At 67.9% G+C, this 57,671-nt stretch carries 48 protein-coding genes (2 of these 48 running past the window's edge); 23 read left to right on the top strand and 25 right to left on the bottom strand.

Annotation, left to right across the window (positions count from 1 at the left end; all coding sequences use genetic code 11):
* The 7 genes from C7I55_RS21670 to C7I55_RS21640 all read left to right on the top strand — a co-directional run.
* Window positions 1-294, top strand: partial view of a response regulator gene (locus C7I55_RS21670; protein WP_106515116.1) — the 3' portion only. 396 nt of this gene lie to the left of the window's left edge; only the last 294 of its 690 coding nucleotides appear in the window; its start codon lies off the left edge, out of view; it ends in the stop codon at window positions 292-294.
* Window positions 295-803: 509 nt separating this feature from the next.
* Window positions 804-3,350 (top strand): alkaline phosphatase D family protein, encoded by a 2,547-nt coding sequence (locus C7I55_RS21665; RefSeq protein WP_106515115.1) that lies wholly within the window; start codon window positions 804-806, stop codon window positions 3,348-3,350.
* Window positions 3,350-6,619 (top strand): DUF6603 domain-containing protein, encoded by a 3,270-nt coding sequence (locus tag C7I55_RS21660; RefSeq protein WP_106515114.1) that lies wholly within the window; start codon window positions 3,350-3,352, stop codon window positions 6,617-6,619. Before C7I55_RS21665 ends, C7I55_RS21660 begins: the two co-directional genes overlap by 1 nt.
* A gap of 22 nt (window positions 6,620-6,641) precedes the next feature.
* Window positions 6,642-7,916 (top strand): hypothetical protein, encoded by a 1,275-nt coding sequence (locus C7I55_RS21655; RefSeq protein ID WP_106515113.1) that lies wholly within the window; start codon window positions 6,642-6,644, stop codon window positions 7,914-7,916.
* Window positions 7,840-9,480 carry a hypothetical protein gene (locus tag C7I55_RS21650; protein ID WP_106515112.1) on the top strand — a complete coding sequence of 547 codons (1,641 nt, stop codon included), beginning with the start codon at window positions 7,840-7,842 and terminating at the stop codon, window positions 9,478-9,480. Before C7I55_RS21655 ends, C7I55_RS21650 begins: the two co-directional genes overlap by 77 nt.
* A gap of 19 nt (window positions 9,481-9,499) precedes the next feature.
* Window positions 9,500-15,484, top strand: coding sequence for a hypothetical protein (locus C7I55_RS21645; RefSeq protein ID WP_106515111.1), 5,985 nt, complete (start codon window positions 9,500-9,502; stop codon window positions 15,482-15,484).
* 19 nt (window positions 15,485-15,503) lie between these two features.
* Entirely contained in the window at window positions 15,504-18,623 is a 3,120-nt protein-coding gene (locus tag C7I55_RS21640) for a PA14 domain-containing protein (protein ID WP_106515110.1), read from the top strand.
* 110 nt (window positions 18,624-18,733) lie between these two features.
* Here C7I55_RS21640 and C7I55_RS21635 read toward each other — a convergent pair whose 3' ends face one another.
* The 3 genes from C7I55_RS21635 to C7I55_RS21625 all read right to left on the bottom strand — a co-directional run bounded on the left by C7I55_RS21635 (window position 18,734) and on the right by C7I55_RS21625 (window position 20,347).
* Window positions 18,734-19,123, bottom strand: a complete 390-nt coding sequence (locus C7I55_RS21635) for a hypothetical protein (protein WP_233222344.1) — start codon at window positions 19,121-19,123, stop codon at window positions 18,734-18,736.
* A gap of 313 nt (window positions 19,124-19,436) precedes the next feature.
* On the bottom strand, window positions 19,437-20,078 hold the full coding sequence (locus tag C7I55_RS21630) for a hypothetical protein (protein ID WP_106515109.1): 642 nt from the start codon (window positions 20,076-20,078) through the stop codon (window positions 19,437-19,439).
* Window positions 20,075-20,347: a PadR family transcriptional regulator gene (locus C7I55_RS21625; RefSeq protein ID WP_106515108.1), complete on the bottom strand. Its 273-nt coding sequence runs from the start codon at window positions 20,345-20,347 to the stop codon at window positions 20,075-20,077. Before C7I55_RS21625 ends, C7I55_RS21630 begins: the two co-directional genes overlap by 4 nt.
* Window positions 20,348-20,613: 266 nt before the next feature.
* On the opposite strand from C7I55_RS21625, the gene C7I55_RS21620 reads away from it, so the two are divergent.
* Window positions 20,614-21,258 carry a glutathione S-transferase family protein gene (locus C7I55_RS21620; protein ID WP_106515197.1) on the top strand — a complete coding sequence of 215 codons (645 nt, stop codon included), beginning with the start codon at window positions 20,614-20,616 and terminating at the stop codon, window positions 21,256-21,258.
* A gap of 133 nt (window positions 21,259-21,391) precedes the next feature.
* Here the strand turns inward: C7I55_RS21620 and C7I55_RS21615 are convergent, their stop codons facing one another.
* From C7I55_RS21615 to C7I55_RS21605, 3 genes are all read right to left on the bottom strand, one after another.
* Window positions 21,392-21,667 (bottom strand): hypothetical protein, encoded by a 276-nt coding sequence (locus tag C7I55_RS21615; RefSeq protein WP_146151106.1) that lies wholly within the window; start codon window positions 21,665-21,667, stop codon window positions 21,392-21,394.
* 243 nt (window positions 21,668-21,910) lie between these two features.
* The gene (locus C7I55_RS21610; RefSeq protein ID WP_106515106.1) at window positions 21,911-22,642 is read right to left on the bottom strand and encodes a DUF6683 family protein; all 732 of its coding nucleotides are present in this window, start codon (window positions 22,640-22,642) and stop codon (window positions 21,911-21,913) included.
* 123 nt (window positions 22,643-22,765) lie between these two features.
* Complete coding sequence (locus C7I55_RS21605) at window positions 22,766-24,052, bottom strand: serine hydrolase domain-containing protein (protein ID WP_199192994.1); 1,287 nt, start codon at window positions 24,050-24,052, stop codon at window positions 22,766-22,768.
* 87 nt (window positions 24,053-24,139) lie between these two features.
* On the opposite strand from C7I55_RS21605, the gene C7I55_RS21600 reads away from it, so the two are divergent.
* Window positions 24,140-24,502: a hypothetical protein gene (locus tag C7I55_RS21600; RefSeq protein ID WP_106515105.1), complete on the top strand. Its 363-nt coding sequence runs from the start codon at window positions 24,140-24,142 to the stop codon at window positions 24,500-24,502.
* A 63-nt stretch (window positions 24,503-24,565) separates the two neighbouring features.
* Here C7I55_RS21600 and C7I55_RS21595 read toward each other — a convergent pair whose 3' ends face one another.
* The 3 genes from C7I55_RS21595 to C7I55_RS28285 all read right to left on the bottom strand — a co-directional run bounded on the left by C7I55_RS21595 (window position 24,566) and on the right by C7I55_RS28285 (window position 26,926).
* Window positions 24,566-25,510, bottom strand: a complete 945-nt coding sequence (locus C7I55_RS21595) for a CPBP family intramembrane glutamic endopeptidase (RefSeq protein WP_106515104.1) — start codon at window positions 25,508-25,510, stop codon at window positions 24,566-24,568.
* Between the two features lie 286 nt (window positions 25,511-25,796).
* Window positions 25,797-26,258, bottom strand: coding sequence for a cupin domain-containing protein (locus C7I55_RS28290; protein WP_158266530.1), 462 nt, complete (start codon window positions 26,256-26,258; stop codon window positions 25,797-25,799).
* Window positions 26,259-26,374: 116 nt separating this feature from the next.
* A complete protein-coding gene (locus C7I55_RS28285) occupies window positions 26,375-26,926 on the bottom strand; it encodes a hypothetical protein (protein WP_158266529.1) in 552 nt (183 codons plus the stop codon).
* Between the two features lie 291 nt (window positions 26,927-27,217).
* On the opposite strand from C7I55_RS28285, the gene C7I55_RS21580 reads away from it, so the two are divergent.
* Window positions 27,218-27,604 carry a nuclear transport factor 2 family protein gene (locus C7I55_RS21580; RefSeq protein ID WP_106515101.1) on the top strand — a complete coding sequence of 129 codons (387 nt, stop codon included), beginning with the start codon at window positions 27,218-27,220 and terminating at the stop codon, window positions 27,602-27,604.
* Between the two features lie 192 nt (window positions 27,605-27,796).
* Window positions 27,797-28,858 (top strand): endonuclease/exonuclease/phosphatase family protein, encoded by a 1,062-nt coding sequence (locus tag C7I55_RS21575; RefSeq protein ID WP_146151105.1) that lies wholly within the window; start codon window positions 27,797-27,799, stop codon window positions 28,856-28,858.
* Here the strand turns inward: C7I55_RS21575 and C7I55_RS21570 are convergent.
* Window positions 28,855-29,493, bottom strand: coding sequence for a glutathione S-transferase family protein (locus C7I55_RS21570; protein WP_106515099.1), 639 nt, complete (start codon window positions 29,491-29,493; stop codon window positions 28,855-28,857). The genes C7I55_RS21575 and C7I55_RS21570 overlap by 4 nt on opposite strands.
* A 161-nt stretch (window positions 29,494-29,654) precedes the next feature.
* Between C7I55_RS21570 and C7I55_RS21565 the strand changes: the two genes are divergently transcribed.
* A complete protein-coding gene (locus C7I55_RS21565) occupies window positions 29,655-30,134 on the top strand; it encodes an OsmC family protein (protein WP_106515098.1) in 480 nt (159 codons plus the stop codon).
* A gap of 46 nt (window positions 30,135-30,180) precedes the next feature.
* On the opposite strand, the gene C7I55_RS21560 is transcribed toward C7I55_RS21565, so the two are convergent.
* Entirely contained in the window at window positions 30,181-31,638 is a 1,458-nt protein-coding gene (locus tag C7I55_RS21560; protein WP_106515097.1) for a hypothetical protein, read from the bottom strand.
* A gap of 131 nt (window positions 31,639-31,769) precedes the next feature.
* On the opposite strand from C7I55_RS21560, the gene C7I55_RS21555 reads away from it, so the two are divergent.
* The 4 genes from C7I55_RS21555 (at window position 31,770) to C7I55_RS21540 (ending at window position 35,327) form a co-directional block, all read left to right on the top strand.
* The gene (locus tag C7I55_RS21555; RefSeq protein ID WP_106515096.1) at window positions 31,770-32,339 is read left to right on the top strand and encodes a sigma-70 family RNA polymerase sigma factor; all 570 of its coding nucleotides are present in this window, start codon (window positions 31,770-31,772) and stop codon (window positions 32,337-32,339) included.
* Window positions 32,336-33,097, top strand: coding sequence for an anti-sigma factor (locus C7I55_RS21550; protein WP_106515095.1), 762 nt, complete (start codon window positions 32,336-32,338; stop codon window positions 33,095-33,097). Before C7I55_RS21555 ends, C7I55_RS21550 begins: the two co-directional genes overlap by 4 nt.
* A gap of 73 nt (window positions 33,098-33,170) precedes the next feature.
* Window positions 33,171-33,770 (top strand): fasciclin domain-containing protein, encoded by a 600-nt coding sequence (locus C7I55_RS21545; RefSeq protein WP_233222343.1) that lies wholly within the window; start codon window positions 33,171-33,173, stop codon window positions 33,768-33,770.
* 183 nt (window positions 33,771-33,953) lie between these two features.
* The gene (locus tag C7I55_RS21540) at window positions 33,954-35,327 is read left to right on the top strand and encodes an alpha/beta fold hydrolase (protein ID WP_106515094.1); all 1,374 of its coding nucleotides are present in this window, start codon (window positions 33,954-33,956) and stop codon (window positions 35,325-35,327) included.
* Between the two features lie 116 nt (window positions 35,328-35,443).
* On the opposite strand, the gene C7I55_RS21535 is transcribed toward C7I55_RS21540, so the two are convergent.
* From C7I55_RS21535 to C7I55_RS21525, 3 genes are all read right to left on the bottom strand, one after another.
* Window positions 35,444-35,794: a hypothetical protein gene (locus C7I55_RS21535; protein ID WP_106515093.1), complete on the bottom strand. Its 351-nt coding sequence runs from the start codon at window positions 35,792-35,794 to the stop codon at window positions 35,444-35,446.
* A 16-nt stretch (window positions 35,795-35,810) separates the two neighbouring features.
* On the bottom strand, window positions 35,811-36,122 hold the full coding sequence (locus tag C7I55_RS21530) for a hypothetical protein (protein ID WP_199192992.1): 312 nt from the start codon (window positions 36,120-36,122) through the stop codon (window positions 35,811-35,813).
* Between the two features lie 274 nt (window positions 36,123-36,396).
* Window positions 36,397-36,642 (bottom strand): hypothetical protein, encoded by a 246-nt coding sequence (locus C7I55_RS21525; protein WP_146151104.1) that lies wholly within the window; start codon window positions 36,640-36,642, stop codon window positions 36,397-36,399.
* 187 nt (window positions 36,643-36,829) lie between these two features.
* Between C7I55_RS21525 and C7I55_RS21520 the strand changes: the two genes are divergently transcribed.
* Window positions 36,830-37,015, top strand: coding sequence for a hypothetical protein (locus C7I55_RS21520; protein ID WP_106515090.1), 186 nt, complete (start codon window positions 36,830-36,832; stop codon window positions 37,013-37,015).
* Window positions 37,016-37,035: 20 nt separating this feature from the next.
* On the opposite strand, the gene C7I55_RS21515 is transcribed toward C7I55_RS21520, so the two are convergent.
* Together C7I55_RS21515 and C7I55_RS21510 are read right to left on the bottom strand one after the other, a co-directional pair.
* Window positions 37,036-37,254 (bottom strand): hypothetical protein, encoded by a 219-nt coding sequence (locus C7I55_RS21515; RefSeq protein ID WP_106515089.1) that lies wholly within the window; start codon window positions 37,252-37,254, stop codon window positions 37,036-37,038.
* Window positions 37,255-37,348: 94 nt separating this feature from the next.
* The gene (locus C7I55_RS21510) at window positions 37,349-37,666 is read right to left on the bottom strand and encodes a hypothetical protein (protein ID WP_106515088.1); all 318 of its coding nucleotides are present in this window, start codon (window positions 37,664-37,666) and stop codon (window positions 37,349-37,351) included.
* Between the two features lie 429 nt (window positions 37,667-38,095).
* On the opposite strand from C7I55_RS21510, the gene C7I55_RS21505 reads away from it, so the two are divergent.
* Window positions 38,096-39,883, top strand: a complete 1,788-nt coding sequence (locus C7I55_RS21505; protein ID WP_106515087.1) for an ABC-F family ATP-binding cassette domain-containing protein — start codon at window positions 38,096-38,098, stop codon at window positions 39,881-39,883.
* A 33-nt stretch (window positions 39,884-39,916) separates the two neighbouring features.
* Here the strand turns inward: C7I55_RS21505 and C7I55_RS21500 are convergent, their stop codons facing one another.
* From C7I55_RS21500 to C7I55_RS21475, 6 genes are all read right to left on the bottom strand, one after another.
* Window positions 39,917-41,545 (bottom strand): alkaline phosphatase family protein, encoded by a 1,629-nt coding sequence (locus tag C7I55_RS21500; protein ID WP_106515194.1) that lies wholly within the window; start codon window positions 41,543-41,545, stop codon window positions 39,917-39,919.
* Window positions 41,546-41,661: 116 nt separating this feature from the next.
* The gene (locus C7I55_RS21495) at window positions 41,662-43,968 is read right to left on the bottom strand and encodes a DUF4838 domain-containing protein (protein ID WP_106515086.1); all 2,307 of its coding nucleotides are present in this window, start codon (window positions 43,966-43,968) and stop codon (window positions 41,662-41,664) included.
* A gap of 32 nt (window positions 43,969-44,000) precedes the next feature.
* Entirely contained in the window at window positions 44,001-45,935 is a 1,935-nt protein-coding gene (locus C7I55_RS21490; protein WP_106515085.1) for a tetratricopeptide repeat protein, read from the bottom strand.
* A complete protein-coding gene (gene prsR / locus C7I55_RS21485; RefSeq protein WP_106515084.1) occupies window positions 45,932-47,296 on the bottom strand; it encodes a PEP-CTERM-box response regulator transcription factor in 1,365 nt (454 codons plus the stop codon). The genes C7I55_RS21490 and prsR overlap by 4 nt, the downstream gene beginning before the upstream one ends.
* Window positions 47,293-49,371, bottom strand: a complete 2,079-nt coding sequence (gene prsK / locus C7I55_RS21480) for an XrtA/PEP-CTERM system histidine kinase PrsK (protein ID WP_106515193.1) — start codon at window positions 49,369-49,371, stop codon at window positions 47,293-47,295. Before prsK ends, prsR begins: the two co-directional genes overlap by 4 nt.
* The gene (locus C7I55_RS21475) at window positions 49,371-50,759 is read right to left on the bottom strand and encodes a TIGR03013 family XrtA/PEP-CTERM system glycosyltransferase (protein ID WP_106515083.1); all 1,389 of its coding nucleotides are present in this window, start codon (window positions 50,757-50,759) and stop codon (window positions 49,371-49,373) included. Before C7I55_RS21475 ends, prsK begins: the two co-directional genes overlap by 1 nt.
* 202 nt (window positions 50,760-50,961) lie before the next feature.
* On the opposite strand from C7I55_RS21475, the gene C7I55_RS21470 reads away from it, so the two are divergent.
* The 5 genes from C7I55_RS21470 to C7I55_RS21450 all read left to right on the top strand — a co-directional run bounded on the left by C7I55_RS21470 (window position 50,962) and on the right by C7I55_RS21450 (window position 55,437).
* A complete protein-coding gene (locus tag C7I55_RS21470; RefSeq protein WP_106515082.1) occupies window positions 50,962-51,915 on the top strand; it encodes an aldo/keto reductase in 954 nt (317 codons plus the stop codon).
* 79 nt (window positions 51,916-51,994) lie between these two features.
* Entirely contained in the window at window positions 51,995-52,210 is a 216-nt protein-coding gene (locus C7I55_RS21465) for a hypothetical protein (protein ID WP_106515081.1), read from the top strand.
* 374 nt (window positions 52,211-52,584) lie between these two features.
* Complete coding sequence (locus C7I55_RS21460; RefSeq protein ID WP_106515080.1) at window positions 52,585-54,360, top strand: 3-deoxy-7-phosphoheptulonate synthase; 1,776 nt, start codon at window positions 52,585-52,587, stop codon at window positions 54,358-54,360.
* The gene (locus tag C7I55_RS21455) at window positions 54,357-54,884 is read left to right on the top strand and encodes a prephenate dehydratase domain-containing protein (RefSeq protein ID WP_158266528.1); all 528 of its coding nucleotides are present in this window, start codon (window positions 54,357-54,359) and stop codon (window positions 54,882-54,884) included. The genes C7I55_RS21460 and C7I55_RS21455 overlap by 4 nt, the downstream gene beginning before the upstream one ends.
* A gap of 193 nt (window positions 54,885-55,077) precedes the next feature.
* The gene (locus tag C7I55_RS21450; RefSeq protein WP_106515078.1) at window positions 55,078-55,437 is read left to right on the top strand and encodes a response regulator; all 360 of its coding nucleotides are present in this window, start codon (window positions 55,078-55,080) and stop codon (window positions 55,435-55,437) included.
* Between the two features lie 3 nt (window positions 55,438-55,440).
* Here the strand turns inward: C7I55_RS21450 and C7I55_RS21445 are convergent, their stop codons facing one another.
* From C7I55_RS21445 to C7I55_RS21435, 3 genes are all read right to left on the bottom strand, one after another.
* Window positions 55,441-56,760 carry an amidohydrolase gene (locus C7I55_RS21445; RefSeq protein ID WP_106515077.1) on the bottom strand — a complete coding sequence of 440 codons (1,320 nt, stop codon included), beginning with the start codon at window positions 56,758-56,760 and terminating at the stop codon, window positions 55,441-55,443.
* Window positions 56,761-56,765: 5 nt separating this feature from the next.
* On the bottom strand, window positions 56,766-57,416 hold the full coding sequence (locus C7I55_RS21440; protein ID WP_233222342.1) for a DUF4893 domain-containing protein: 651 nt from the start codon (window positions 57,414-57,416) through the stop codon (window positions 56,766-56,768).
* Window positions 57,417-57,488: 72 nt separating this feature from the next.
* Window positions 57,489-57,671: the final stretch of a 3-hydroxybutyrate dehydrogenase gene (locus C7I55_RS21435; protein WP_106515076.1), read on the bottom strand. The gene runs 603 nt beyond the window's last position; the window shows 183 of its 786 coding nt (coding positions 604-786); its start codon lies off the right edge, out of view; the stop codon is at window positions 57,489-57,491.

Below are 57,671 nucleotides of genomic sequence, written 5' to 3'. Positions count from 1 at the left end.
GCCGGGAGCATCGTCATCGATCTTCCCAATCGGATCGTCACCCGCGAAAACGCCGAGATCCACCTCACGCGCAAGGAGTTCGCGGTGCTGGAGCAGCTCGCGCTTCATCCGGGACGGGTGGTCACGCATCAGCGCGTCCTCGCGGCAGCCTGGCCCCATGAACGCGATCATCGCATCGACTATCTGCGGATCGTCGTCCGCAACCTGCGCCAGAAGCTGGAAGACGATCCCGCCCGGCCGGCAATCCTCGTCAACGAACTCGGCATCGGTTACCGGCTGATGGCAGACACCTGATCCACCCGGCTCGCGGGGCCCGAAGCCTGCGCAAGAACGACGGAACACCCGTGCTCCCTCCAACGGAACCGTGCAGAATCGTTCGACGATGCTCGTGTGCCACAGAGTGCTCCCGTCGAAGCCACCGTTGCGGTCACTGCCGAGCGTATCGAGCGCGGCATTGAATGGGTGGCGGTTGATGACCGCCCTGCGCACCAGCACTCGATTCGGCGATCCATAGTAAATCGATTCAGACCTTCAAACCTCATAAGTATTATCAGAAAGCAACTTGACACTTCGTAGGTTAGAAGGACGACACCCGCCTATTAACCCGAAAATCGCGACTAAACCTCAAGATCCTGCGACCAACCCGGATACCCGTGCCTTGCCCGGCTCGACTGCGCCCCGCAGACTTACACGGACGACGAGAATGACGTCTTCCGGTTCGATCGTGGACTGGGGCTTCGATCGTCCTCAGTTGCGGGAATGCGGCACGTATCCGTGCCGTTACCGAGCGGGAGCGTGGGTCTATGTCGCTTACTTCGCTGGCAAATCGGCTGGAGGGTCTTCCGCTCGTGCTGTGCGGTCCGATCCTGCGCCGCACCGACGACCTGTCCGTCACGGTGTGGGTCGCCCTTCGAAGGGCACGCGTGGTTCGGCTGGAAGTGTTCGAGGAAAAGCCTGGCGGCGGCTGGGGCGCGACGATCCTTTCGGCCGAGGCCAACACGGTTCGCGTCGGCGAGCACCTGCACATCCTCGCCATTACCGCGCGCGGCGGAAAGCTCTCCTGGGGTCGTCGCTATGGGTACAATCTCGATTTCGCGCAATTTCCCGGATCGGCCACCGACACTGCGGGCGTTGGCGATCTGTTCGTTCCGGCGACCGACAACCGGTCCGGGGTCGTCGCACGCACCTTCGAGGACGCTCGGGCAGGACTGACCTACTGGCCGGACGGCCCGGACCGGCCAAGCTTCACTCTGCCGCCGGACGCCGCGGCGCTCGGCGGAGGCCACCCGCTGGAAGGCCTGCGGATCTTCCACGGATCGTGTCGCAAGGCCCATGGCGAAGGGGAGGATGCCTTGCCGATCCTCGACGACGTCATCCACGCTTCGATGCAGCCGGAAGCCGCCGATCCGCGCCCGCACATGCTGCTGCTGACGGGCGACCAGATCTACGCCGACGACGTTGCCGACGCCCTTCTGGCCTTGCTGATCGACGCAGGCAGGACCTTGTTGCAATGGCCCGTCGAGGCGGAGAACGAGACGCTGCCCGGGCCGGGATTCCGCTCGGAGTTCGCAAAAGTGATCGGCCTCACCGCCATGTTCGGCCCCGGCGGCGGGACGGCGGCCAAGAGCCACCTGATGCGATTCAGCGAATTCGCGGCCATGTACTTGTTCGCCTGGTCCGACGTGCTGTGGCCAGAGCCGAAGGCGATTCCGCAACTGGACGAGGTCTTTGCCGACTTGCCGCCAGAGGGGCGGAAAGAGCTGGCCGCGGACTTCGGCACGGAGGTCGCTCAACTGGTAGGCTATCGCGCCGCGCTTCCGAAGGTGCGCAGGGCGATGGCCAACACGCCCGTCTACATGATCTTCGACGATCACGAGGTCACCGACGACTGGAATCTGACCAGCGGCTGGGAACGCGAAGTCTACCAGCACGAAAATGTCGGTGGGCGCCGGCACGTGCTCAACGGCCTGCTTGCTTATGCCCTGTTCCAAGGCTGGGGGAACACCCCCGAGCAATTCGACCGCGACAAAGTCGCGGCCCCGGGCGCGAGACTGCTTGCCGCCGTCAATCTCTGGATGGGCGCGCGAGACGATCACGAGACCGCCATCTCAGCCTGCCTCAATGTGCCGACCTATCACGGTGCCAAGCGCGCGAAGGGCGAGGATCATGCGAACATCCTCCGCTGGCATTACGACATCCAGACGCCTGGCTTCCAATGCCTGGTGCTCGACACGCGGACGATGCGGGGATTTCCGCGCGGGCCCGACGATCCGCCCGATCTCCTGGATAGGCAAGGCTTCGAGCGTCAGATCCAGAATGCCCCCTTGCCCAAGGTTCCTGCCGATATGACGATGGTCGTGGCGACGACCAATGTCGTGAGTGAGCCGCTCACCGAGATGATCGTCGAGCTCAGCGGCGAACTCAGATCGGTGTTTTCCGACACCGGGGACGCCTGGACGGGCCAGAGCGCCGCCACGGAACGGCTGCTCGTCGAACTCGCCAACCGCAATGCGACCGGCCCGGAGCCGCTGCGCCGGGCGCATTTCGCGATCGCCACGGGTGACATCCATTACGGCTTTGCCGTGCGCGGCCAATATTGGGCGCCGCGCGGCGGCTACCGGCCCGCCGGCGCCAAATGGCCGGACGGAGTGCCGCTGGAAGTGGTGTTTGCGGAGTTCACCGCCAGCTCGTTCCACAACCAGGCGTCCAAGACCGAGATGCTCCACCATTTCGCCTTTGGGGCCGGGTTCGACGAGCAGAACCTCAAGCGCCTGATGAGCGCCTCCTGGCTTGGTTGGAGGATGCCGCCGAAGCCTTCCGAGATCGAGATCAAGGCGGAGAATCCTTCGCTCATCGAGTGGCTGAATCCGTTTCCGAAGTTGGCATTGGCTTTCACCGCCCTGCGCCACCGACGCATCAGCGCTCGGGCAAAGCTCCTCTCCAGCAGACCCGCTTTGCTGCAGCTCGACGAGCTTCCCGATGGCTCGGTGATCCGGAGGCCCCCTGACTGGATCTACCGGCTCGATTTCATGAAGGATGAGACACCGATGCTGCTGGAGCAGGTGGTTCAGCCCGCCACCGGCGCCGACCAGGCCCGTGCCGAGCAGGCGAAGTCGCTGGCCGCCGCGCACCGAACTTACGCGGAGCACGGTGCCGGCCGGATCGTCGTCGGCCGCAACAATATCGGCGAGATCCGCTTCGACTGGGACGAGGACGACAAGGCGATGGTGCAGAGGCTGTGGTGGCGGCTGAAGCGCGGCGAACCGGCCCGGCCGCTCACCAAGTACCGCGTACCGTTCGGGTTCCAGATCCCCGCTTTTCCGAAGCCAAGCTATCCGGGTGCGCAGTGATGGAGGCCAATTTCCAGAAGGCCCTCCTCCAGGAGATCGCGCGCCTGTTCGAGCCGCTGGCCAAGGCGGCCCGCAGCCCAGGCTACCGGGAATCCCTGTTCGCGGAGCTGGGGTGGAACCTGGCGGCGCTGCCCGATATCGAGCAAGACCTGCTGCAGAAGCTGGCCGTGTTCGAGCAAGCCTACCGCACGCTCTTCGATGTCATCGCGCATCCGCCCGAGACGCTGCCGGAGCTCAAGGCCGTCTTCGCCCGGCTGAAGCCGGTCATCGCCGCGGCCAAATCGCTGAAGGGCGCCTTCGACGCGGTCAAGCCGGTCGCCCCCTATCTGGACGACCTGCTGGAGGAGCTGCTGCACAAGCTGTTGCTGCTCTATCTCGCGCAGCGACCGGCGCTGTACAAGGCCGCGAGGCTGCTGACCCTGATCGAGACGGCGGCGCAGTTCCAGCCCTCCGAGCAGATCCGCAACGGCGACGGCGAAATCATCATTGCGCCGCACCAGCCGACCCGCGTACGTGCCGACCGGCTCGGCGCGCTGTTCCGTGATCCGATCGGTGTGCTGAGCGCTTACTATCGGACGGACCATCTCGAAACCGTGGAGGATGCGGGCACCGCTTCGGACCTGCTTCTCCCCGCCGTGGCGAGCCTGCTCGACGAGTTCGGCGTCACCTCCGTCTATGGCGTGGCGCCCGGAACCGAGATCAGTCTCGGCTCCGCCGATCCAAGCCTGATCCGGCGCATGCTTACACTCACGGCGCGCAAGCTCCTCGACGAGGCCGGAGCGGAATTGGGCGCGTCGCTTCTTCTGCTTTCGAAGGCCGAGGGCGGACCAGCTTTGGCGGTCGTGCCCCAGGGCGTCGCCAGCCTCGCAACCGAGCTGCCGGGCTGGAGCCTCGACCTCAAGGCCGCAGGCGACGCCGGTGCCTTCATCATCGGGTCGGAAGGGGTCGCTTTCTCGGACGACGGCACGAAGCTCGGGGTGACGGCCAAGCTTCTCAAAACCAGCGAAGACGAGGACAAGGCGCTGCGGATCGGAAGTGCCACGGGCACGCGTCTGGAAGTCGGCCAGCTGTCGGTCAGCGCCGGATTCGCGGTCGGCACGGGCGAGGACGTGGAGCTGTTGCTGGCGGCGGACGCCGGCACCGCCACCTTCGTGCTCTGCGCCGGCGACGGAGACGGGTTCCTGCAGACCGTGTTGCCGGACGAGATCCGCATTCCCTTTGCGCTTGGTGCCGAATGGTCGCGCTCGCGCGGGCTGAGGCTGAAGGGCGGTGCGGGCCTCGAGCTTGCGCTGACGGTCAAGCGCTCGCTCGGGGGCGTGCTCGACATCGACACGCTCAATTTCGGCATGCGCGCGGACGCCACCGACGGGTTGCTGTTCAGGGCCTCGCTCAGCGCGACCGTCCATATCGGGCCGGTCGCCGCGACGGTGGAGCAGATCGGCGTCGAGGCGCGGCTGACCCCGACCGCGAAGGGCGAAGCCGGGGCGCTCGGCCCGATGGATTTCGAGATCGGCTTCAAGCCCCCTTCGGGTGTCGGGCTGACGATCGCGGCAGGGCCGGTCACCGGCGGCGGCTATCTGTTCTTCGACCCCGACAATGCGCACTATGCCGGCGCGCTGCAGCTCGAACTGGGCGGCAAGATCGCACTTGGCGCGGTCGGCCTGCTCACCACCCGGATGCCGGACGGCGGCAAGGGATTCTCGCTGTTCGTACTGATCTCGGCCGAATTCCCGCCGATGCAGCTGGGCTATGGCTTCACGCTCAACGGCGTCGGCGGCCTGATCGGAGTCAACCGGACGGCCAATGCGGATGTGCTGCGCGCGGGCATCCGCACCGGCGCGCTCGGTTCGATACTGTTTCCCAAGGATCCGGCGAAGAACGCTGCCCAGATCATCTCCAACCTCAACGCCGCCTTCCCGGCCGCGAAAGACCGGGTGCTCATCGGCCCGATGGCCAAGCTCGGCTGGGGCACGCCGCAAATCCTGAGCCTGGATCTGGGCCTGATCCTCGATGTGCCGTCGCCGGTACGGCTGATGCTGCTCGGCCGCCTGCGCGCGATCCTGCCGAGCGAGGATAAGCCGCTTGTGCGGCTGCAGATGGACGCTCTGGGTGTCCTCGACTTCGACAAGCAGCAGGTCTCGCTCGACGCGACGCTCTACGATTCCAAGCTGCTGGAGTTCGCGCTCACCGGCGACATGGCGTTAAGGGCGGGCTGGGGCTCCGAGCCCCACTTCCTGCTCGCGGTCGGCGGCTTCAATCCGCGCTACAGGCCCCCGGCCGCCTTTCCGCGACTGAACCGCGTCGCGCTCAGCCTCGAGAAAGGCTCCAGCCTCAAGCTTCGCCTAGAAACCTATCTGGCGCTCACCTCCAACACCGCGCAATTCGGCGCCCGGGTGGATCTCCAGGTCCAGGCGGCGGGCTTCACCGTCGACGCCTACCTCTATTTCGACGCCCTCTTCCAGTTCGCGCCGTTCGCATTCGTGGTCGATATCGGGGCGATGGCGGCCCTCAAGTACAAGGGGCGCAATCTGGTCGGCGTAAAGTTCGACATGAGCCTCAGCGGGCCAACCCCATGGCATGCCCGCGGCAAGGCCTCGATCGAGATCCTGTTCTTCGACGTCACGGTCGAGTTCGATCACGTATTCGGCCGGCGCGAGACGCCGCAGACGCCTCCGGTGAGCCATATCCGTCGGCTGCTGCTGGAGGCGCTGAGCGATCCACGCAGCTGGAGCGCCGTTGCGGCCGGCCATCCGCTGGTGCGGCTGCGCGACCCTGGCCCGGGCGAGGTCGCACTGCTGCTGCATCCGCTGGGAAGCCTGAGTGTCAGCCAGCGCGTCGCGCCCCTGGGCGAGCACATTTCCCGCTTCGGCAACACCGTTCCGGCGGATGGCGGTCGCTACACGATCGCCGTCGCCGGACCGGACAATGCTCCGCTGGACGAACGGATCACGGTTGCGGACTTGGAGGACAGCTTCGCGCCTGCGCAGTTCCGCGAGATGAGCGACAGCGAGAAGCTGTCCGCGCCAGCTTTCAAGTCGATGCAGTCCGGCCTGATCCTGGCATGCGAGGAGGTCGCGGCGCCCTACGACCCCGCCCTCGATCTCGACATGGACTTCGAGACGGTCGTCTACCGCACGCGCACCGGACCACCCGATGCGCACCTCCCCGCCACCGCTTTCTCCGCGCGGCTCCTGCACGCCGCCGCGGGCGCGAGCGCCGCGGCCAAGGCGCGCGGCCGAGTCTCTTCCGCGCTGGTCGCGGCGGCCTGAACGAACAGCCTCGGGGAACATCATGTCCGACACCGCGCAAGCCCGCTACACCTTCCTGCCTTATGTCCGGCGGGGCCTTTCCGCCGTTCTCGAGGGGTCGGCCGCGGCAGGCCGCCTGAAGCTGCCCGTCCAGCTCAAACTCTCCGGTACCGGCGGCGAGGACGTCGTCGACGTGCCACTGAGGCTCCACGGACCGGGAGACGTGATCGGCATCGACCCCGCCGAGGTGATCCGCACCGAGCCGCGCCGCGAGACTGCCGATTTCGATCCGAATTATTTTCCGGCCGTCGAGTTCGACAGCCCGGACTTTCCGTGGATGTTCACGCCGGAAGCGCCCGACGGCGGCCTGCTGCGCCCTTGGCTCTGCCTGGTGGTGGTGCGCGACCATACGCCGAACAGCCTGTCCGCAGACCAGACCCGGCCGCTGCCCGTCCTGGAATGCGCGTTGCGAGAGCTTCCGGACCTGGCGGAAGCCCATGCCTGGGCCCACGCCCAAATCATGCGGGAGAGTCCAGCGGAGGAGCCGCCGGAGGCCGCAAGCGCTGCCATCCGGGAGGCGATTGCCGGGAGGCCGGACCGCAACCTTTCCCGACTGCTTTGCCCCCGGCGGCTGACGCCCAACACCGCCTACATCGCCTGCGTCGTTCCGACCTTCGAGGCGGGCAGGCTGGCGGGACTCGGCATGGCTCCCGACGCGGAGAGCCTCGACGGTCTCACCCCCGCATGGCCGACGCCGAGCGGCAGCGCGCGAACGCTCGTCACGCTTCCGGTCTACCATCATTGGCGATTCAGCACAGGTGCCGGTGCGGAAAGTTTCGAGACCCTGGTACGACGGCTGGAGCGTCAGAACCATCTCCCCGGGGTTGGCGGCCTGCGCCTGAACGTCGGCGATGCGGGTTGGAGCCTGCCGAACGTCCCCGGAGCGGAAGTGCCGCTCGAGGGTGCCCTGATTCCCCCGCAGCAAGCCGGAACCGCCTTTCGCTGGCCACCGCCAGAGCTCGAGGGCTTCCGCACGGCGCTGCGTGCGCTGCTGAATGCAACGGCAACAGGCGGCGAGGCCGTGGTGGCGCCGCCGATCTACGGGCAGCAGCATGCGGGCCGCGGCGTGACGCCGGAGCCGGGTCAGAACCCTCTCTGGCTCGGTGAGCTAAACCTCGACCCCCGCTACCGGGTGGCCGCCGGGCTTGGCGCGCTGGTGATCCGCGCGCGGCAGGAAGCTCATGGCGGAAGCGTGGGACCAGGTCGAGGCGGTCGAGCGCGACAACCGGTTGCGCCGTCAGGCCCAGATGGCGCTTGAGGTCAGTTCGAACCTCTATGAACGGCTGAATGCCCTCGATCCAGGCGCGCTCCTCCAGGTGACCGCACCGGCCCACGACCGCGTCGGCCGCGAGACCTCCGGCGCCAAGGCGGTCGCGGCCGGCGGCAGCGTCGGCGAACAGGTGCGCAGGAGCGCCCTGCCCAATGCCGCGCTCTCCGTCGGTTTCCGCCGCATGACCCGGAAGCACAGCCCAATCCTGCAGCGGCTCGGTACCGGCGATGGAGCGCCCCAACCACTGGCGCGGCTGATTGCGACGCCAGACGCGGCTGCGCCGGAGCGGTCGGCAGAGATCGGCCTCCTGTCGCTCGACATCCTCGCCGATGCAGTGCGGGCCGCCGCTCCCCCGCCCGCCACGTCCGGCGCGGTCCAGCCCATCGAGAAGCTCATTCATGACGCCATCGCCGAGGCAATACCCGTGGCGAGCACGGCGCGGAGCGCCAGTGCAGCCGAGGGGTCGCTGGACAGCGCCATCGCGACCCAACTGACCAGGCTTGCCGAACTCACCCGGGCCGGCGCGGCCGAGGCGGCGCCAACGCTTGCGATCGATCAGATCACGGCGACGCTGAAGACGCGACTGAACCCGTCGATCAGGCTTCCCGAGGCGGTGAGCACACAGATGCACGGCGGCCGGACGTCGGCGAAGGCGCGCGGACTGACGACGCAAGGGGGGGGCAACGACCCGCTCACCCCGGTCATGGCGGCGCCGCAATTTTCGGCGCCCATGTACCGCCTGCTGCAGGACGTCCACGACATGCTGCTGCCGGGCCTGGAGAATACGCCGCCCAACACGCTTGCGCTGCTCAGGACCAATCCCGGCTTCATCGAAGCCTTCATGATCGGGCTCAATCACGAATTCGCCCGGGAACTGCTGTGGCGCGAATATCCCACCGACCAGCGCAGCACCTATTTCCGCCAATTCTGGGATGTCCGCGGCGGCGAATCGGACGGACCCGACCTTCAGCCGATGCACGACTGGAAGGATGCCGAGGCACTCGGCAGCCACATCGGCGGAGGAGCGGCCGGCGGCGGGCTCGCGCTGCTGATCCGCGGCGACCTGCTGCGCCGCTATCCCGACGCGATGCTCTATGCCGTCAAGGCAGAGCCGGACGGGAGCTTTCCGGAAGGGACGCCGTCGGACCTGCGATTGCCGCGGTTCACGGGCGTCCGCGAACCGGACATCACCTTCATCGGCTTCGACCTGACCGAAGCGGAGGCCCGCGGGGAGCACGGCACCGGCTGGTATTTCGTGCTGCAGGAACAGCCGGCGGCGGCGCGGTTCGGACTCGATCCCGCAACGACACCGGAGGCACCGGAAGAACTCGGCGCATGGCGCGGCGTCTGTTGGGGACACACGGCCGGCACCGCGGAGGCGCTCGCGTCACTTACCCATGTCCCGCTCGCAGGCCCGCTCGCCGGCAAGGCGATCGGCGAGCCCCCGAGCGAGATCGCCTGGGGCCGGAACGCCGGCCACATGGCCCGGATCACGCTGCAGCGATCGTACCGCATCGCAATCCACGCTGACGCCCTGCTCGGCCAGCGCTAGACGATCGAAGGAATCCATCGTGGACCTGAACACAGAGATCCTCCGGCTCACCGCCGAACTCGCCGCCGCGAAGCAGGCGGGTACCGCGGCGACGAACCGGGTTGCCGACAGCCGCCAGGCCCTGACCAATGCCGAGGCCGAGACAAGCCGGCTGCGCCGACGCGTCGCCGAGCTTGAGGCGATCGCAGCGCAGGCGTCCCAGGCGCGTGCGCAGGCGGACGCCGCCGACCAGCGCGCCGCCGCCGCCGCGCGCGAGCTGGACGCCGCCCGGCCGGCGCGTGATCAGGCCGCAGCCCGGCGTGACGCGCTCCAGGCGCGAACCGCGGAGCTCAATCGTCTCGCCGCGCTCATTCCAGGCGTGCAGGCCGAGGTCGCCGCCCACCAGGCCGAAACCAACCGCCTGGCCAGCGAGCTGAACCGGATCATCGCCGCAAAACCGAAGCGGCTGCCGAACAAGCCGGGCTCCGGCTCCGGGATCGATTATGCCGACCTGCTGGAGGCGTGGCAGGCCCAGGTCGACGCCGCCACCCGGGCGCGCGACGCGGCGGCGGCCCGCCTCGCGGCAGCGCAGGCGCGCCTCGGTCAGCTGGCGCCGATTCCGGGCCAGGCAGCCCAAGCCCAGGCCGAGACCAATGCCGCCAACCAGGCCCTTGCCGAAGCCGGCCGGCGTGTTGATGCTTTGAGCCAGCAAGTGGCGGCGGCGCGGGCCGGGGCGCAGACGGCGCGGGCGCAGGCGGGGGAATTCGATCGCGCCGCGGCCCCGCTCGGAGACGCACGCACCCAGTCCCAGGCAGCCGACGCCCGCACCGCCCAAGCCAGCGCCGAGGTGGAGTCTGCGCTCAGCGCGGAAACTGCGGCAATGGCGCGGATCGCGCAGCGCCACGCAGAGCTCGAGCGGCGGCTTGCCGAGCAGCGGGCGGCTTTGCCCCAGGAAATCGTCGGCGCGCTGCCGACGGATGCGCCCATCGCCCTGCTGCCGGTTCGGCTCGAGACCCGGTTCATGACCACCGAGGCCGGCCGCGCGCTGATTGTGCGAGTCTATCCCGACACGATCCACGTCGACACCCATGAACCCGAACTCACGGCCGACGAAGACCATTGGGGCCGGCATTTCTGGGCTCACAACTGGCGCGCCGCCACCGACGAGATCCGGGCGCGAGCGGCCTGGATCCAGCTCGCCGAGCGCTTCGGCGTCCGCCGAGCCGCCTGGATCGCGGAAGCCCTGACCCCGCTCAACCCGCAGGACGCGCCTGCCGCCCCGGTGGCGGACGACGCGCCGCTGGCGCCCGCGCCGACCTTCCCAGCACGCGACCGGCGCAGCGCATCCTGGACTCGGGCGCCCCAAGCGCTGGCGCTGCCCGACCGCTGGCTCGCGGTCGGCTACCGCGACGGACGGCGTGTCATCGTCGCGCAATCCGCCGCGGTGAAGCCTGCCAGCGCCCCCGCCGGCGCACCGATGGCCGTCGGGGCGGCCCCACCCGGCGAGGCGCTCGATCCGGAGAGCGCGGTGCCTCCCGCCGGCGGTTTGGCCGGCGTGCTGGACGCCGACAGCCGGTGGCTCGTCGACGTCCAGGCCGCCCTGGAGTGCGGCATGGCGATCCGGGCGCCCTGGCCGCAGGACGAACCCGAGAAGCTCGATCGGCTGCTGGTCTTCGGCGTCCGGGCGGAACCCGACTCCAGGGCCTCCGCGGAGCAATTGCAGAGGCTGCTCGACGCGCATCATTATACGGACGGACTGGCCTTTGTCGCGCAGGGTGCTTCCAGCAACAACTCGGAGGCCGAGCTTTCGACCTTCCGGAGCCGCGAAAGCGCGGCGGCGCTCCACGGGGTCGAGCGCGGCCCGGCGCTCACTGCAGCCGGTTCCGACGGCGCTGTTGCCGGCCGGCTGCTGGGCGTTGAAGCGGCAACCTTCGCGCATGTGGCGGGTGCCGACGGGCTCGAGCAGGCGGACGCGAAAGCGATGAACGCCGCGCTCTGGTCGGCGACCTGGGGCTATTATCTCGAACAGGGCCTGGCGGGACCCCTCGCAGAGGACCGTCGCAAGCAAGCGCGCCGGCACTTCATCGATCATGTCCGCGCCCGCGGGCCCGTTCCGGCACTGCGCATCGGACGCCAACCCTATGGCGTGCTGCCGGTCACCTCACTCGACCTCTGGGCGCCGGAGCCGGGAGACAGCCTACCCGGCCTGGCGGAACTGCTGCGCACCGCGAAGACGATATGGCGGGCCGGCATCGGGCGCGCACCCGCCGTCGGCGGCGGGGGGGATGGCGCCGACATCCTGCTCCAAATCCTCGGCATGGAAGCACGGTCGAGCCGGTTCGACTTTCGCAGCCTGATCGGCGGTCAGAGCGGCCGCAAATTGCTCGAGCAACTCGGGCAGGCGCAGCAGATCGTTCAACTCGATGCCCAGGCCGTCCGCATCCACGAGCTGCTGGGCACCAGCGCATTGCGCGGCCCTGCAAGGCTCGCCGACGCCGCGTCGGGTTCGCTGGTCCGCGACCTGTTCAGCGCCAAACGCGGCGCTCGCCACGTGGCCGACACCCAGGCGGCATTGCTCTGGCTGCTGTCGCGCGCGCCCGAAGATCTCCGGACAGCGGCCTTCCCGCCGCCGGGCGACGCCGTAGAACAGCGCCCCAGCCAGCTGTCGGACCTGCTGCTGCTGGTGCTTCGGCACGCCGCGCTCACCGAATATGATCTGGCCGCGGTCTCGCTGCTTGCCGGACGCAACCAGGCGAGCGCCGCCGAGCGCTTCGAGCCGGAGATCGTCGACGAGGCGGTGCGGACGGCGTGGGAGCGGCTCTCGACGATCATCGATGGCCGCCCCGTGTCCGCGCATCTGACCGCGCTCGACGCCGGCAGCGCAGTGCCGGACCTCGCGGAATTCCGACGCAGCCTGGAGCATCTGGCCACGCGACCAACCGCCCGCGTGGAGGATGGCCTGGCGGAGACGCTCGATCTCGCCTCCCACCGCCTCGACGCCTGGATCACGTCGCTCGCCACCGGCCGCCTCGACTCGATGCGCGCTGCAAAGCCGGTGGGCGTGCACCTCGGCGGCTATGGCTGGGTGGAAAATTTGACCGCTGCGACGATCGGCCGCGACCTGAGCGACAAGGGCTATGTCCACGCACCCTCGCTGGCGCATGCGGCGACCGCGGCCGTTCTCCGAAGCGGGTATCTCGCCCATGCCGGAGAAGCCGAGAACAGCTTTGCCGTCGATCTTTCGTCGGCGCGGGTGCGCTCGGCGATGTGGCTGCTCGACGGCGTTCGCCAGGGCCAGCCGCTCGCGGCCCTGCTGGGCTACCGCTTCGAGCGCGGCCTGCACGAGAACCATCCCGGCGTGGAGCTCGACCGCTTCATCCGGCCGTTTCGCGAGCTCGACGGCTTCAAAGCCGAGACATCGCAATCGCGCGAAGCGGAGGCAGCAAGCACGGCGGAGAGCGACGCCGCGTCCGCCCGCACTGCGCTCGCAGCCGCCGAGGGTGCGCAGGCGGAAGCGGAGAGAGTCTATACCGAAAACCGCGCCGCCAGCGGCGCCGGCGAGGCTGCTGCGCACGACCTAAAGGCGCTGCTGGGCCAGCTCGATGCCTTGAACGCCGCCGTTACCGAGGCCACCACGAAAAGCTATCCGAAGAAGACTCGGTTGGCGGAAATACCCGGCTTGATCGAGGAGGCGCAAAATCGGATCGACGAATATTCGCTCGAAGAGATCGAAGCTCCGGATCATAAACCTGTGGACAGGACGCGCGAGAAGAAGAGAGAGCGCGACAGGATCGCTGCGCTTGGAGCCGAATATTCAAGGCTTGCGACCGAACTGCACGGCCTGAACCAAATCATCTCCGCAAACACCGAAGCGGCGAAGCCGCTTTCGGAGCGGATAGCGCCGCTGACGACCCTAGTGGAGAACGGTAAACAGGCGGACGAGCAGAAGACATCGATCGAGCAGCAGCGAGACGCTGCGCGCAACGCAACCGGCGGCGCCAGGACGATCCTGGCGCAAAGAGAGATGGTGCTGCTGGACGCCCTTCAGCGGCTCTGGTCCAAGGCGCATGAGAGCCTGCCCGCAAGCAAGGTCGTCGACGGACTGGCGTTGCTGCAGCGCTGGAAGGCCGGCAAGGCGGAGGGGCGCTGGAACCAGCAGACGATCCCGTTCGGGGCTGAGATCGCAGGCGTGCGGTTGCCGACGGAGAGCGGCGCAGATGCCGCTGCGTGGACGGCGATCGCGGCCGAGCTCGACGGGCTGGCCGAGATCACCGACGCGGTCAGCGACCTGATCCTCGCGGAAAGCGTACATCAAATCGTGCAGGGAAATCCCACCCGGTCGGGCGCAGCGCTCGACATGGCGGCAGGCGGCGAGATCCCGCCCCCGGAGCTCGACGTGGTGCGCACGCCGCGAACCGGAATCACCACCACGCACCGCCTGGTGGTGCTGTTCAGCGGGGATGTGCCCGCATGGGAAGGCACCTCATCGCAGCCGCGGGCGCTCGCCGAGCCGTACCTCAACGCCTGGGCCGCGGGCTTGCTCGGCGATCCCGCCAGGGTTTTCTGCCGCGCGGACTATTTCGACCCGGAGACGAAGGCGCCTGCGGGGCAGCCCGTCGAGCTTTCGCTCGGAGAACTCGAACTCGCGCCGCTGGATTTCCTCTACATGAGCGACGCCGGCGGGCCGGCGGCGCTGTCGGAACTGGAGCAGCGGCTGGTCGATCGGCTGCTCACCACCCCGCGGCCCGAGAACGTGCCCCCGGGCGCGACCGTGCGCCTGGATTTCGAGCGCGACCCCGCATGGGGCGCGGAGCGACTGAGCGCCGCGGAGTTCCTCGAGGCGGTCCGTGCGGTCCGCGAGATGGTGCTGAACGCCCGTCCGTTAACGGCCGCCGACCTCGCCCAGACCGACCAGGCGACGTCCACCGAACCGGACGCAGCAGAGCTGGAGCAACGGGCGAGCGCCGCCCGCGACGCCCTCGCGGCGGCGATCGACAAGATTCCCGCTCCGCCGCCCGCCACCGAACCGCTGGAAATGGCCGCGTTTCTGGACAGCCTGGATCTCGCCGATCTTCGAACCGCGCTTCATGCCCTGGCGGGGTTCGGTATCCAGAGCGCGGTTCCGGCCGCGCCTGCCGGACCGGACGCGCGCGCCACCCTGTTCGGGCAAGCGCTGGCGGCAAAGGACGAAGGCGTGCTGCGGCTCGAGCGGGCGGACGCCCGCGGCGGCGCAGGCCGGCCGGCGGCCGATCAGCTCGCCCGCCTCGCAGCCTTGTTCGGCAACGATTTCAAGATGCTGCCGCGATGGTTGCCGACCAACGCCGCCGAGCTCGAGCAGACCTTCGCCGCCAGCCACGGGCTTCAGGATCGGCAGGGCGGCACCGATCCCCTGCCCGCCGTCACGTTCGTCCATCGGGCGGCGCGGGTACGCGACGGCGCGCGACGGCTGGAAGACGCCCTCACTTACTCCGAAGCGCTCCATGCGGCGGTGGCCGTGCACTTCGAAGTCGGCCAGCTGCCGCTCACGGCGAACGACCGATGGTCCGCTTTGCCGCCGCTGGAAGACGGCGGGGCCGCGCCGGGCCGCCTGTCGCTGGTCGCCCACCTCGCCGGACGGGTGACGCCGCAAACGGCACCCGAAGGCGTGTTCGTCGACGCCGCCGGTGCGCCGCTTCCAGTCTGCGGCCTGATGATCGACGAATGGGTAGAGGCGATCCCCAACGCGAAGGAGACCACGGGCGTCGCGTTCCACTACGATCAGCCCGGTGCCCGGGCGCCGCAGGCGGTGCTGCTCGCAACGCCCCCGAACGGCGACGCGATCTGGCAGGTGGAAACGCTGGAAGCCATCCTGCTCGAGACCCTGGATCTAGCCAAATTACGCGTCGTCGATCTCGCAGCACTCCAGGCGGCCGAGGCCGACGCGGAATTGCCCGGCCACCTGCTTCCGGCGCTGGCCTTCGCGGTCAATGCGGAAGGCGACGCCATTTCCACGGACTTCGCCGCAGCGGCGGCGGTCCCGGCCTGAACCCAAGAGGCGAATCTTTATGGCTTCCATCACGACCTGGACCCGCATCGAACCGGTCGCCCGCGACCCCGACATGGCGGACGGCCTCAAGGCGGCAATTCGAGATCCCCTGTGGCTGCTGGCACGACAGTGGCAATTCGGCGAATTCCAAGGCACGGACGGAGGGTCTCCGGCGCTCGCCCGCTTCCAGGCCGGGTGCGGCAAACTGGACCGCTTCCTGCCGGATTATGATCCGGATCGGACGCCGACCACCTTCAGCAAGTTCGGGCTGACCGACTTCGACTTCGAATATTGGAATGGTTCGGGCTGGAGCCTTGTCCCGGACGGCGAGATCCGCAACAACGACAAAGTCCATGTGCGAGCGACGTTTCCGCCCGTCCGCACCGACCGCATCCGTATCGTCGTCAAGGGCGCGCGGGAGCAGTTCAGCCGGATCGTCGAGCTGGAGGCGCTACAGGCCGATCCACAGCCTTCCGATCGCGACATCGTCTGGGTCGGCGATGCCACACCGGCCGGTGCGGCGGTGCGCGGCGACGGCTGGGAGTGGGCGGCCGATCCGGCGGCGCCGGCCGGTGGCGCAAGGACGCACTGGACGCCGAGCAACGCAGGCCTCAAGCAGCATTATTTCGAAGGCTGCTCCGAGCCGCTGCCGATCCACGAGGCCGAAACCCTGTTCGCCTACGTACGCCTGGACCCGGCCAACCCGCCCAAGCAGATCATGCTGCAATGGTTCGACGGGACGTGGGACCATCGCGCTTATTGGGGCGAAAGCCGCATCGACTGGGGTGTCGAGGGACGCGCCAACCGCCGCCGCCTGGGCGACCTGCCGATCCCGGGCGTGTGGACACGGCTCGAAGTCCCAGCGTCCCTCGTGGCTCTGGAAGGACGCGCCGTCAGGGGCATGGCGTTCACCCAGTTCGGCGGTATCGCGATCTGGGGGGCGGCGGGCAAGACCCGGCTGCTTCCGCCGGGAAGCGGCCTCTGCGCGGAATATTTCCCGAGCGTCGATCTGACCGGCAGCGCCGTCACGCGCATTGATCCAGTGGTGGATTTCGCCTGGGGGACGGCCGCACCCCATCCGGCGATCCCGGCTGACAAATTCTCTGCTCGCTGGACCGGCGAGATCGCACCGCTTTTCTCGGAGACGTACAGCTTCCATGTCACCGGCGACGACGGCGTGCGCCTCTGGATCGATGACCAATTGATCGTCAACGGCTGGCTGGATCAGGCGGCCACGGAGTATAATGCGGCGATCGCCCTGCAGGCCGGCCGCCGATACAGGCTGCGGCTGGACTATTATGATGGCGGCGGCCCAGCCGCGTGCAAATTGATGTGGTCGAGCCGGCGCCAGCCGAAGCAGGTGATCCCGCAGGCCCAACTTTACCCGCCCGCTTCCTACGCCGCCGCGGCGACGAACGTGGCGCTCGCGGCCAATGGCGGCCGCGCCTCCGCCTCGTCCACCCACAGCGCGGCCTTCCCAGTCGTCGGCGTCAACAACGGCGATCGCACCGGCGCGGGCTGGGGCCAGGCCAGCGGCGGGTGGAACGACGCCACAGCCGGCGACTTCCCCGATTGGCTGCAAGTCAGCTTCAACGGCGAGAAGCTGATCAGCGAGATCGGAATCGTCACCCTGCAGGACGGCGCTCCGATCGAGCCGATCCCGTCTCATGTGGGCGCTGTGCAGCCGCTTAACGGCGGGGTGCCGCTGGAGGCGCTGGTGGAGCGGGAGCAGGCGCAGGCAGAGGACGACCTGCGGGAGGCGACCGAGAGCGGCCTCCATTTTCTGCGGATCCTCGCGGCACAGGGGCTGCAAGGATATGGACCCGTAATCACCCGAGCCCATGCATTCGAAGCCGGTGTGGACGTGGCCGACGCAGCGAGCCGGCGTTTCGCCGGGGTGATGTTCAGGCGTGCGCCGGATGGCCGGAAACTCAGCGCGGCCTTGAAGGCCGCAGCGCCCGGGCTTCCCGAGTCATGGGCGATCGCTGCGAAAGACTGGGAGTCGGTACGCGCAGCGGCCGATGCGTGGCTGGCTTGGCGCCGCGGCGTAGCGCCGACGGCGCCGGCAAGCGCCCCGACATGGCGACCCGAGCGCATGGAATATGCCTTTGCCGTCTCCGCCGCGACCCCGGCCGGCCGCGTCGACCTTGCCGCACGGGATTATCCGGGCGGTGCTCTCGACTGGCACGCCTTCGACGCACACCTGCAGCCTGGCGCGGGCGGCGGCGAGACGGTCGTGATCGAGGCGATCCCGGCCCCGGTGAGTTACCGCGGAATGCCCGCCCCGCGTTACTGGCAGTTCGAAGACGCCGAGGTGAATTGGGGGGACGTCAAGGCCGGCGAGACGGATCTCGCCCGGCTCACGCTGCTCGAATTCGCCCTGGTGGGCAGCGACGACTGGTTCGTCATTCCGGTGGAGCTGGAGGCCGGATCCGTTTGCGCGGCGCAGTCTCTCGAGATCGACGACACCTTCGGGATCCGCACCGCTATCCGGCATCACGAAGCCGTGGACGGCCCGCGATCGGGATGGGGCCTGTTCGGCTTGACCTCACCGCGGCAGCCGTCGCCGGAGGCGCCGCCGCTGCTCTTCCTCGCCCCGACGTTGCTGTCACCGCTGGAGAGCGCTCCGATCGAGGAGGTCCTCTTCCTTCGCGACGAAATGGCCAACATGGCCTGGGCGGTGGAACGGGTGGTCCAGAGCCCGACGGGCCGACCGCTGGATCGCTACGAAGCCTATCGTGCGGCCAAGGCCGGCGTCGCGCCGGCGGAGCGGGCGGATGCAGGAGCCAATCTGGCGCTCGCCTACAAGGTCGGGTCCGAACCACCGGATTATTGGATCCCCATGGTTACCGTCCAAAGCGGTCCGCGCGCCACCCGCCTCCGCCGGAGCGCGCTGGCTTCAGCGGACGGCGTTCCGATCGCTCCGCTCGGCCGGACCCTGGAGCCGGGCCGGCGGCTGGACATCTACGAGGAAGAGATACCGCGCGCCGGCGCCCGGGTGACGAGAAGCTGGCAGCTCGCCCGCGGTGTCGACGGACACCCTTGTCTGTGGATGGGCCGGCGCAAGCAGCCCGGCCGCGGCGAAGGTTCCAGCGGCCTGGTGTTCGACACCGCCCGCAAGCCCCAACCTCAGGTGTGATCGGTCAACCGGGCCAGGCGGCAGACCGGTCGCATCGCAGGGATCGATGCCCCTGAGGGGCGTGGAGGGTTTGATCATGGCATGCCGCGACGGCTGCCGAGGTCTCTCTCTCAGCAAAGCGGCTCTCGCTTGTTCCAGGCGGGTATGATCCTGAGGCGGCGCTTGCCGAAATAGCTGAGGTCCATCGAGACCCGCACAGGCAGCCCGTGTCGGGTATAGATGGCCTGGTCGCCCTTGCTGCCCTCGCCCGTATAGCAGGTTTTCCAGCCTCGCTGCTCGAGCGTCGTGGCGATGGCAAAGAGGGCGTTCTGATCCCAATCATGCCAGAGGGTGATTTCGTCGAACCCGCCGGCACCGTCGCTGCCGACCAGATCGAGCGCGGCGTTGAACGGGCCATGGCCCAGAAACATCACGCCGGCTTTGCGGCAGCGCATTTCGATAGTGTCCGGCCTGCAATCGGTGAACCCCGCCTTTCGCGCCTCCGCCAGGCTGCCCGCCACGGGGAGTCCCTCGTAGGTGAGCGGAGGTGGCGGCGGGCGGGTGGGACCACGGCATCCGGGCACCAGACCCAGGGTCAAGGCCAGCGCCGGGGCGAGCAACCCGATGGACGCCCTCAGCCGGCGGCGTCGGCACGCAGGGTGGCGGCGGGACTTCGCTGCGTCCCGCTCTTGCGGAGAGAAGCGCCTTCGCGTCGAGGCCGGGTCGGGCGACGTCATGCTGATCTCTCCTTGGGCGCGCGGACGCTGCGCTCCGTGATGGCGGACCGATGCTTTCCGCCCGGATTGCGACGGGACGGCAGGATTGCCGGCTGGCTCAGGCTGGCGCTTCGAACCCGAGGTCGTCGGACAGCTGACCATGCCACCGCGCGAGCGCCAAGACGGCGAGGGATTGTACGGTCAGGCAGACGACAGGCAGAAGCAGGCGGATCTGGACGATGCCGCACACCGCGGTGAAGATGAGAAGGGTCATGGTCGCCGCCGCGCCGACCCGAGCAACGGTCGCGGCGCGGCTCCAATCGCGCTCGAGCAGCAGCCACGCCACCAGCGGGTGCGTCGCCGCAAGCAGCAGCACGAGCAAGGTGAGCGACGGCGCGATGCCGACGCTGCCGGCGTTCAGCAGGAGTATCGCCCGTCCCTCCCCCGTCGCGGGTTCGAACGCGGGAAGCTGGAATTCCACGAACGGGAAACCGCGCAGCCCGGCCCAGAACATCAGGGCCGCCATCGGCAGGATGATGCCGATCGCGGTGCCATGACTTGCCAGAACGAAACGGCCCTCCCGATGGCGCGGCATCTCGCGCCACGCGGCGACGAGGCAGCCGGCGGCGAAGGCCAGCGGGCGTCCATGCTCGGTTGCGATCTCGAATTCGGCCTGCATCGCCCGCGCCCACACGCGTCGTCGGTCGCCGAGGCAGCAGGCCGACAGCGCCATGAGGGCTCGGGCCAGCTCGGCGCTCATGCGGGAAACGGCTCCGCGCCGGGAAGGCCCCTGCCGTCCTCCATTGTCCGCGCCAGCGCCAGCCCTGCGGTGGTCAGTCGGTAGACGTGCCGCGCGGGACGCCCAGGCTGCGCCGGTGGCCGCCACTCGGCCTGGACAAGCCCCTGATCGGTCATCCTCATCAGCAGCGGGTAGAGCGTGCCCGACAGGAGACCGGTCTCCTTCATTAGATCATAGCCATGGCACCAGGACGGTGCGTGCGTCGACAGCGCCTCCAGGAGCGCGAGCATCTGCTTCGACGGTCGCCGGTTTCGGATCATGCCCGGTTTGCAACATATGTAGAGTTAAGAGTCAAGCGCACATCGGGCGCGGTCGCACATGACGATCGGCATCGCAGCGTGCCTCACATCCGACAGGCTGAGCCGACAAGTTCGTGTCGTGCATCGTGGCCGCACGGGCTTGTGCAGCATTTTACGAACGATGTCGGCTTGCCGGAAACCCATTCGTCGTCAGGATGAGGCGTCCAAGGCGTGGCGCCCCCATGGAGACGGATGCGATGACGATCACGATCACAGCCTTCGAACAATCGCCCGACGGCGGCAAGGGACTGGCGCGGGACACGCGGGTTCGCTGGGCCCTCGAGGAGGTCGGCCGGTCGTACGAAACCCGGCTCGTCTCCCTTGCCGCGATGAAGCAACCTGCCCATCTGGCGCTGCACCCCTTCGGGCAGATCCCAACCTATGAAGAGGGAGACCTCGCGATCTTCGAGACAGGCGCGATCGTGTTTCACATTGCGGAGCGGCATCCGGGTCTGCTGCCGCCGGACGAGAATGCCCGAGCCCGGGCGATCATGTGGATGTTCGCATCGCTCAACACGATCGAGCCTCCGATCCTCGATCTCACGACCGCAAGCCTCGTCGAGCGGGACAGGTCGTGGGCGCGGGAGCGCCTGCCTTTGGTAGAGGACCGCATCCGTAGCCGGCTTGGCCCATTGTCTTCCCGCCTGGGAGATGTCGACTGGCTTGACGGCACATTCAGTGCAGGCGACCTGTTGATGGTCTCCGTGCTGCTCCGCCTGCGGGCGTCGGGACTGCTGGACGAATTCCCGAACCTCGCCGCCTATGTCTGTCGCGGCGAGGCACGTCCGGCCTATCAGCGCGCCTTCGAAGCACAATATGCGATCAACTGCCCTGCCGCCTGAGCGCCGAGGCAAAAGCGAGCCTTCGACGAAATTCCGGATTGAGCCGGTCTAACGAAAGGGGGACGAAACGGTGAAACGAGGTCGGGACCGCTGTTCACGAAAACGCAGCCTGAAGGCGGAATCGAGAGACGGGTCAGTTTGGCTGAGGGGACGTGGAGTCCGACCGCGCCGGCGCGATGAGCGCGTCGAATGCCCCCGGATCGGCGCGAAGCCGTTCGAACGCCTCGGCGTCGATCGAGAGTAGGCGGTCGGTGCCGGCCAAGTCGCCGGTGTCATATTCCAGCACATGGCCGTCCTGGGTGCGCCAGGCGTGCCAGGCAGGACCCCAGACATTATCGGCATCATTCTCGCGAGGCAAAGGCGTGGGAACGATCTTCTCGCCCATTGCGAGCCTGATGCTCGGGTGCACGGGTGGTTCCTCCCCCAGCTTCACCGTCATTCCTCCCTGCCCTTCAGCGTCATACCGGGGCGGGCCGATATTCCAGGACCAACGATCGCAGGTGCGCGCCACATGTGGTCGCGCGAGCCTTTGACGAGATACCGGCCTGCGCCGACTTTACGGAGGGGTTCGGAACGGTGGAGGGTTCGTGATGGTGGGATTCGGGACGGAGCGCTGCGACGCAATGCGGCGACTGGTCGGGAGCCTCCGACGTCATCTGGGCGCCCGGCTCGAGACGAAGCCCTGATCGGTCAGGTCCATCGCCATGAGATCGAGGCCGGCCGCGCGCGCGGCCGTGCGCACGGCCATGGCGAGGCGCCTCGATTGATCGGGATTGCCCTTTGCCCCTTCGAGCTGGCCGCCGATCAGGGCCGTCTGAACGAGATAGGCCTCGGCCGCCTCCTGCTTCACGGCGTCGCTGGCGCTGTTCATCTGCGGCAACGACGCCATTGCCTGCGCCGCCTGCGCGCGAACCGCGTCGATCTGCGTCCGGCTTGGATCGGCGGTGCGGCCGTGCGCGGCGAGCCAGGCGTTGATCCACCAGGCGGCATAGGCGTCGCCGACGTCGTTGGGGCGGAAGCCGTAGGCGGCCATCTCGCGATGCATGCGGGCGATCACGTCCTGCGATGCGAACAATCGTTCGAGCTGCGCCGCGCCTTGGGGATCGCGGGTGCGCGACTTCGCGACGAAGCGGGCGAGATTGTCGCGGCGCCGGTCCGGCGAAGGCGTGTAGGTCAGGCGGGCGGCTGCGGGCCGAACGCGCCGGCCGGCCGGCGGAGGCGACTCGGAGCGCGTGCGGGCGACGTTTGCGCGGATCGCAGCGTTGACGCCGATATCCGCCCCCAATTGGCCGAGATCGAGCGCGCCGCCGAGATCCTGCGCCGGAGTCGGGGCCCCGAAGGCGAGCAGCGCGGCCGCAGCCATCAGGCTCAAGGTGCGACGCATGGACGTCCGATCAGGCGACAAGGCGCATCCCCTTCGCGGTGCCGGCAGGTTGTAGCACGTCCATAAAGATCGGGTCGGGCCTGCGTTCCATGTCGGGGCCGCGCATCCTCCTCGCCGCGAACGTCACTCCACGGCCTGGTAGAGGAGCGCCCGCAATTTGCCGACGTCGTCGACGTCGCCTGCCGGGATGAGCTGGATCATGTAGGATATGGTCAGCCGCTCCTGCGGATCGACCCAGTATTGGCTGTGATAGGCGCCGCCCCAGCCGAACTCGCTTTCCGAGCCGGGGGCGCCGGCGACGCCGACATCCTCGCGGATGCTGAAGCCGAGGCCGAAGCCCATGCCGGGATTGTAGGGAATGGCGCCGAGGTGATCGGCGGTCATCAGTTCCACCGTCTTGCGGCTGAGATAGCGGCGCCCGTCGAGCTCGCCACCCCGGCGCAACATCTCGAGGAAGCGGCTATAATCCCCTGCCGTGGACAGCAAACCGGCGCCACCCGAATGGGCCACCCGCGGGCCGTTGAGATAATGGCCCTGGCCGATATGGCCGTTCTGCCACGCGCCCGGATCGGCGGCGCGGCGGAGGGCACCCGCCCCGGCGGAGTAGACGGTGGCGAGGCGCGCCGCTTTTTCGCGGGGAAGGAAGAAGGACGTGTCCTTCATGCCCAGGGGCCGGATCAGCCGCTCGTCCAGAAACGCCGCCAGCGTCTTGCCGCTGATCTTCTCGACCACGACACCGAGGATGTCGGTATTGTAGCCGTAGACGAACTGCTCGCCGGGCTGCGCGGCCATCGGCAGCGCCGCCATGCGCGCGACGACGCTCGCCACCGGCTCCTTGCGATCGGCGAAATACCAGCCGAAGATCCCGGCATCCCGCCAGGCTTTCTCGGCCGGGCCGGATCCGTAGGAAATGCCGGCGCTGTGGGTGAGCAGGTCGCGGATCGTGATCGGCCGCTTGGCTGGGACGACATCATAGCCGCCGTCCGGCCTCGCTACGGCGACATTCGTCTTCGACCATTCCGGCAGATGCTTGCCGACGGGATCGTCGAGCAGCAGCTTGCCCTCCTCCATCAGCATCATCGCTGCGACGCTGGTCAGCGCCTTGGTCTGTGACGCGATGCGGAAGATCGTGTCCTCACGCATCGGATCGCGCGCCTCCTTGTCGCGCCAGCCGACCGCCTCCGAATAGACGTCGCGCCCGTCCTGCTGGATCTTGACCACGGCGCCGGCGATCCGGCCCTGATCGACATAGGCCTGCAGCATTTCGGTGAGGCGGCCGAGGCGCTCGGCGGAAAGGGAGGATGCCTGGACGCTCTGGGCCGAGGCGGGGGCGGAGACACCAACCACGCTGCCGGCGAGCGCCGACGACAGCAGCATAACGGACGCGAACCGTGCGACGATCGATTTCAAGCCTTCTCTCCCTCAGCATCCGCCTTTAGCGCGGCAGCATGCTGGCGGAGATGCACCCGGGTCAACTGCGGGACGGAGATTGAGATCGTGGCGGACGAAAAATCGAAGGACTGGAATGGCGAAACGGTTCGAACCTGGCTTGCAAGCCGGATCGTCTCAGCACGCGCGGATCAGGTCGCGGCGGAACGGGGCGGCCGCGACCGGCAGGACGATTGCGACAAGGCGGCGGCCGAGGAAATGGTCTGCGCGGCGTTGAAGGGCAGCGCTTCGACGGAAAGCCAGAAAGCATTCGGGGAGGCGCTGCGCGCCCTGCTCGACCGCGACGACTATATCTGGAGCGGCGTCTACAACGACACCCGCTTCGACCGGCACGTCAGGACGTACATCAGGAAGCTGATCAAGATGACCAAGACCAAGGAAGGCTTCGAGAATCTGAAGCGCTATCAGTGATGGTCGCGGCGCGCGGGCGGAGACAAGGCTCGATCGCCGGGCCGGAGCGTCGCCGCCCTTTCCTCATGCGTGTGCAATCTGCGGCTCCGCGCCCGGAACAGCAGCACCATTCGTACGTCTGCCGGTGGCGAACCGCCCGGCCTTCCAGGCCAGCCAGAGGGTCAGCAGGCCGACGGCGGTGCAGATGATCAGGGCCGGCAGCGACGCCTCCGGACCGAAAGCGCCGCCGGTCAGCCATTCCGGCAGGCCGGGCCGGGCGGTGCTGCGCGCCAAGGCAGGCCCGAGATCCGAACCGGAGACCGCCGCGCCGAACACGTAGCCTTGCGTGAAATTCCACGCGGCGTGGACTCCGATCGACATCCACAGCCGTCCCGTCAGAACGTAGAAGGCGCCGAGCATGAGGCCGGCTTCGAGCATGATGCAGAGTGCGGCGAACAGCGACGATTCCGGATTGCCGACGTGGCCCGCGCCGAAGGCGGCGGCGGAGACGAGAAAGGCCGGTACCGGCCCGAACGCCCGCCACAGCAGCCGCAGCATGATAGCGCGCACCGCAAGCTCCTCGACGACGCCGGCTTCGATCGCCAGACCCGCGGCGCGCCAGGCAGGTGCCGGCCCGGAATAGGCGATGTCGTAAAGACCGAATGCCGTCAGAGCGGCCATGACGGCAGCGAACATCGCCGCCCCGATCGCGAGACCGGCGAGGAGCTGGAGCAAGGCGGGCCGCGGCGCGAGTTCGCTCGGACTTCGCGCCTCGCCGAGCCGGACAAGGAGGGTGTAGACGGCGAGCGCGACCGCCGCGCCGACACAATGGCTGAGGAAGCCGAACCGGGCATCCCCCTTCGGCAGAAGATCCTGGAGCGATTCCATCGCGGTGCCGAACGTGACGATGACGAGAAAGAACAGCGCGGTCATCCAGGCGGTCGCGCGCAGCCAGCGAAACCGGCCCTCACGAAGGATGCGGCGATCGCCGAGCGCGATGCGTACGCCGGCATGAATATGGTCTGTCATGGTCTGGCCCCCTTGCGGTCTCTTGCCGGCGATCCGCGAACGATCGCAAGGGTGTTTGAGAGCAAGTTGCGGGCCAACTTCCCAACCCACTGCCAGCGCAGAATTTTCCAAAGGAAGGAAAGTTGGCTCCGCGATGTTGGTGCGGACAACAGGCGGAATGCGCCGAGAATCGGCGCATCAGCCCATGGCGCGGACCTCGCGTCCGGGAACATCGATCAGCCATTGCGGCGCACTGGACGGCTCGCTTCGATATTCGCAGCGGAGCGCGCGTGCGCCCTTCTGTGCGCTATGGCAGCTCCCGTACGAGCATCGTATCCGTCGGCCCGAGCAGGTAGAAGGCCGCGAAGCTCGCCGGCTCTCGCTCGGAGGCATTGTCGAACCCGAGGACGATCGCATCCGCGGGCTCGAAGAAGCTCTCGCCCGCGGAAAGAATTTGGATCGGCTGGCCCTCGATCCGGAGGCGGATCCTGCCCTGCAGGACGATGCCCATGGTCGGGACCGGGTGCATGTGCTTTCCGCTATGCTGCCCGGGTCGGAAATCGATGCGCATCGCCCTGACCGTCTCGACCTGCCGGGCCTGGCCGAGCCCACGCTCCATCAGCGGCACCCGGGCGATTGCCTGCCCTGCCGCAGCGGCGGACACCTCCGACTGGCTGGCAGGCTCAGGGGTTGCGAGCGGCTGGCCATGCGCGGCTTCGGCAGCGAGGCAGCAGAGGCATGCGCCCATCGGGATCAGCATGCGCATCATGAGATCATCCTGCCGAGCAGCCGGCGACGTCGCGCCACGCCGCCCTGCCGGCGACCTCCTGCCGCCGCCGCAAGCCGCGCGCGCCTCTTCTCGCGCGAGTGGAACAGCGTCACGCCTCAGCTCCTGGTGAACGTCCACGCCGCCGGACCGCCGGTCAAACGCATCTGCGAGGCGTTCAGGGTGACGCCATAGGTCTCGGTCGCGGCGGCGACCGGGGCCTCGCCTGAACCGCCGCACGTCTTTTCCCAGCGTTCCTTGCCGCCCTCGATTGCGAAGCGGATCTGATTGCCCGTGCGCGTGACATGGCCGACGCGCCGTGTCCGCGTCGTCTTCACACATTTGGCCCCCGGCGTTTCGACATGCGCCTTGGTCGTCACCCACTCGAAGCGCCCGTCGGACTGGATGTTCAACTGCATCGTGCGATCGACCCGCAGCGGCACCGGATCGGTGACGATGGTCGTGCGAGTCATCGAGCCGTAGCCGACCGAGCCGCCGAGATTGGTGCCCATGGTGACGCCGACATTCGGCTGCAGCTTGAACTTGGGCACGAGGACGATCTCGCTCCCGTCGCTCGACTGGGCCCAAGCGCCGGCAATGTCGGCCGGGCCGGCGGCGATCACGGTCGACGCAAGCAGGACCGCGCCAATGGACATCATACAGGCTTTCATGTGCTCCCCTCTTTCATGCTTGTCAGGCGGCCGGGACTTGCACCCCAGGCACGTTCGCGCCTGACCACACCCGGCGATTGCCACTGTTGCGAGAGACGTTTTGAGGATGGTGCGCATCGTGGAGCACTGTGCGGCCGTGAAAGTGGCGTGAAAGCCGCCGTGCCGCTCTCAAGGTGCCGGAATCCGCCGTCGGCGTGCAGAAGAGGGTCAGCAGCCCGGCTGCCGGAGAGGCGTCGCTGACGCATCATCCTGCCGATGACGTTTGCGCGACTTGCTGTAGAAGACCCCCGCATGACTCCGCCGCCCGAACTTGCCATCCGCCTCGCCCGCGCCGCCTTCAACCGGGCGCTCGCGGAGGCCGATCTTGCCGCGATCGGCCCCTTGCTGGCGCCCGATGCCGTGCTCGTCACCGGAACCGACAGCGCGGTGATCGCCGGCCGCAAGGCGCAGCTGGCGACCTGGAAGCGGGAGTTCGCCGCCCCTGCGCGTCTGGTCTACACGCGGCTGCCGGATCGGGTGGAAGCTTCGTCGATCGAGCCGATCGCCTTCGAACATGGCCGCTGGCAGGGCGTATCCGTGTCCGGGAAAAGTGAGGCGAGCGGCGCCTATACCGCGAAATGGCGGCGGATTGGCACCGACTGGGTGATCGAGGCCGAACTCTATCTCACCCTCGCCTGACCTGCAGCGCTGCGCCGAGGCGCGGACGCGCCCAGCGGCGAGCGTTCCGAAGCCCGTTATGTGACAGCGGCGATCACCGGACTGTGACGGAATTGTCTCGTGGCCGTCGTGCCTGAGCAAAGCGCGCGTCATCGCAGTGAATCGGGCCGGGCCTAATATGCGCACATGGCGATTTCGCTCTCCGGACGGACCATGATCCTGGCCTTCGCCGCGCTGACCGTCGGCGCAGCCCAGCCCCCGTCACACCTCGGCGCCGCGCCACTCGGCCTCGAACCCGCCGTTCGGGGCAATGGTCCCGCCACGGCGGAGCAAGGTGACCTTACGATCCTCACCTACAATGTGAAGGGTCTGCCATGGCCGCTCGCGTGGGAGCGGGACGCGGCGCTTGCCCGGATCGGCGATCGGCTTCGGCGGCTACGCGCTGCGGGACGGCAACCTCGGGTGGTGCTGCTCCAGGAGGCCTTCACCGATACGGCGAAACGGATCGGTCGCGATTCCGGATATCGTCACAGCGCGTTCGGCCCCGGCCTTGAGGGGCCCGCCACAGGAAGGCCGGCCCTCGCCGAGAAAGCATTTCTCGGATCGGCGAACCCGCTGAAGGGCGAAGGGATCGGCAAGATCACCGACAGCGGTCTCCAGATCCTGTCCGATTACCCGATCCTGGATGTCCGGACGGCCGCGTTTTCGGCTACCGCCTGCGCCGGCTACGATTGCCTTGCCAACAAGGGTATGGTGGCGGTGCTGATCGCGGTGCCGGGTCGCGCAACGCCGGTGGCGATCATCAACACCCATCTCAACGCCCGCAAGGCGTCCGGAGTCAGTCCCGAGCGGGCCCTCGAAGCCTATCGCCGGCAGTTCGAGGAACTCGACCGCTTCCGCGCCAGGGTGGTGCCCCGCGGCGTGCCGACGATCATCGCCGGCGACCTCAACGTCGGCCGATCGCCGGAGCGGCGGGCTCTCGCCCACGCCGTCGTCGGGCGCTGGCTGAACCGCAAATCGATCGCGCTCACCGGCGGGAGCCTGCGCGCATGTTTCGTCGCAGGGGCACCCTGCGGCAGCGCCATGCCCCGCGACGCTGCACGCGCCCTCCGCCACAACAAGGACTGGCAGATCGCCCTCCCCGCCGCCGGCGCCGAACTCGTCCCCCAGGCGATCGATGTGCCGTTCGGGATCGAGAGTGACGGGACGATGCTGTCCGACCATATCGGCTATGCCGTGCGCTACCGGCTGCAGACCGCCCGGCGCGCAGCCTAGCCTTGCAGCGGCGGCAGCTGGGGCGCATCCAAGCCCGCGAAGGGGTCGCGCCACGCCGCGATTGCCTCGATACGGCCGTACCAGTGCACGATGGCGGGATAGTCGCCGAGGGGAAGACGGGCGACATCGTTGAACGGCAGGAACGTCGCCATTCGGAAGTCGGCGTAGGACACCGTTTCGCCGACCAGCCAATCCCGGTGCGAGAGTTCGGCGTCGAGAAGCGCGGCGGCGATGCGAAAGTCTCTCAGCCCCGCCTCGACGTGGTGGGGATCCACCGGGCCGAGACCGTAACGCTGCTTCGTCCCGCGCTCGAAGTGAACGACGTCGCATGCGCGCATGAAATGATCCTTTCCCCAGCTGATCCATCGGATCATGTCGGGCTGATCGTCGGCGGTTCGCCAGAATTCGGACCGGACGTCGCGCGAGAGCCGGCAGGCAATCGCGTCCGCCTCCCACAGGCCCTTCCCTTCGATGACGAGGATCGGCAGCGAGAGGTTGGGGTTGAGCGGGCGATAGCGCTCCGCCTGACCGGGCGCGAACGGTGCGGCGAACTCGAACGCGACATCCGCCTGAAGATGGCGCGCCACCGCCACTGCCAAGCGGGGATTGGGATTGCGGCTGAAGAGGAGTTTCATGGCGGCTGCAATCCTGCGCCTGTCGGTGCCTCCTTGCATAGAGGCTGGCAGGCGATGCGGGCCACTTGTCCTTTACCCCGGGCGCTCTTCGCCGCATCAGCGCGATCTACGATGGGGCTTTCCCCGAGCAGTAAGCCCCTAACCGAAGCGAGGAGCAGCAATTGAGCAAACCGCCCAAGGAGCATCCCTATGGATGCACGATCGAGTGGACCGGCGATCGCGGCCAAGGCACGCTCCGCTATCGCGGCTATGACAGGACCTGGGATGTGACCACGCCCGGCAAGCCGGTCATCCACTGTTCCAACGACCCGCTTCTCGGCGGCGACCCTGCCCTGCACAATCCCGAAGACCTGCTGATCGCCTCGCTCTCCGCTTGCCACATGCTGTGGTATCTGCATCTGGCGAGCAATGCGGGGATCGTCGTGCACGGCTATCGCGACGAACCCGAAGCGATCGGCGAGACCTCGGCCGACGGCGCCGGCCGCTTCCTGCGGGCGACCCTGCGCCCCGTGATCAGGGTCGCGGCCGGTGCGGACCTCGCCCAAGCGGACACGATCCACCTGGAGGTCCACAAATATTGCTTCATCGCCCGATCCGTGAACTTCCCCGTATCCTACGCGGCAACCTACTCGGAAGCATGACCGAAGCGGGCGGCGGAGCCGGACCTGGCTCCGCCGCCCGATCTCCTCAGAACTCGCCTGCGACGCCGACTCGGAATGCATTGTTCTTGTTGCCCGCGAACGAGAAGCCGCCGCCGATCGCGAACGGCGTGTCGCCGCCGATGCGGTGCATGATCGATCCGCCGACCGCATATTCGCCGCGGAAGGTGGCGCCGTTCACGACATAGCTGGTGCGTCCCGCTTCGGACGGCATCGGTGCGCTGCCGATCGCAACGGCCGCAGCGACGCCCTGGCGCAGATCGCGCCGATCCTGATCACGCAGATCGTACAAGGTGTCGATGCGCCCATTCATTCCGCTTTGCGCCGTCTGCAGCGCCGAAATCTGGCCGGCCTGGACCGACGACGAGGATTGCAGCGCGCCGATCTGACCGCCCTGGGTGGTCGAGGCGCCCTGCAACGCCTGGAGCGTCGGGATGATCGCGGTGTCGCGTCCGAGCGTTCCGTTGGCATCCACCGTCGCAACCGAGATCGTGCCGGTCTGGGCGGCCGTGCTCGCCGCGATGTCGCCGACCCGGACCGAGCTGCCGGCGCCGCCGAGCGTGACCTGATTGGCGGCATTGGTGGTCGCCCCGAAGCCGAGCGCGGTCGAATTGTCCTGCGCCGCATTGGCGTTCTTGCCGATCGCGGTGGCCTGGGCACCGCCGGCGACCGCCTGATGGCCGGCCGCGAGCGACAAGCCGCCGGTGGCACGCGATTGCCAGCCGAAGGCCTGCGCGCCGCGCCCGGACGCGACGGCTTCGCCGCCGACCGCGGTGGAGTGGAAGCCGGACGAAACGGCCGCATCGCCGATCGCAACCGCATCCTCATCGCTCGCAACCGCGAGGTTGCCGAGTGCGGTCGAGGTCAGCCCCGTCGCCGAGGCTGCCTCGCCGACTGCGGTCGAGCGTATCCCGGTCGCGGTGCTGAGATGGCCGAGCGCCGTCGCGCGCTCGGCGCCTGCCGCGGAACGCCAGCCATATGCGGTCGCCCCCGGGCCGGTGGCGATGCTTTCGCCGCCAACCGCAGTCGTCGAGTTGCCGGTGGCGGCTGCGTCGGTACCAACCGCCATCGCATCGACGCCGTTGGCGACGGCACCATCGCCATTGGCGTCGCCGTCGCTGCCGATCGAAATCGCGCCCGTCTGCCGCGCCTCGCTGTCGGCTCCCAGCGCAATGCCGGCCGCGTCGGTGGCCAATGCGCCGAACGCGCCGCCGTCGCTGTTGCCGCCGATCGCAATGCCGCCGGCGCCCAGCGCCGCCGCGTCGTTGCCGACGACCACCGTCTCGGTTGCGACCGCACGCGCATTGTCACCAACCGCGGTCGCTCCGGCCGCTCCGGCGGCGCTGTTCACGCCGCATTCGGTGCTATCGGCGCTCGCTCCGACATTGCACTCGGGCGTCGGATCGGCGTGCGCCGGAACAGCAGCGAAGCCGAAGCCGAACATGCCGGCGGACAGCAAGGCGGCGCGAAAGGCAACAATGTTCATAAGGATCTCCCGTAGGCGTGCCGTCAGTGCGGCCGCGCACGAGCTACGGAGCGAACACCGCTCCGGATGCAGCGGGATCGATATAAATCGCGTCATTGTTGACGCGTGACGATTGTGGCACATCGGCAGCAGTGGATCGGCTCTCGACCAACGCCTCGCTCGAGCGGGAGGACCTCGTCTCGGCGCTTCGCCAGGTGTCGGAGGGCAGCCGCCCCGCGCTCGCCGAAGTCTACAGGCGGACATCCGCCAAGCTGTTCGGCATCTGCGTCTGCATTCTCGGCGAAGCCGGCGAAGCCGAAGAAGCACTGCAGGAAGTGTATTTCAGCGTGTGGCGAAAGGCGGGCACGTTCGATCCGGCCAAGGCGAGCCCGATCACCTGGCTTGCCACAATGGCGCGCAACCGGGCTATCGACCGCCGTCGAGCGCTGGGCGCGCGCAAGGCAGCCACGCTCGACGAGGCGATGGACGTCCCCGACGGCAGCATTGGCGCACTCGAGCAGTTGCAGGCGGCCGAAGAAGGCGGGCGGATCGCACTCTGCCTCGGCGAACTCGAAGAGCGCCAGAACCAGGCGATCAAGGCGACCTTCTACGATGGATTGAGCTACAGCGAGCTGGCGACCCACTGGGCGGTGCCGCTGGGGACGATGAAGAGCTGGATTCGCCGGGGACTGCTTCGCTTGCGGGACTGTCTCGAGCGATGAGCGACTCGCTTGGCCCCGGCGACGAGCGCGACGTGCTCGCGGCCGAATTCGTCCTTGGTCTTCTCGAAGGCGAGGATCTTGCCGACGCCGGCATGCGGCTGAGCCGCGATGCGGACTTCTCAGCTGCGGTCGACGCCTGGCACCGGCGCCTCGGCCCGCTGTTCGACGGCGTCCGCGACATCGAACCGCCCGCCGACCTGTGGCAGCGGATCGAGCGCAGGCTCGATGCGCAATCGCGCGGAGCGGGATCTGGCGAAGAGCGGCCAAACAGTATCGTTCCGATTTCCGGCAGGGAGCGGGCCTGGCGCCGCACCGCGCTCGCGATGACGGCGCTCGCCGCCGGACTGGCACTGGTGCTCGGCCTGCGCATCGCCGAGCCGGAGCGGCCGGCGCCGCCGCCGGTTCGCGCGCAGCCGGAACCGGCCCTGATCGCGTCGCTTGCCTCCGACGACAACAGCGCCGCCCTGGCGGTCGCAGTCGACGCGGGACGCGGCACGATCCTCGTCACGCCGGTACGGCTGGCGCCGGCGCCCGGCCGCGATCGCCAGCTCTGGCTGATCCCCGCCGGTGCGACCACGCCGGTCTCGCTTGGGCTGATCCGTTCGGCGACGCCGCAGCGCATCCGCATCCCGGCCGCGCTTGCCGCCGCGTTCGGGCCCGAGGCGACGATCGCCTTGTCCGTCGAGCCGGCCGGCGGATCGCCCACCGGCCTGCCGACCGGACCCGTGATCGCATCGGGCACACTCGACCGGATCTGAGCCGCGCATCCGTTCGCGCGTCCGCGCCGTAGCTCTTCCCGCAGCCATCGAGGCTGCTTCACCCGGAGGACTTATGCGCACCCTAACCATCGTCTCTGCTGCCGCCCTGATCGCCGGAGCGAGCTGGGTCTCGGCCTGCGCCATGAACGACGACCGCATGGCAGCCGCCACCGCCTCCACGGCGGCCGACGCTACCGTGATGGTCGGCGGCGCGGAGATGTACCCGACCCGCAACATCATCGAGAATGCGGTGAACTCCGCCGACCACACCACGCTCGTCGCCGCGGTCAAGGCTGCCGGTCTGGTCGAGACGCTTTCCGGCGCGGGGCCGTTCACCGTGTTCGCGCCGACCAACGCCGCATTCGCGAAGCTGCCTGCCGGCACCGTCGAAACGCTGCTGCGGCCGGAAAACAAGGCGATGCTGCAATCGGTGCTGATCTACCATGTCGTTCCCGGGCGCACGAGCGCCGTCGATCTGATGGCGGCGATCCGCGCCGGCGGCGGCAGCGCGATGCTGACCACCGTCCAGGGCGGCACCCTCACTGCGCGGATGCGCGGCAGCGACGTCATCCTGGTCGACGGCAAGGGCAATTCCGCCACCGTGTCCCAGGCGGACGTGATGCAATCGAACGGGGTCATCCACGTCACCGACGCGGTCTCCGTTCCAGGCTGATCCGGAGCGCGCGGCCTCGATCCGAGGGCGGCTTTTTTCCGAACCGCTCGCGGATTTGGGCCGCATTCCGCCCCACGCTGTATCGGCCTGCTCGGGGGCTCGGCCTTCGTAGGCGTCGGCGGCGCTGGAGCTTCAATCCGAGCCGACTGGCGCGAATGGCGCGGACAGCATAGGGCCGATGCGATGCTGAAGTTTCTCGTAGCCGCCGGCTTGTCCTTCTTCCTTTTGAGCCAGGCCGATCCCGCCGCCGCCACGACCTTCCAGCCCTGTGCGGACGCGGCCACCCTTCCAGGGCTCGCCGGGTCGCTCTGCACGGTGGCCCGGGTGCCGCTGGAGGCTTCCGCCGCAAAGCGGGCGGAGGAAATCGATCTTTTCGTCCGCAAGTTTCCCGCGGACGACCGTCGTCGCAGGCGTGGCGAAGTATGGCTCATCGCCGGCGGCCCCGGGGAGCCGGGCGCTTCCTTCTATCCGGTGCTTGCGACGTTCCGGCGGACGTTCCGCGACTATGATCTCGTCATACCCGATCATCGCGGGACAGGCTATTCGACGAAGCTGTGCCCGCGGGAGGAAGCGCCCGACGGACCTGACGGGATTGCGCTGGCCGGCGACGAATGGGGACCCTGCATCGCTGCGCTTCACAGCGACCCGGCGCGAACCCGCGCTTTCACCATCACCAACGCCGCGCACGATCTGTCGACATTGATCACGACTTATCGCCGGCCCGGCGAGGTCTACGTCTACGGCGTATCCTATGGCACCCAGCTCATCCTGAGGATGATGCAGGCGGCGCCGCCGAAGATCGACGGGATCGTTCTCGACGGCCTCGTCCCGCCGGAAGCCGATGCGCAATGGGACCTCAGCCACCGCACCGAAATCGTCGACTCCGTTGGCCGGGCGCTGCTCACCCCCGCTCAAACTGCCCAATATCGCGCGCTGCTGGCGCACCAGGCGCCCCGCTGGGTGAGCACGGTACCCGGGGGAGATTTGCGGCGCTTCATGGCGGGTCTGCTGACCTTTCCCGATCTTCGCCGACGCATTCCGGACGTGATCGAAGGCCTGTCGCGCGATGACGATCAGCAATTGGTCAGGAGCGTACAGGACTTGCGGGATCGAGGGGCCGAACTGAGCCGCTACCCGCAATCCCCGCCGTCGCTCCCGCTGGTGATTCTGATCAGCGGTTCCGAGAACAATGATCGCCGGTCCCTGACCAAGGAAATCGTGGCACAGGAAGCCGAGGGAGCCTTGTTCACCAGCCCGTTACCGGGCTTCCTGGTCGACAGCCCCGTCCCTCTCTATGCGCGCGACGGCTTGTTTGGTCGAAACCCCGTGCAATTGCCACGCACCCTGATCGTGCATGGCACTCTCGATCCGAATACCTCTTATGAAGGCGCGCGTGCCCAAAAGACGTTGCTTTCGGTGGCTGGTGAAGTGCACTTCACCACCATCGAACGCGGCGCGCACTTCCTCGCCCTCGTCGCGCCCGACTGCTTTGAACGCGCGGTCTCCGCATTCGTGCGCCGGCGGCCGGCGCTCGAACGCTGCGCTACCGCAGATTGAGTTCGGCGCGGCACCACGTCCCGCACGACCCCGAGCCGCGGGGTCGATCGCGCCAGAGAACCGACCTGCGAACGCAGGTATGACGGTTCCGCAGAGTTTGGGCGGACGCGTGGACGTCAGCTCCGCCGCACGGACGCGGCACGCACGCGGTTACCGGGTTCGTAGTCGATCCGGTAGGTCTCGAAACCGGGGCCGGTCGCGCTGCGCCCGAGAAAATAGATGTCGGCCTGCGGCCCGGTCGAATCCGGTTCGCCAAGCAGAGCGCGCACCCTTTCCCGCGGTGCGCCGATGACGATGCCCGCCTCGTCGAGACCACCGACCATGGCGCCGCGGCTGCTCTTGCGATCGTAATTACCGCGTTCGGCGGCCCAGCCGGCTTTGTCGAACGATATCGGTGCCCTGCCGCATGCGGAGGCGAAGAGCGCCAACCCCAGCATCGGCGCGATCCGGAACTGGCGGCGCATCATCCGGCCATCGTAGGCATCACGTGCCAGCCGGTGAATCGGCGCCAAACTCCGCGGTGGATCGCGGCGTATTCGGCAACTCATTGTCGAGCGACTCGCGATAACGAACACAGCCCCGCAGGAATTGGGGCCATGCCGGCACGGCGATCGACGTCGGGATCGGCTCCGGCAGCAGGCTCCACAATTGCGGATGGTGCCAGCACAGTTCGTGGCCGCTGCTGTCGCGATGGGCGCGGACGCCCGCCCGCAGCCGGGCCACTTCGGCGATCAATTCCTCCCGGGTGAGGCTCGCAAGATCCTCGTCCATCTCCACTCCCAGCGCTACGTTCATTGTCGATGCGCCTCGTCAGACTGTCACAAGAAGGCCGCCAGGTGCAAACGGAGCAAGCGGAGCAGCCGAAAGTATCAGGGACGCGGTCGACGTACCGCGGCTCAGTGGCGCTGGATCCGAGATTGGACGCGTCACTGCCACGTCCATGCCCATCACCACCGTGCGCGAGGCGCTTACCCTCTACGAGTTCGAGATCGCCACCAGCCGTTGCGCAAGCTCGAATTCGGCAATCCTTGCCAGGCCGGCGTAAACGCGACCTACTGCCACACGCGTCTCAACCGATGGTCAGCTGCTCACCATCCTGCCGAACCAGGGACGCCGTTCCGTGCGCCTGCAAATGCCTCCATGCGTACATCCTGCAGGCGCGATCGGACTTGATCCTGAGGTTGCACCATCGCCGCCAGCCGGGGTGCGACAGCGCCATCTCCTCGGCCTCGTAGATGCTGAGATCGTAGGCCGCGCGCAGCTCTTTGATCAGCATGAACCAGTTGGCGCCGCCGCGGAAATGCTGATCGACCAATTGATCATCCGCCGGATCGCGGATTGGTACGAAGATAGGCCCGGACATGCCGCTTCATCGCATGAACGGCGATCCAGGAAAAGCGGGCGCATTGCCCAGGCCCGGAGATCGAGCGCCTGCGCCAGGGACGCTTTGAACCGGACACGGCCACGACCGTTGAAGGGAGATCGGCGCGAGGAGATTGAACATGCACGATGAGGATGAACAGCCGGAGGCCTCGGGGGGCAGCGAGCCCGGCGACGACGCGGTGCGCCCGCAGCAGGGCGGCGAAGGCGGGACGACGCGGTTCGGTATGGAAGATGGCGACAATACGGAAGTCCCGGCCACCGGTGGCGGAGCGGCCGAGGAAGCACCGCCGGAGCGTCCGCGCTAAGCCACGCCCTTGCGGGTCGTTCAACCTTTGCGTTCGGACGAGCGGATCGGCTGCGGCTCCAGCGCAGAATTGTGTCGGCAAGCGGCGTCGGCCCGAACGAGGTCGTCGCCTGCGCTCTTCATCACGAGCAGGAATTCGCGGGAGGCGCGCACCATCAGGTTTGCGCGGACAATCGCTTCCTTGCCGTCGCTGACGGCGCGCTCGATCTCGGTGTCGGAGGGCGGTGGATTGGCGGTCACGTCGTCACGTCTCGTGGCGGGCGGCCCCGCCGGACAGATGCAAGAGAAAGAGGTGCCGCGGTGCGGGCCGCGGCACCTCCCTTGCGCTCCGGTCTTACCGGGGCTTGCTCTTCTTCGACTTCTTGCCGGTGTCGTTGGTGTCGGCACCGTTCGGGCTCGCCTCGGACGCGTCCGAAGTTGCCGGTTCCGTCGGCTCGGCCGGCGGCTGAGCGGTGTCGGTAGTGGTCGTCGTCGTGGTCGTAGTGTCGGCAGGCGCCGGGTCTGTCGGCGGGGTCGACGTGTCGGTCGGCGTCGCCGTACCCGAGGACGAATCCGTCGGCGGCTGGGTCTGGCTGTCGGTGGTCTGGGCCATGGCCGTGGTACCGAGGACGGCAAAGGCCGCAGCCGTGGTCGCGAGGAGAATCTTCTTCATCTTGGCAATCCCTACTAGCTTTCGTTGAGAAGAACCGGGCGGGGGGCGTGCCCGGCTCTCCCGTGCGCAGGACGGCGCTCTGGGCGTGAACGCCAGATTAACCATATTTGTTTACCGGGATGGGCTGAGCCGCTCCGCGGGGCAAGTGGAGCCGAAACGAAGCCGCTTCCATGATCTGTGGCACCGCGAATTAGAGGCTGCGGGCCGGCTCTTGAGGGTTCGCTGCCACGATTCGCCGGACTGCTCATGGGGATCGCGCAGTAGATCCGATGGCGTTTCGAAAGACTGCGCCGCGTGATCCGCATGAAGGAGGAAGCGCCCTCCCCAAGGCCCTCCAGCAAGTGCAGGATGGGAGTTGTGCCGAGCAGGCGGAGGCCTTGGAACGCGAAGCGCTTCCACCGGAGGGTATCACCTCTTATGTCCCCGCGCATGGCAGCACCTGTACTCGCATATGAAAATCTCGGTCTCGTCCAGGGCTCGGGCTGGCTCTTCCGCGGCATCGGCCTGTTCGTCGGCGCACGCGACCGGCTGGCGCTGATCGGCCGCAACGGCGCCGGCAAGACCACTTTGCTCAAATGCCTCGCGGGGGTGATCGATACCGATGAGGGCCGGCGGACCATCCAACCGGGCACCAAGGTCGTCCTGCTCGAGCAGGACCCTCCGGTCGCCGGCTTTGCTACCCTTCGCGATTATGCGCTCAGCGGGCCGAACCCGCCGCCGGTCCACGAAGTCGAGGCGATCGCCGACCAGATCGGCATCGATCTCGACCGCGACGCCGCCACCGCCTCCGGCGGCGAGCGCCGCCGTGCCGCGATCTGCCGGGCGATCGCGATGGAGCCGGACGTGCTTCTGCTCGACGAGCCCACCAACCATCTCGATCTCGCCGCGATCGAATGGCTGGAGGACTGGCTGTCCCGCTTCACCGGCGCGTTCGTGGTGATCAGCCACGATCGTACCTTCCTGACCCGCCTCACCCGCTCGGTGCTATGGCTCGACCGGGGCGACCTGCGCCGGGCCGAGATCGGCTTTGGCGGCTTCGATGCCTGGACCGAGAAGGTCTATGAGGAGGAAGCCCGCGCCGCCGAAAAGCTCGATGCCAAGCTCAAGCTGGAGCTGCACTGGCTGCAGCGCGGGGTCACCGCACGCCGCAAGCGCAACCAGGGGCGGCTCGCCAAGCTGAACGAGATGCGCGCCACCCGCGCGGCGATGATGGGACCCGCCGGCGCGGCCAAGCTCGGCATCCAGAATGACGACGCCAAGACCAAGGTGGTGATCGACGCCGAGGACGTGACCAAGGGCTTCGGCGAGCGCACGATCATCCGCGACTTCTCGCTGCGGGTGCAGCGCGGCGATCGGATCGGCATCGTCGGCGCCAACGGCACCGGCAAGACCACCTTGCTGAGGCTTCTGACCGGCGAAATCGACCCCGATCAGGGCCGGATCAAGCGCGCCCAGACCTTGACCGGGATCGTCGTCGACCAGCAGCGCAAGCTGATGGACCCCGAAAAGCGGGTACGCGACGTGCTTGCCGACGGCGGCGACTGGATCGAGGTGCGCGGCGTCAAGAAGCACATTCAGGGCTATCTCAAGGAATTCCTGTTCGATCCGAACATGACGGAGGCGCGGATCGGCACCCTGTCCGGCGGCGAGCGCTCGCGCTTGCTGCTTGCTCGCGAATTCGCCCGACGATCGAACCTGCTCGTGCTCGACGAGCCGACCAACGATCTCGATCTCGAAACGCTCGATCTGCTGCAGGAGGTGATCGGCGACTATGACGGCACCGTCCTCATCGTCAGCCATGATCGCGACTTCCTCGACCGTACCGTGACGATCACCCTTGGCCTCGACGGATCGGGCAAGGTCGACGTCGTTGCCGGCGGCTATGAGGATTGGATGCGGCAGCGCAGGGCTGCGGCCTCGCAACAGAACAAGAGCAGTGCCGCCGCCGCGAAGCCGGCAGCGGCCGCGTCCAGACCGACGATCAAGCTCACCTACAAGGACCAGCGCGATTACGATCTGCTGCCGGGCCGAATCGAGGAGATCGAGGCCCAGATCGCAAGCGACGAGGCGGCGCTCGCCGATCCCGATCTCTACACGCGGGATTATCCGCGTTTCGCCGCGCTGACTGCCGCAATCGAGAAGGCGCGCGCCGAGCGTGACGCTGCGGAGGAGCGCTGGCTGGCACTGGCGGAGAAGGTCGAGGCGCTGGCGGGATAGGCAATCCTCCCCGAGCTCCGCTCGGGCAGGATCTTAGTTACGTGCGCAGCTGCTCGCTTCGCCTTCGTCGAGATCGAGGCAGCGGCCGTCGATCGTCCCGGGGAGGATCGGCACATTGATGAGCGCGGTCAAGGTCGGGAGGATGTCGGCGGTCTCGACCGCAAGCGGCTGCTCGAACGGAACCATCCCCTTGCGCCAGAACAGGATCGGGACCTTCCGGTCGTAATCCCAGGGGCTGCCGTGGGTCGAGACATAGCCGCCTTCGGTCTTCGCGATCGGAGTCACCCGTGGCTTCAGCAGCACCACGAGATCGCCCGAACGTCCCGGGAAATAGCTCGCCTTGACCCGCTCGAGCAGGCTCCAATGGTCGGGGGCACCCTGCGGCGCGGGCGCGGCGACCACCTGATCGCGGGTGAACACCGCTTCCACCTGGGGATGGGCACGATAGGTCTTCACCGCGTCGGCAAGCACGCGGCCGCGCTGCGCGGCCGTGAGCGTGCGGTCGACATAGATGTCGCCGAACGGGCCGTCGCCAAACAGCACCGGACCAGCGAGCTTCAGCCGCCGGCCGAGCGTCTTGCCCATTTCGGTGGCGCTCAGCGCCGGATCGACGCGGACCGCGTCCCCGATGCCGTGCTGCCGGTTGCGCTCGGGCAGATCGTGGCCGCCATGATCGGCGGTGAGCATCACGACATAATCGATACCGGTCGAATCGAGGGTGCGGAAGAACTCGCCGAGCGCTCTGTCGAGCGCGTGGATCTGGATGCACATCTCCGACCCCTCGGTGCCGTAGGTGTGACCGACATAATCGGTCGCCGACAGTCCGACGATCAGCAGATCGGTGGCGTCGCCCTCACCCAGCCGCATGTCGCGGCGCAGGCCGGCGGCGAGATCGAGCGTGACCCGATCGAGATCGGGCGAGGCGCGGAAGCCGCGGCTGTCGCCGGCGTCGCGGACGAAGCGGCCTTCGCCGACCGGCCTGGTCGCGCCGCCGGCGGCCAGGATGGCGCGGCTCTGCGAACCGCAGCTGCGAGGCAGATCGCGCGCGGCACGGGGCGCTGCGAGATCCTTGGCGATGCCGCGGTTGACGGCGGTCACCGGTGCGGGCTCTGCGCCACCATGGCCGACGAACGCCTTGCCGCCCCACCACCAACGCTGATCGGGCGCATAGCCGCCCATCATGATTGCGGCGCGGTCCTTGCCGGCGGCGACCGCGACCCTGGAGCGCGGATCGACGCGCTTCATATGGTCGCCGAGGGCAGGCACGCGGAGGTGATAGGAGGAGACGGTATATGTGTCGTGGTTGCTCCCCGGGACACGCGGATCCTCGGAGCAATAGATGTTCTTGTCCTCGCGCGGGGCGGAGAGATCGAACCAGTTGTTGGCGATGATGCCGGTTCGCGAAGGGCGGGAGCCGGTGAGGATCGTCGAGTGGCCCGGGCAGGTCTCGGTCGCGGCGTGGCCCTGATAGCCGGCCGGGAACACCACTCCGTCCTCCGACAGGCGACGCAGCCCGCCGTCATAATCCTTGCGATATTGCTGGAAGATATCGGCGGAGAATTGATCGACCGAGATCGCCACGATCAGCTTCGGCGGGGCGGAAACGGCGGGTGCCGCGATTCCCGCGGAAAGCAAGGCGAGAGCTGCCAGGCGCTTGATCATCATCGAAAATTTCCTGTTGGAAGCCTGCCTCTACAGCAGGCCGCAAGCCGAACAAGTATGTGCGCACGATGACCGATCCGTGACGCCGCCGTTGCGCGGCCGGCCGCAGGAAACGGCTATGGCGCTGCGGAGGCCCGGTACAGGAACGGCCGGCGGAACATGCCGCCGAAATGGTGCGGGTTGAAGCCGATCAGCTCGACCAAGTTGCGACCCGGCCGAAGCTGCCCGGCAACATCCACATCCCATTCGAAGCCGTAATCGCCGTGCCACCATGGCTCGATGTAGGGCCGGTGGCCGACCAGCGCCCCGTTCACGAACAGCCAGGCTTCGTTGAACAGCCCCGGGAACAGCAGATGCGCACCCTGCGGGGCGGTGCCGGCGGGAAGATCAATCTCCGTCCGATATCGGTAGCGTCCGAGTGCCGCCTGTCCACCCTCGGCGAGAATGTTCTGCGCCTGGAGGTAGAGATCGGAGCGGACCTCGCGCCACGCTCCCTCCCCAGGTCCGAAATCCTTGACTGCGTCGCCGCCGAGCGGCCCCTTGTAGCGCCAATCGTCCGCAAGCGGCTGCTCGACGCGAAACGACCAGATCAGCGGCAAGGGCGCGATTAGCTTCCCCTTCGTTCCGTCGACCCGCGCCCGGAGCTCCTTCATCTGCCCGATCTCGCCGGCAAGCCAGGCACTGCCTTGCTCCAGGCTGTCGTTCGGATCGAGGGTGAAGGTTGGGTTCATCGCCCGCAGCGTCTTGCGGGCCGCCATCGCCGCTTCGCCCGCGGCCGCAGCGCCGGCATAATCGAGCTCCCGCGCCGCCCTGACGTTCATCGTGACAGTGTTGGTCAGGATGTCGAAGCTGCCGCGGACGAAGGCGACCCGCTCTGCGATGCGGCCACTGCCGGCGATTGCCTCGGCCGCCTCGAGGTCGACGCGCAACGCATCGACCAGCTCCGGCGTGTAGATGGCGGGCAAGGCCATATGCTCGTGCTCGGTAACCGCCGTCTCGCCCCAGGCGGCGAAGATGCGGCCCCAGTAACGCGCCATCGGCACGGCGGCCGGACCGAAAAAGGCCAGGTAGAATTCGCGCAGCAGCGCATCGACGTCGGCGTCCGGATTCCACATCAGCTGGCCGCGGAAGAACAGGTTCAGGAACGTGGTGGCGGTGGCGCCGCGGCTTTCGGTACCGAAGCCGACGAGGCCGAGCCGGCGATATTCCTTCACGTCGCGCGCAAAGACGTGATGCGACGGGTTGGGCACGTCTCGCCACACCAGCATGCCCTGATCGTAATCGTAGAGCGCGAGCCGCCCCGGCGCGATCCGGGACCAGGCTTCGACCATGTCGCGAAACTCGCCCTTCGGCGGAGAGCGCGGATCGTCGAGCGCGTGGTTGGGATCAATGTCGATCGGCGCGATCCACATCACCACGTTCGGCGCGAGCCGCTTCACCCGATCCGGCGGCAGAGTGACATTGGCATAAGCAAGACCGCCGATCTTCGCCTTGCTCGCCGAATATTTGCGGCGGAGGATGTCGGCGACCGCATTGTAGAAGGTCAGCATCGCGTCGGTGACCGACGGCTTCAGCATGTAGCCATCGTAGCGGGTGATCAGCGGGCGATCGGCGACGCTTTCGTAGACCCCGTCGGAAATGGCGAGCGAGACGTCCTTGCCGGCCGCATAATCGGCCTCGATTTTCGCCGCGACATGCTCGGCGGTGCGCCTGTCGGTGAATGGCACGTTGAAATGATTGCCGCCCGCCGGCGCGATATCGGACGTGTAGTTGGCGAGCGTCTGCGCCGCGCCGACCATCGTTGCCGACGACATGAAATTGCGGTGCCTGAACAGGTCGGCGCCCGTCGAATCGGCGTTCCACGCGAGCCAGTAGTGACGGATTTCGAAGGGCGGCGCGTAAGCGTGATCGAGTGCCCCGACGGACAGAGTCTTTCGCTCGGGCACGACCTCTCCGAAATCGGTGGGGAAATACCATCTGCAGCCCCAATGCTGCAGCAGCCACGAGACCGCGAAATAATGGGATTCATCGTTGGCGCCGGCAACGAACAGGTTCGATCCGCGCCGCTGCACGAGGATCGCGTCGGCCTGAACGAGCGGGTCCTTGCCGGCAGTTGCGGCGAGCCGTCGGCCGATCGCCGGATCCCTGGCGATCGCGGCCTTGCCGAGGAAGATGGCGGCGGTGCCGCGCGGCGCCGCATCGGCGATCGTCAGCGTCGCGCCGGCCATCATCTTCACATATTTGACGAGATCCGCGGCCGCCGCTTTCTCCCAGGGCCCGGGATCGTCACCGACCACGACAATCGCACGGGGCGCGCCGTCATGGACGATCGGGAGCGGATTGGGAGCGCCTGCAGCCCGCGCCAGCACTCTGGCCGGAAACAGAGAGAGCAGACCACCGAGCAGGAGGCGACGCGACAACATCGCGCCTGCCTAACCTTGATTGCAGGCCTTGCCTATCCGGCGCGGCCCGCCGCCGCGAGATGCGCCCGGATCTGGGCGTCGCTCGGAGCGCCGCGCGCCGCCTGGCCGAGCAGCGCCAAGCCTTCCATCCTTGCCTCGCCGCTCTTGAAGAGCAGCCAGCCGAGCGTATCGGCGGTCGCAGGATTGCGGGCATCGAGCGCGTAGGCGCGGCGGGCAAGCGGGATTGCGCGATCGTAATCGCCTTTCTCCGAATAGGCCCAGGCGAGATTGTTGAGCAGGGTGGCATCGCGATTGCCGAGCCTGCGCCGAAGCCCCTCGTAGAGCGCGATCGCCTGGTCCCATTGTTTCGCCTTGAGATAGGCGGCGGCGGCGAGCTGCTGGGCGGGCACGTTCTGCGGGTTCTGGGTGAGGAACAGGGCGAGCACCCTGGTCGCACCGGCCTCGTCGCCCGAATAACGCAGCGCCTCGATCAGCCGCATCGCCACGGGCTCGGTGAAGGCGATGTTCGCGGCCTTGCGATAATCCTGGGCCGCGGCGGCGAAATTGCCCTGTATGCCGAGCGCGTCGCCGACCAGAACGTGGGCATCGGGCGCGCCCGGGAAGGCGGTCTGCAGCGCGCGCGCGCGCGCCAGCGCTTCGCCGCCGTTGCCGCGCCCGAGCAAGGCGCGGACGAGGTCGATCTGCAGCGACGCATCGCGCGGGTTCGACTCCGCCTTGCCACGCAAGTCGTCCAGAGTGGCATCGTCGACCGGGCCGGAGAGAAGCGCGACCGCATCGCGCCGCTGGGGCTGGGCGGCGCGCGCAAGATAATGGGCGGCGACATCCGCATTGCCCCGGCGCTGGAAAGCCTTGCCGATCAGGCTCAGCACATAGGGATCGGCGTCCGGACGATCGGCGAGCGGGCGCAGGGTTTCGATCGTCGCGGCGGCGTCGCCCTGCCGCCACTGCGCGACCGCGAGCAGGCGACGTGCCTTGAAATTGGCCGGCTGCATGTCGAGCAAAGCGCGCAGGCGAACGACCGCCTGTTCGGCGCGGCCGGTTTGGAGATCGACGATGCCGGCGAGCAGCAGCCCCGCCGGTTGCTGCTCGAGCGCGCCGCCGGTGCGATCGTAAAGCGTGCGGGCGAGCTGGAACTTGCCCGCGCGTGCGGCGAGAATCGCCTGGAGGAACCACGGCACCGGATGATCCGACTGGATCGCGAGAATCCGGCGGGTGTCGTCCAGCATCGCGTGCATGCGCCCGAGATCCGCCAGGGTCGCCGCCCGCTCCGACAAAGCAAGCACCGACTTGGGATCGATCTCGAGCGCCTTGTTGAACCAGGGGATTGCGGCGGCGAGCCCATATTGGCTGCGGCTGAGTTCGCCGCGCAGGGTCAGCGCCTCGATATTGCGCGCATCCAGCGCAATCGCGCGGTCGGCGGCCGCCATCGCTTCGCCGAGGGCCCCGGTATTGCGGCGGAAGCGGGCGACATCGGTCCACACGAACGTGTCGTCCTGGCCGGCCTCCATCGCCTGGGTGAATGCATCGGCGGCCTTCTGGAGTGCGCCGGTCGCATAATAAGCCCGTCCAGCCATTCGGGCGGCATATGCGCGGTGAACGGCCGGCGCTTTCTCGGCTTCGGCCGCAGCCTCCTTGAACCTTTTCTGCAGGAAATACGCATGGGCGAGCAGATGGTGCAGGTCGTTCGGGGGCGTTCCAAGCTTCTGCGCGCGCATCAGCTCGGCCTCGGCCGCGTTGCCGTCGGCGAGCAGCAAATGGGTGCGCGCCTGGGCGACACGGATTCGCGGATCACCGGGTGCGCCGTCGATCGCATTGAGCAGTTCGACCCGCGCGGTCCGGGGATCGCCGGCTTCGAGCGCGGCGAGGCCCTTCGCGTAGGCATCCTGCGGCGTTTGCGCCGGCCCACTGGAGCAGGCAACTGCGCCGAGCAGCAACGCGGCGGCGAGGACGAGCCGGGGCGCCGTCACGGCTGCAGCCCATATTGCTTCAGGAGATCGTAGAGCGTCGGCCGGCTGATCCCGAGCAGCTTGGCGGCGCTGGAGATGTTGTTTTCGCTGCGGGCGAGCGCCTGGCGGATCGCCCGCCGATCCGCATCCTCGCGCGCCGCCTTGAGATTGAGCGGCAGCCCCTGCTCCTCGCCGGATCCGAGATCGAGGTCCTCGGCGGTGATGTGCTTGCCGTCGGCCATGATGACGGCGCGCTTCATCCTGTTCTCGAGCTCGCGGACATTGCCGGGCCATTGCCAGGCGTCGATGGCGGCCAGCGCTGCCGGGGTGAAGCCCTTGACCTGCGGGTTCATTTCCCGGGCGAAGCGGTGAAGGAAATGCTTGGCGAGCAGCACCGCGTCGCCGGCGCGCTCGGCAAGGCTGGGGATGCGGACGACGATCTCCGCGAGGCGATACCAGAGGTCCTCACGAAAGCTTCCCGCCTTGATCATCTCCGGCAGATCCTGGTGCGTCGCGCAGACGATCCTGGTGTCGACCGCGATCGGCTTTCGCCCCCCGATGCGCTCGATCGTGCGCTCCTGCAGGAAGCGCAGCAGCTTGACCTGCAAAGGCAGCGGAATGTCGCCGACCTCGTCGAGGAACAGAGTGCCGCCATGGGCCTGCTCGATCTTGCCCTCGTTGGACTTGACCGCGCCGGTGAAGGCGCCCCGCTCGTAGCCGAACAGCTCCGCCTCCAGCAGATTCTCGGGGATCGCGGCGCAATTGATCGCGACGAAGCCGCTCTGGGCGCGACGGCTGGCATTGTGCAGACCCCGCGCCAGCAATTCCTTGCCGGTGCCGCTCGCACCGAGCAGCATCACCGATACCCCGGTATTCGCCACCCGCTCGATCGTCCGCGCTACCTTCATCATCTCGGGTGCCGCGGTGAGCATCGTTCCGAGCACGGTGCGATCCTCGCCGACGCAGCTTTCGAGCCGGCGATTCTCATGCTCGATGCCGTGCAGCTGGAAGGCGCGGCGGACGATCAGGCCGAGCTGATCAATGTCGACCGGCTTGTGATAGAAATCATAGGCACCAGACGAGATCGCCCGCAGCGCGCTTTCGCGGGCGCCGTGGCCCGAGGCGACGATCACCTTCGTCTCCGGCTTCAGCGCGAGGATCTTCTCCAGCGTCGCGAAGCCCTCGCTGACGCCGTTCGGATCCGGCGGCAGGCCGAGATCGAGCGTCACCACCGGCGGCTCCTCGGCGCGGAGGAGGTCGATCGCCGAATTGCGATCGGACGCGATCAGCACTTCGTAATCGTCATAGGCCCAGCGGAGCTGGCGCTGCAGACCCTCGTCGTCCTCGACGATCAGGAGCTTGGCTTTGGCGTCGACCTTCATGCACGCATCCGTTCGGCTGGAAGAAAGGCACTCGGCTCGGCGAGCGGCAGGACGATGGTGAAACAGGTGCCCGCCCCTTCGACACTGGCGACGTCGACGCGCCCCCCGATCGCGCCGACGAGCGTCCGCGCCTCGAACGCACCCACGCCGAAGCCGCCGTCCTTGGTGGAGGCAAACGGCTGGAATAGCCGGCTGCGAACGAAATCGGCCGACATGCCGGCCCCCGTGTCGATCACCTCGATCAGCGCCTCACCGCCCTCGGCCCGAAGGCGCAGCAGCACCGGCGTTCCGGCGTCGCTCGCGTCGATCGCATTCTGGAGCAGATGGTTGATGGCCTGTTCCAGCGCGCGCGGATCGACGACCGATACCAGGCCGGGTTGCGCGGCCACCTCGACCGGATGGACCCGCTTCTTGGCTTCGGCGAGCGCCGAGAGGATGTGGCCGAGGCTGGTCGGGCGCGGCGTGTCTCCCTCCCCGCTGGTGCTGCGCGACAGGCGGGCGAGAAGATCGTTCATCTTCTTGACCGAGCTTTGCAGCGTGGCGATCATGTCCTGCCGGAAGGCCGGATTGTCGGCATGGCGCTCGGCGTTGCGGGCGACGAGGCTGAGCTGGCTCACCAGATTCTTGATGTCGTGCAGGATGAAGGCGAAGCGGCGGTTGAACTCGTCGAACCGCTGCGCATTGGCCAGCGCCTCCTGGCTGCGCGCCTCGGCGAGATAGCTTGCCGCCTGGATCCCTGCGGCGCGGAAGAGATCGAAATCCTCCCAATCGAGGGCACGCCGGATCTGTGGATGCTGGAGGATGACGAGACCGACGAGCCGGTCGTTGTGGAGCAAGGGAATCCCGGCCCACGCGGATTCGACGTGGGCGAGATGCGCGGGGAGATCGAGAGACTGGCCGGCGGCGGCGAGCGGCGCGGCGCGGGCGGCATCCATGTCGAGCACGTGCGCGGTCTTCTCGAGGAATGCGATCAGTGCCGAATCCTCCCCGCTCGAGGGAAGATCGTCACGCCAGTTGAAGCGGGCCTCGACCACCAGCCGCCCGTTCTCGTCGGGCGCGAGCAGCAGCCCGCCGGGGCTTTCGGCGATATCCGAGATCGCCTTCACCACCCGCTCGCCGAGCGGCGGCGCGTCGGGGCCGGCCGCGCCGACGGTCCGGGTGAAGCGAAGCCACTCCTCGCGATAATCGTAACGGTGCTCGAAGAAATGCTTGGCGAGCATCACCCGCAGCCAGGCGCGCGCGCGGCCCGAGGGCAGGACCAGAGCCGCGGCGAGCAGCATCGCCGAAACCAGGCTGATCTGGCCGAGGCGCCCCCAGTCGCCGCCGACGATCTCGAGCGCGCGCGACGCCGACATCATCACCATCAGATAAAGGAAGATCGCAGTCGCCGAGAGCGACTGAAAGGTGGCCGCGCGGCTGAGCTGGAACCGCCATTCCGTATCGCGGCGGGCGGCGATCGCGAACAGAGGGGCGAGCAGCATCAAGACAGCGCCGCGCAACGCCAGCAGATCGGGCACGGTTGAACGCGTGAGATAGCCCAGAGTGTAGAGGTGGAGATCGTAGGTCCACATTGCCGCGAGCGCGATCATCGGCAGCTTGAGGCCCCAGCGGCTGTCCGGCGCCGCCTGGCCGTAGAGATTGTGGACCAGAACGAGCGCGCCCGCGGAGATGATCAGCCCAAGCATCTGCGCGGTCGAGGTCAGCGCCTGATAGGCGATCGGCACGCCCTCGAACTGGGGCAATACGCCGGCGATGGTGATCTGGAGCCCGATGACGCCGCCGATCACCCCGTAGACGATCCGCACCGCCCGCTGGCGCTCGACATCGGCGGTGCGCACGATCGCATACATGAACGAAAGGAAGGCGAAGTTCCGGCCGCTTTCGGCAAGGCCGGCGCCGAAGGAATAGGAGCCGAGCAGGGCGACGAGCAGCGCCCAGATCCCGGTCACGGCGAACGCGGCGGCAAGGTGGCGATTGCGCCCGCCCTGCGGCCAATGGCGAAGCTGCCAGATCGCAAGGGCGCCGAAGGCGGGGGCGGCCAGCACATGGGTCCAGATGCCGAACAGAGCCAGCATCAGCGCGCGCCCACCGGCCAAAGCACGACCCGGACGGTCTGCAGCAGGATCAGGAGATCGAGGAAGGGCGTGTAATTCTTGGCATAGTAGAGATCATATTCGAGCTTCTGGCGCGCATCCTCGACCGAGGCGCCATAAGGGAAGTTGATCTGTGCCCAGCCGGTGATGCCCGGCTTCACGACGTGACGCTCGGTATAATAAGGCAGCCGGGTCTCCAGATCCGAGACGAATTGCGGGCGCTCGGGACGCGGGCCGACGAAGCTCATTTCGCCCTTGAGCACGGTCCAGGCCTGCGGCAGCTCGTCGATGCGGAGCTTGCGGATGATCGATCCGATGCGGGTGATGCGGGGATCGTCCTTTTGCGCCCACACCGCCTTGCCGCCGACTTCGGCATCCTGCCGCATCGAGCGGATCTTCAGGATCTCGAACGACTGGCCGTAAAGGCCGACCCGGCGCTGGCGGAAGAAGGCCGGGCCGGCGCTCTCCATCTTCACGGCCGCGGCGGTGAGCAGAATGATCGGCCCGAGGACGAGCAGGATGATCGCGCTGACGAAGATGTCGAACAGCCGCTTGCCGCCGCTCGACAGGCGGCGGCCGGCCGAGAAGCCATCCGAAAAGATCAGCCAGGAGGGGTTGAGGCTGTCGAGATCGACCCGACCCGTCTCACGCTCAAGGAAGGACGAGAGTTCGTTGACGTGGACGCCCGTCGTCTTGATCCGCAGCAGATCGGCGAGCGGCAGCGCGTTGCGCCGCTCTTCCAGCGCGAGCACGACTTCGCTCGCGCCGAGGCGGACGACATGATCGTTCAGGTTGGCGATGTCAGCCCGATTGACCGCGCTCGGCACGACGACGGCGCCGTCGTTCATCGCGACATGGCCGGCGATGGTGAATCCGGCGCCGTCGCGGCGGGCGACTTCGGCCAGACGCGCGGCGCGCGGCCCCGCGCCGAGCACCAGGATCCGCCGCTTGAAGGCGTCGTGGCCGACGAGCTGGCCGGCGACCACGCGCACCACGAACAGCGCGAACAAGGCGAAGGCCATCGCGTAGAGCAGGTTCGAGCGCCAGAAGGTGACGGCCGGCAGCATGAAGAAGACGAAGGCGAGCAGCAGCACGCCGAGCGAGATCGCGACCACCAGGCGAGCGGCGCCGATCCGCATGGACCGAAGCGCGTCGGCGCCGTAGACTCCGACTCCGACCATCGCCAGTTCCAGCACGATCGCGAAGGTCAGCAGATGCGGCAGCCGCTGGACGTCCGGATCCGCCTGCACGTCGATCTGCCACAGCCGCAGCAGCCATCCCGCCTCGCCCGCCAGCATCAGCAGGACGAAGTCGATCAGGCCCAGCAGCAGCACGGTATGGGGGACGTAATGCTTGAACAGCCTTACCATCGCACCGTCGCCTTGGTTGTAAGCTTCTCCGACACGGCACGCGGTGTCGCTCAAATTGACAAATAAACGGTGAAGGGAGCGCTGATCGCTGGACGGCCGGGCCCGGGCGCCCATATTGCCGTCTACACGGTCAGAAGGGCGACCCCTTCCAATCCAACCTGCCTGGCGAAAAAGCCGCCAACATCATCGCGGAGCGACCCACATGAACATCGTACGCCAGCTCGGCCGCAGCCCCCTTTCGACGCCGCGGCTCGTGCTCGGCGGCAACGTGTTCGGCTGGACCGCGGATCGGGAGACGTCGTTCCGGATACTCGATCGGTTCGCCGAAGCCGGTGGGATGATGATCGACACCGCCGACGTCTATTCGGCCTGGGTCGAGGGCAATGAAGGCGGCGAGAGCGAGACGATCCTCGGCGAGTGGATCCGCCGCCGCGGCGGCAAGAAGGACGTGCTGATCGCGACCAAGGTCGGCATGCTGGCGGGCGAAGGTGGGGAGAAGCTCGCGCCGGCGCGGATCGCCGCCGCCGCCGACGCATCGCTGAAGCGCCTCGGAGTGGAGACGATCGATCTCTATTATGCGCACCAGGACGATCCGGGGACTCCGATCGAGGACGTCCTGCGCGCCTTCGACACTCTGGTCCGAGCCGGCAAGGTGGGCACCCTCGGCGCCTCCAACTTCACGGCCGATCGCCTGAAACAGTCGCTGGATCTTTCCGCGCGGCTCGGGCTTGCGCGCTACGAGGTGCTCCAGCCCGAATATCATCTGATGGCGCGCGAGGAGGTCGAGGCCGATCTGCAGCCGCTGTGCCTCGCCGAGGGGCTTTCGATCCTGCCTTATTACGGCCTCGCCTCCGGCTTCCTCACCGGCAAATATCGCAGCCGCGAGGACTTCGGGCAGAGCGTCCGCGGCGGACGGATGGAGCGTTTCTGGACTCCACGCGGCTTCGCCGTGCTCGATGCCCTCGATGCGACCGCGACCGAAGCGGCTGCCACCCCGGCGCAGGTCGCGCTTGCTTGGCTCGCGTCGCAGCCCACCGTCGCCGCGCCGATCGCAAGCGCGCGAACGCCCGAGCAATTGGAGGAATTGCTGCCGGCGATGGCGCTGGATCTCACTCCCGACCAGCTCCGCAGCCTCGACGCCGCATCCCGGAGCTGAGCGACGCGCCAGAGATCGGTTCCGCTTGGTTGATGAGTGGGCCCGCGATGCCGTAGCATGGCGCGGGAGGAAAATTTCAGTGCCGCTGTTCACAAGTGCCAGAACGTTGCTGTGCCGGCTCGGCCGCCATGCCGCCGAACCCGGCGAAGTGTGGAACCGCGGCTATTTCTTCAGCCGCTGCGGCGCCTGCGGCGTGGATCTCGTCCGCACGGCGTCGGGCCGGTGGCACGAGCCCAAGGGCCGCAAGATCGTCTGGAAGCCGCGCAAGGCGCGTGGCCGCAAGCCAGGCGAGTAGGCATTGCCGCGGGATCCAATTCCCCGCGCCTCCGGTGACGGATGGCGCAATTGCTGCGCGTCACGAGCTCGGATCCAAGACAAGAACGACAGGGAAGCGCTTTGTCTGTTGACAGAATGGGATCCCAAGGGCAATTTCGGGTCATAGGCCAATCAGGGCCGGGAAGGAGGCAGAGATGAAGAACGGACAGATCGTCGCCCGCTTCGAGGCTCTCTCCTTCCGTTTCGGCAGCTTCGCTTCGTTTATGGGCCGGTACGCCTGAGGGCGTGCCGGAGTCTCACCCCCGAAGCCGCTTTTTCCTTCCAATTGCCGAAAGATCCGCTCCAGGCGTGCCCGATGCGCACGCGTCCGAGCGGTGACAGTGAGACAGAGACATGCCCGATCGTGACCGTCTGAGCGCGCTCCGCGCCGAAATCGACTCCCTCGACGACCAGATCCTCGACCTCATCGAACGCCGCCTCGCCGCTTCCGCTGCCATTGCAGCCGCCAAGGGCGACGGCCAGGACGGCCTGCTGAAGCTCCGCCCGCGCCGCCAGGCCGAAGTGATCGCCCGCCTGCAGGCGCGCGCCGCGCACACGCCGCCGGACGCGGTGGCGCTGATCTGGCGCGAACTGATGGCGCACACGCTCCAGGCGCAGGCGCGCACCGAGATCATCCTGTGCGGCCAGGAGATCCCGGACGGGCTCGACGGGCAGGTGCGCGATCATTTCGGTACCGCATTCCCGGTCCGCCGCGTCGATGCGCGGGCGGACGCGCTGCGCCTGGCGCGCGAGGCGGAGGTTATCGCGGTGCTCGGCACACCGCTCTGCGCCGGAGAAGCGGACGGCCTCGTCGTCTTCGACATCGTCCGCGGCATGCACGGCGAGACAATCGGCTACGCCGTCGGGCGAATGGCGCCGGGCGACACCATCGAGACGGGCGAGAGCACCGAGGAGACCAAACAGGACTGGTCTGCGGACAGCTGGCGCAGCCGGCCCGCTGCGCAGATGCCGGTCTATCCCGATGCCGCTGCGCTCGCCGACATCGAGCAAAGTCTCGCTCGGCGCCCGCACCTGGTCCCGTTCGGGGAGGTCATGGCGCTCAAGGCGCGGCTTGCCCGCGTGGCGGAGGGCGAGGCGTTCCTCGTCCAGGGCGGCGACTGCGCCGAGAGTTTCGCCGAGTTCAGCCCGGAGAAAGTCCGCCGCGACGAGCAGCTTCTGCTCGGCATGGGCAGCATGATCGCTTCGGCAGGCCCTTCCGTGGTGCACGTGGCACGCGCCGCCGGCCAGTTCGCCAAGCCACGTTCCGCCGGTATCGAGACCGAGGCTGGAATCACGCTGCCGAGCTATCGCGGCGATGCCGTGAACGGCCGCGCCTTCACGCTCGCCAGCCGTGCCCCGGAGGCGGAGCGGCTGATCGAGGCCTATGAGCAGGCGCGCGCGACGCTGACCCTGCTCGGCGCCTACCGCCTTGCCGAGCGCGGCCGCGACATGGTGTTCGCGAGTCACGAGGCGTTGCTGCTTCACTACGAACAGGCGCTCACCCGCCGCGACGCGGAGACCGGCCGCCCCTGGGCCGGATCCGGGCACATGGTCTGGATCGGCGAGCGCACCCGGGCGTTGGGGGGCGCCCATGTCGAATATGCGCGCGGGATCGCCAATCCGATCGGGCTCAAATGCGGGCCGAACATGGATCCCGGCGAGCTTCTCCGGCTCATCGACCTGCTCGATCCCGACAACGAGCCGGGCCGGCTGGTGCTGATCGGCCGCTTCGGCGCCGACAAGGTCGCCTCGGCACTTCCGCCGCTGATGCGCGCCGTTCGGCGCGGCGAGCGCAAGGCGATCTGGTCGATCGATCCGATGCACGGCAACGGCACGGTCCTGCACGGGGTCAAGACCCGGCTGCTCGCCGACATCCTCTCCGAGACCCGGACCTTCTTCGAGGTTGCGGCGGCGGAAGGCGTCCGTCCCGGCGGCATCCACCTGGAGATGACCGGCAGCGACGTTACCGAATGCCTCGGCGGGCAGGCGTGCAGCGGAGCCGGCGAGCTTGGCCGCCGCTACCTCAGCCATTGCGACCCACGGCTCAACCCGCCCCAGGCGCTGGAAGTGGCGGTCGAGGTTGCCGCTCTGGTCGGCCACGCGGCGCGGCGGCGCTCGGACGCGGCGTGAAGGTCGCCTATCAAGGGGCGCCGGGCGCGTTCGGGCACCAGGCCGCGCTGTCCTTCTGTCCAGGCTGCGACCTCGCGCCGCTCGACACGTTCGAGGACGTCGCGCGCGCGGTCGCGTCCGGCGATGCGGAGCGCGGCGTGCTCCCGGTTGAGAACAGCCGCGCAGGGCCGGTCGACGGGGTCGCGGAGCTGATCGCGACAAGCGGCGTGCGCGTGGTCGAGGAACGCGCTTTGCCGGTCCGGATGCACCTGCTGGCCCTCCCCGGCGTCGCCATCGAGGACGTGAAGCTGGTGCGCAGCCACCCCGTCGCGCTGCTGCAATGCGCGGAGAAAGTGGCGGCACTCGGCCTGGAAGCGGAGCCTGCAGCCAACACCGCCGTCGCCGCGCGCGATCTCGCCACCCGGGACCGCGCGGTGCTCGCCTCGGAAGCGGCTGCCACCGCGTACGGACTGTCGATCCTGGTGGCCGACATGCAGGACGATCCCGACAATGCCACCCGCTTTGCGGTCATCGCCCGGAAATAGCCGGAAGATGAGGGTCGGGACGCCTCCTCGATTTTTCGTGCGGCGCGCCACTTTTTGCCCTGGTCACCGTTCAGAGAGAGAGAGACAGGCGGTCGCCCGCAAACGGGTACGCGCGAACGGCAGCGGGATGTCGAGGAGCTTGCCCGGCAGCCGGCGAGCACGCAGAAGGTCGCCGGGCCGCGGGGAGTGAGGAATGGCGATCGAGGGAATTCGGATCCTCCTGGTGGAGGACGAAGCGATCATCGCGATGATGGCCGAGGACATGCTCGAGGAGCTGGGCTGCGACATTGTCGCCACGGCAACCGCGCTGCCCGAGGCACTGAAGGTCGTCGAGACGATTCCGTTCGACCTCGCCTTGCTCGACATCAACCTGAACGGGGTCGACAGCAGTCCGGTAGCGGAGACGCTCCGCGCGCGCGGCCGTCCCTTCATCTTCACGACGGGCTACGGCTCGGCCGGACGGGCGCCGGCCTATAGCGACGTGCCGCTGGTCACCAAGCCGTACCGCTCCACCGATCTCGCCGACGCGATCCGCAGGGCGCTCGGCGACTGACCCCTATTTCTTGCCGAGCACGCCGAGCGCGCCGGTAACCAGCCCCTCCGTCGCCGTCGAGATCACCGCCTCGGCCTCGGGCGCCCAGAATGGGCTGTGGAGACTGGGCAGTTTGGCGGGATCGCCATTGGCCTTGTCCCACTGCGCCTGGGGGACGCCGCCGACCCAGAAGATCATGCTCTCGATGCTCTTGTCGGCGAGATGGAAACGGCTGAAATCCTCGCCGCCCATCACCGGCTTGGTCTTGAGCACGCGCTCGGCGCCGAAGCGGCTGGTGAGCAAGGCGGCGGTGTCAGCGGTGAGCTTGTCGGTATTGTAGGTCGCCGGCGTATATTCGCCCATCTTGTGGGTGACGATCGGCATGCGATCCTTCGGCATGCCGGCGGCGATCGCCTCGCCCTCGACGATCCGGCGGATGCCGTCGAGCAGGATCTTGCGGGTCTCGTCCGTGTAGGAGCGGACCGTGAGCAACAAGGTTGCCTCGTCCGAGATGATGTTGTGCTTGGCGCCGGCATGGAAGCTGCCGACGGTGACGACGGCCGGCTCCTGCGGATCGACCTCCCGGCTGACCAAGGTCTGCAAGGCCGTCACGATCCGGCTGGCAAGGACGATCGGATCCTTGGTGGTGTGCGGATAGGCACCGTGGCCGCCAATGCCCTTCACCAGGATGTCGACGCTGTCGACATTGGCAAGCGCGGGCCCGACCGAATAGCCGACCACGCCCGCCGGAAGACCGGCGCTGTCGTGGAAGGCGAGTGCGTGGGTGGGCTTGGGAAAGCGGGTATAGAGCCCGTCGTCGAGCATCGCCTTGGCGCCGGTGCCGATCTCCTCGCCCGGCTGGCCGATCATGACCAGGGTTCCGGACCAGCGATCCTTCATCGCGGCCAACCGTCGCGCGACGCCGATCCAGGCGGTCATGTGGGTGTCGTGGCCGCAGGCATGCATCACGCCGCTCTCCACCCCGGCCATGCTCGTTCCGCGCACCTTGGAGGCGAAGGCAAGGCCAGTCTGCTCGATCACCGGGAGCCCGTCCATGTCGGCGCGGATCAGCAAAACCGGGCCGGGGCCGTTCTTCATCACTGCGACGACACCCGTCTTGCCGACACCGGTGGTGACGTCGAAGCCGAGCTTCTTCGCCTCGGCGGCAAGCTTCGCCGCGCTCTTCACCTCCTGCATGCTGAGCTCTGGATTGGCATGCAGATCGCGGTAGATGGTCATCAGCGACGGCATGTCGGCGCGGACCTGATCGGCAAGCGGATCGGCCAGAGCAGGGGTGGCGAGCGCCAGGAATGCCGCGGACGCGGTGAGCAGAACAGTGCGCATGTCGATCACTCCTCGGGGATCAGCTCGATCACGTCGACGAGCGATTCGAAATGGGGACGGGGGAAAACGAGACGCCAGCGGCGATCGTCGATACGCTCCAGGAGCCCGGCGAGCGCCCGATCCTCGTCATGGCCGTAGCGCAGCGTCCCCTCCTCGTCGCCGAGCTGGAGCGTGCCGAGGAAGATCATGCGCTGATCGCTGTCCGGGAACAGCCGCCCGATCGGACGCTGCGAGCCGGTCAGCTTGGTGAAATCGCGATTCCTCTCGCCGGCGCCGATGCGGCAGCGAAACGGGGGATAGGTGACGTAATCGAGCAAGCCCTCGCTTTTGGCGCCGAGCTTGATCACCCGGCAGCGATAGTCGCCCGCCGGCGGCGACGCCTGGCCGAGCGCCGCATCGGGAACGAGCAGCCGGCCTTCGGCCACGATCTGATTGCCGTGCCCGGCGGTGCGGGCCTTTTGCAGCGCGTCCAGCCAGGCGTCGCGCCAGCCGCGGATGCGGGCACGATCCGTCTCGGTCGCGACCGTGCGCCACGCCTGATCGACCTGCGGCACCGCTTCGGCGGGCCCGGTACGCTCCGCCGCACAGGCGGAGAGCAGCATCAGCAGCGGGAGGAGCACCAAGGAGCCGTGCACCGGCCTGAACAAGGACGTCATGGCGCCAGCATAAGGCGTGCTGCGAAGCGATCAACGCCGCAAAGCGAACAAGACCACCCTGCCCCTCGGCCGTCAGGCCGCAGTCCAGCCGCCGTCCATCGACAGGTTCGCACCGGTGATCGAGGCCGCTTCGTCGCGGCACAGGAACAGGGCCAAGGCCGCGACCTCATCCACGGTGACGAACTTCTTGGTCGGCTGCGCCGCGAGCAGGACGTCGTTCATCACCTGCTCGCGGGTGAGGCCTCTCGCCTTCAT

Source organism: Allosphingosinicella deserti (assembly GCF_003012735.1).
Classification (GTDB): domain Bacteria; phylum Pseudomonadota; class Alphaproteobacteria; order Sphingomonadales; family Sphingomonadaceae; genus Allosphingosinicella; species Allosphingosinicella deserti.
This window is presented reverse-complemented; position numbering and strand designations above follow the sequence as displayed.

Excerpts from the sequence above, each read along its gene's own strand:
- C7I55_RS21665 (WP_106515115.1), top strand. The coding sequence starts at position 804 with ATGTCGCTTACTTCGCTGGCAAATCGGCTGGAGGGTCTTCCGCTCGTG.
- C7I55_RS21660 (WP_106515114.1), top strand. The coding sequence starts at position 3,350 with ATGGAGGCCAATTTCCAGAAGGCCCTCCTCCAGGAGATCGCGCGCCTG.
- C7I55_RS21655 (WP_106515113.1), top strand. The coding sequence starts at position 6,642 with ATGTCCGACACCGCGCAAGCCCGCTACACCTTCCTGCCTTATGTCCGG.
- C7I55_RS21650 (WP_106515112.1), top strand. The coding sequence starts at position 7,840 with ATGGCGGAAGCGTGGGACCAGGTCGAGGCGGTCGAGCGCGACAACCGG.
- C7I55_RS21640 (WP_106515110.1), top strand. The coding sequence starts at position 15,504 with ATGGCTTCCATCACGACCTGGACCCGCATCGAACCGGTCGCCCGCGAC.
- C7I55_RS21630 (WP_106515109.1), bottom strand. The coding sequence starts at position 20,078 with ATGAGCGCCGAGCTGGCCCGAGCCCTCATGGCGCTGTCGGCCTGCTGC.
- C7I55_RS21625 (WP_106515108.1), bottom strand. The coding sequence starts at position 20,347 with ATGCTCGCGCTCCTGGAGGCGCTGTCGACGCACGCACCGTCCTGGTGC.
- C7I55_RS21620 (WP_106515197.1), top strand. The coding sequence starts at position 20,614 with ATGACGATCACGATCACAGCCTTCGAACAATCGCCCGACGGCGGCAAG.
- C7I55_RS21610 (WP_106515106.1), bottom strand. The coding sequence starts at position 22,642 with ATGCGTCGCACCTTGAGCCTGATGGCTGCGGCCGCGCTGCTCGCCTTC.
- C7I55_RS21595 (WP_106515104.1), bottom strand. The coding sequence starts at position 25,510 with ATGACAGACCATATTCATGCCGGCGTACGCATCGCGCTCGGCGATCGC.
- C7I55_RS28290 (WP_158266530.1), bottom strand. The coding sequence starts at position 26,258 with ATGATGCGCATGCTGATCCCGATGGGCGCATGCCTCTGCTGCCTCGCT.
- C7I55_RS28285 (WP_158266529.1), bottom strand. The coding sequence starts at position 26,926 with ATGAAAGCCTGTATGATGTCCATTGGCGCGGTCCTGCTTGCGTCGACC.
- C7I55_RS21580 (WP_106515101.1), top strand. The coding sequence starts at position 27,218 with ATGACTCCGCCGCCCGAACTTGCCATCCGCCTCGCCCGCGCCGCCTTC.
- C7I55_RS21575 (WP_146151105.1), top strand. The coding sequence starts at position 27,797 with ATGATCCTGGCCTTCGCCGCGCTGACCGTCGGCGCAGCCCAGCCCCCG.
- C7I55_RS21570 (WP_106515099.1), bottom strand. The coding sequence starts at position 29,493 with ATGAAACTCCTCTTCAGCCGCAATCCCAATCCCCGCTTGGCAGTGGCG.
- C7I55_RS21560 (WP_106515097.1), bottom strand. The coding sequence starts at position 31,638 with ATGAACATTGTTGCCTTTCGCGCCGCCTTGCTGTCCGCCGGCATGTTC.
- C7I55_RS21550 (WP_106515095.1), top strand. The coding sequence starts at position 32,336 with ATGAGCGACTCGCTTGGCCCCGGCGACGAGCGCGACGTGCTCGCGGCC.
- C7I55_RS21545 (WP_233222343.1), top strand. The coding sequence starts at position 33,171 with ATGCGCACCCTAACCATCGTCTCTGCTGCCGCCCTGATCGCCGGAGCG.
- C7I55_RS21540 (WP_106515094.1), top strand. The coding sequence starts at position 33,954 with ATGCTGAAGTTTCTCGTAGCCGCCGGCTTGTCCTTCTTCCTTTTGAGC.
- C7I55_RS21535 (WP_106515093.1), bottom strand. The coding sequence starts at position 35,794 with ATGATGCGCCGCCAGTTCCGGATCGCGCCGATGCTGGGGTTGGCGCTC.
- C7I55_RS21530 (WP_199192992.1), bottom strand. The coding sequence starts at position 36,122 with ATGAACGTAGCGCTGGGAGTGGAGATGGACGAGGATCTTGCGAGCCTC.
- C7I55_RS21520 (WP_106515090.1), top strand. The coding sequence starts at position 36,830 with ATGCACGATGAGGATGAACAGCCGGAGGCCTCGGGGGGCAGCGAGCCC.
- C7I55_RS21510 (WP_106515088.1), bottom strand. The coding sequence starts at position 37,666 with ATGAAGAAGATTCTCCTCGCGACCACGGCTGCGGCCTTTGCCGTCCTC.
- C7I55_RS21505 (WP_106515087.1), top strand. The coding sequence starts at position 38,096 with ATGGCAGCACCTGTACTCGCATATGAAAATCTCGGTCTCGTCCAGGGC.
- C7I55_RS21500 (WP_106515194.1), bottom strand. The coding sequence starts at position 41,545 with ATGATCAAGCGCCTGGCAGCTCTCGCCTTGCTTTCCGCGGGAATCGCG.
- C7I55_RS21495 (WP_106515086.1), bottom strand. The coding sequence starts at position 43,968 with ATGTTGTCGCGTCGCCTCCTGCTCGGTGGTCTGCTCTCTCTGTTTCCG.
- prsR (WP_106515084.1), bottom strand. The coding sequence starts at position 47,296 with ATGAAGGTCGACGCCAAAGCCAAGCTCCTGATCGTCGAGGACGACGAG.
- prsK (WP_106515193.1), bottom strand. The coding sequence starts at position 49,371 with ATGCTGGCTCTGTTCGGCATCTGGACCCATGTGCTGGCCGCCCCCGCC.
- C7I55_RS21475 (WP_106515083.1), bottom strand. The coding sequence starts at position 50,759 with ATGGTAAGGCTGTTCAAGCATTACGTCCCCCATACCGTGCTGCTGCTG.
- C7I55_RS21470 (WP_106515082.1), top strand. The coding sequence starts at position 50,962 with ATGAACATCGTACGCCAGCTCGGCCGCAGCCCCCTTTCGACGCCGCGG.
- C7I55_RS21460 (WP_106515080.1), top strand. The coding sequence starts at position 52,585 with ATGCCCGATCGTGACCGTCTGAGCGCGCTCCGCGCCGAAATCGACTCC.
- C7I55_RS21450 (WP_106515078.1), top strand. The coding sequence starts at position 55,078 with ATGGCGATCGAGGGAATTCGGATCCTCCTGGTGGAGGACGAAGCGATC.
- C7I55_RS21445 (WP_106515077.1), bottom strand. The coding sequence starts at position 56,760 with ATGCGCACTGTTCTGCTCACCGCGTCCGCGGCATTCCTGGCGCTCGCC.
- C7I55_RS21440 (WP_233222342.1), bottom strand. The coding sequence starts at position 57,416 with ATGACGTCCTTGTTCAGGCCGGTGCACGGCTCCTTGGTGCTCCTCCCG.